Raw genomic sequence first — 57671 nt, 5'->3', positions numbered from 1 at the left:
TTGCGCCTCATAATCAGCGCGGTATTTTATAATGCCATCAACCAGTACTAACGAAACTGCGGCCAAGGCATTTTTACTATCAAACACCACCAGGTCGGCTTTTTTGCCAATCTCAATGCTGCCTATTTCTTTATCAAATTTTAATAAACGTGCCGGGTTTAGCGTCATCATGTTTACAGCCTTGCTCGGCTCCATGCCGCTCTCAATCATTTTAACCAAGCTGCCCAGCATAGTTGGGAAATGGTAATCGCTGCAAAAAATATCAACCAGATCTTCGTTCAAAGCATCCAGACTTGATAAATTTCCGCAATGCGAACCTCCCCTGTAATAATTTGGCGCACCAAGGCAAACCCATAGACCCAGTTCTTTGGCTTTACGGGCTGCTTCCATCGTGGTTGGCATTTCAGACAGTGTTGCGCCGAATGCCTTGCCCTCTATCACATGTTCAACCGTGGTATCATCATGGCTACCCAAAATGCATTTGTTTTTGAACGCTTCCTCAATAGCACCGCGGTTGTTAACAGCGCTCAACTTTTCTGCCTGTTCAGCCAGCATTTTCGCTGCTTCTTCGGCAGTAATTTTAAGGCCTTTCGACCACGTTTCTATATGCTGCTCAATCGTAAATTGGCGCTGACCGGGGATTTGATCATTATAGATCACCATGTAAAGGCTTTCCAGCTTAGTCATGGCATCCAGGTATTTGAATATCGTATCGGTATTTGGGTCGATGCGTGCATGCAGGTAATGCCTTACCAGCATCGAGTTACGGGCTGCATCTATCTGTTGCGCCAGCTCCATCGCTTCGTCGAAACTGCGGTTCTTGGCTTGGTTATCTGAGAAACTAATGGCGCTAAACACCGTTGTTATACCGCAACTTGCCGCGCGTGCATCTAAATAATGCATAGCAAAAGGCAACGGAAATGCCGCACTTGGGCGTGGGTAAAGTTCGCGTTCCAGGTAATCGGTATGAATGTCGATACAACCGGGAATCAACCATTTGCCTTTAACATCTATTCCTGAAACATAAGTTTTTCCCTTCTCAATCGCAGTAATAATTCCGTCCTGAATTTCTACCGAACCCATGAAATTATCAGTTGCGGTAACAATATGGGCATTGGTTAGCAGGTGCGTAGTCATTGGGGTATAGGCATTATTTGATTCAGTAAAACTATCCTTCAATTGTTAGCCATGCATTAGGGCTTAATAAGAATAGCTTTAGTATTTGGTTGCTTATCGTAACTTTTCTTTACCCAAAATCATTGTGCGGAAATAGTCCGAAGCCTTTTCTATCAACACTATCATAATGATAATGAGGCATATTAAAGCAAAGGCATCCTGGTAATGCAATACCTGCATAGCCATATACAATTCATACCCTATCCCACCTCCGCCAAAAATGCCCAGGCTTATCGCTACGCGGATGTTAACATCAAAAGCATACAAACAATTGGCAATAAACGAAGGGATAATTTGCGGCAGTATGGCGTAACGTATCACCTGCAAACGCGATGCACCTACCGAGTAAATGGCATCGGCTGCGCTATGGTCGGTGTTCTCAATAATATCGGTAAACAGCCTGCCGAACATACCAACGGTAATCACAATCAGCGCCAGCATCCCGCTAAAGGCACCGAGGCCAACAGCGATGATAAAAATTAAGATACACACCAATGGGGGCACAATACGCAGCAACGATAAAAACCCGCCAACAATTAACCTGATGAATTTCAAAGGCATGGTATTGGCCGCCGTTAAAAAAGCCAGTATAAAGGCTATTAAGCACCCATAAAAAGTAGCCAGGAAAGCCATTGATGCGGTTTGTGCAATAGCCTTGCCGATAGTAGGCTGCCAAAGCAGGCTAAAATTTGGCGGCAGCATTTCGCCCAATAACCTTTGTATGGGCGTAAAATCGGCAAATATTAAAAACGGGTTATATTTGAGGTAGATACAAACAGCAACGGTAACAAACAGGCTCGCTGTAAAATAACCAACCTTTTGCTTGTACTTTGCCGATGGTAAAGTTAATTGCGCGTTCATTTTAAGGCTCCTTTCAGCTTAATTTTATTTCTGATGAATTGAGATAATTGCTCGGCTCCAACCACCATCACAAGGATTATCAGCACCGCCGTTAGTCCACGATGAAATTGGAGCAGCCCGAATGAGGTATCCAGTTCATAGCCAATCCCCCCTGCCCCTACGGCTCCAAGAATTATGGATAACCTGATGTTTATTTCGAACCGAAACAGCACCAGGGAAACCAAATTGGGTACAATTTGCGGGATTACGCCAAACCAGATCACCTGCAATTTATTGGCACCTACGGCTTCTAAAGATTCTATCATGGTATGGTCAATCTCTTCAATCACATCACCAAGCAGTTTCCCCAGCATACCGATACAACCTAACGACAAGGCTACTATCCCCGAGAATACGCCCAGACCATAACCGGCAATGAGTATCAGCAGGATAATGATCTCTGGTAATGAACGCTCTAACCCAATCAAAAACCGGGTTATGTTACGAACTATAGGATTTGTAAGATTAGATGCCGCGGCTATAGCAAAAACCACAGCCAGCAACGTACCCAAAACAGTAGCAATAAAAGCAATGGCGATTGATTGCAAGGCGGGTTCCAGCATTTCGGGAAACGCGCTCCAATCTGGCGGGAACATAATTTTAACAAAGGAGATGCCTTGCAGCAACCCTTTGCCCAGTTTATCGAACCCTGCACCACATACCCAGGCCGTTAATTTAATAAGCGCGAGCAAGCCAACCGTAGGTAATACTAACTTGTAATACCTTTTCGGACTAAAATCGTTAATAGTCATTGTAGGTTTAGTTGGTGGCTAATATAGGTTGCTCGTGCTGCTCCATCTGGTGCAGCTCTTCGCCGTAAATCTCAACCAGCTGGTCGTTGGTTAACTTGGGGTCGCCGTCGTAAATAATTTTACCGTCTTTAATGGCAATTACGCGGGTGCAATATTTGGCCGTCATTTCGGGTTGATGAAAAACGCCTACCACCGGGATATTTTCTGAAAGCGGGCGGATCAGCTTCATAATTACCTTGGCATTGCTTGGATCGAGGTTCGAGATCGGCTCATCGGCCAGCAATAAAGCCGGTGATTGAAATATAGCCCGTGCAATAGCCACACGCTGCATTTCGCCGCCGCTTAAACCCGAGGTTGTTGTGCCAGACAGGTGATCCATTTTTACCTGTTCCAAAGCTTTAACAGCTTCTTCGGCTTCCTTATCTGTAAAGCCATAAAACAGGCTGCGGAAGGTACTGATCTGCCCCAGTCGACCTATCATTACATTCTCCAGTACAGATGCGCGTTTTACCAGATGATAGCCCTGAAATATAACACCTATCTTTTGACGAACTTTTCGTAATTCACGTTTTTTGATCTGGCAGATATCCGAAGAAAATCCTTGATCATCCGTCAATACCACCGAACCCGAATCTGGCTTAAGCAGACCGTTTAAACAACGCATGGTGAGCGATTTACCCGCACCGCTTGGGCCCAGGATGCCTACAAATTCACCTTTTTTCACTTTAAAACTGATACCATCCAGCACTTTACGCCCGTTAGGTAGCACTTTGGTTAAATTACTTACCTCCAACATCTTGTTTTAAATTAAGGGTTTACTATTGTTTGATGAGCGCCAGGTTTTTAATACCCGCGGCTATTTTACGCAGACCGTTATATAAAGAATCGCTAACCGGCATGTAAGAATGCTTGCCCGGATCGGCAACAAATACTTTAATGAAAGACAGGAATGCCTTAGGATCTTTTTGAGCCATGTTTAAATAAGCATCCTGTATTTTTTTGGCAAATGCCGGGTTCAGGTCGTTACGCACCACAATTGGCGAGGCCACTATCGGGTCAGATTGCCACAGTACAACCAGATCGTCTTTTTTTACCATATTCATCCGCACCAATACATCAACACCGTATTCACTGGTGGTACAGCCCAGATCAACCTTGCCCGATTTTACAGTGAGTACTGTTGCCGGGTGGCTGCCTGCAAACATGGTTTCTTTAAACGAATTTTTCTCCGGATCGAGGCCAATAGTAGTCAGGTAAGCCGCTGGTATCAGGTGGCCAGATGTAGAAGCAGGATCAGCAAAACACAGACTAAGCGATTTTGCACGGCGCTTAACATCGTCCATATTTTTGAGACCGGTATTTTTATTGGTGATAATGATGCTGTGGTACATGGTAGGCTTGCCATCGGCACCTATAGCCACTATCGGGGTAATACTGTGTTTTTGTGAGGCTAAAATGTACGAGAAAGGACTCAGATAAGCCATGTGTACTTTTTTAGCATTGATGGCTTCGATAACTGCTGTATAGTCGTTAGTAAACTGAAACTCTACAGGTATGCCCAATTGTTTCTCAAGATACAATCTGGTAGGCTCGAGCTTGGTTTTAAACAGACCTGGGATACCGCCGTTATAACAGGCAATAACCAGGGTTTTCGGCACACCATTGCTATCTAAAGCAGTTTTATCTCCACAACCGGTTAATGCAAAGCCAAGGGCCAGGCATAAACATATTATCAAAAAGTTTTTCATATTGATTTTTCGCTGCTGAATTTGTTCAGGAAAGTCGGTACATCGAACAGGTCTTTGAAGTTGGCTTCGAGGGTTTCGCGGTCCCAATTCCACCATTCGCTATCGAGAAGTTTAGCGATCGTTTCATCGTCGAAACGTTTTTTAATTACTTTGGCAGGTACACCAACAGCAATTTCGTAAGGGCCAACATCTTTGGTAACTACGGCACCACTACCAATTATAGCGCCTGTGCCTATGTTTACGCCCGGCATAATGGTGGCAGCATGGCCAATCCAAACATCATGGCCGATGGTGCATTTATCTGCCCTGCGCCAGTCGAAAAATTCGGTATCATCAACGGTATCCAAACCATAATCAATACGGCGGTAGGTCATGTGGTGCTGGGTAACGCGCCATTGCGGGTGGTTACTTGGGTTAATGCGCACGTTAATGGCTATTGAGCAGTATTTGCCAATTTCGGCATACATAATATGTACGTTGCCTGCAGTGTAGCTATAATCGCCAAACGAGCTTTCAACCATTACGGTGCTTTCGGCAAGGGCAGCATAATCGCCAACCGTACTGTCTTTTATTTTACAGGTTGGGTGGATATTAGGCTCCTTAGTCAGCACGTGAGCAGGCTTTGGTTCTGCTACGGGCGGATAGTTATCAAAGTATTTCATAGGTAGGTGTTTATTAGATGGTAAATTGATATACCGGGTAGTTATCGGCATTACAAAACTCGGCCAGATGATCGTAACGGCGCAAACCTGTATTAGAGATCAGGAAGTAATTCTTTTTATTTTTAGACCGTACATCCTCATTAATCTCATTAATAATAGTGGCCAGGTATTCTTTCTGATTTTTATTGAGCTTTTGTTCGATGTAAGCCAGCGTAATATGCCCGATAATAGGACGGGTCATTTTTACATCAAGGCCCGCCAGTTTTGTATCATCATACAATCCTGCTCTAAAACGCAGGATGCGGTTATAATCGGCCTCGTTATCAAACGTAAAAAGCATGCCAATAGCAGTACCAAAAACGCTTAATCCGGCAGCACGCATTTTAATGGGGTTTTGCAAACGGCTCACAGCTATTTTATCGAAAGCACTTTTCACCATATCAGGATACTCAGGTTCGATACCGGCATTAAGGATATTTGCCTTAAACCGGCCATCAGATAAAGTATTAGCTACGGTTTGGTGGAAGCTCTCGGGCGGCAGCATATAGAAACCATTAACTGGCTGCAGGTTTTCATTTAATGAAGCCTGAATCTCTGTTAAATACTTCGATAGTTCTTCATTGCCTGGGTTGGCATTTAGCATGGAAACTACGGCGTAACCCATATACTCATTGGGTACCCAGTTACGTCCATCAAAACTAAAGTTACCCGCAGGTTTGGCTTTAGTGGCACTTTCCATAATCCTTTCGGCCGAAACTTCGAAGTTTTGCCTTTGGTTGTAAGCATGGAAGGCCAGTTCGCGTACCCTCACTTCATTGCTTACCATTTTAGCTTCGTTTGCGTACATCATATTAAAATGCAGTTTGAAACTTTTCTTCGGGTGCCTTAAGCGCAGCTTGCGATACCACATTACCCCGCACAATGGTATGCGTAACCATCGGGATATTATCAACCATTCGCACAATCAGCAAATCGGCATCTTTGCCTTCTTCAATGCTACCTGTTTGGTTGCCAATACCTGCGGCTTTGGCTGGGTGCAGCGATGCCAGTTTTACAGCATCAGGCAAGGTTAAACCTTCCTGCTGGTGCAATTTAAATATAGAGTGCAGGATAGCAGGTGGATAATAATCTGAACACAAAGTATCAACCACACCTTTGGTAACGGCTTCAGTCATGCTGGCATTGCCGGTTAGCGAGCCACCGCGTAATATGTTTGATGCGCCGCCAACTACGTGCATACCCAGATTAATAGCGTGTTCTGCAGTCTCTAAATTGATCGGGAACTCGCAGATGTTTACACCCATGCCATGCATCAGGTTTACTTTTTCAACCGTATCATCATCGTGCGAAGCCACAGCAATACCTTTTTTAACCGCATGTTGAATTAAGGCTTCCAGCTTTTCGCCGCTTATTTTTGGGCGTGATATGCGTTCTTCATATTCTTCTAAAGCCTGCTCTTCTGTTTTACCCTGTTTCAGCATTTGAGCCATAAATACAGGTTTAGGGTATTGGCCCTGGCCGGGAGTATGGTCCATTACAGAAAGCATGGATACGTAACCTTTATCAATCAGCTCAATAACGGCATCATAAGAATATACCCCTGATAACTCATAACGCAGGTGGATCTTATTATTCAACAATGTTTGGCCGATTGATGATCTGTGCACCGTATCAAAAACCTCGCTGCGGGTATATTTACTGCGAGAATGCAGTTCGGCAACCTCATAGCCCATGTGCAGGGAATGATAAACAGTAGTAAAACCACAGCCGCTCATTTTACGCTCCAACTCGCGAAAGGCAATAGCCACCGGGATATCGGCACCCGGGCGGGGAATGATCTCGGCATCAAGCGCATCGGTATGGATATCAATAATGCCGGGCATCAGCATAGCACCCTGGGCATCAATCAGATCGCAGTCGTTATCCGACAGGATATTTGCCCTGTCGATACTTGCAATTACGCCGTCTTCTACCAGTAAAGAGGCTTTCTCAATCACCTCATTGGGTGTTATTATCGTTGCGTTATAAATGATAAATGAGTTCATTTTTATTGGTTTGTAGCCAGTTCTTCAGATATTATTTCACCAAATTTTAAGTCGATGCGGCGGTCGCATAGGCGTTCAAGCGTGTACTCGTCATGCGAGATCACCAGTACAGATGTACCTTCGGCTTTCAGTTGCAGGATCATATCAACCACCACATCTTTGGTTTTAGCATCAAGCGATGCAGTAGGTTCGTCGATGAGTAAAAAACGCGGTTTAGCTATGATAGCGCGGGCCACGTTAATACGCTGCTGCTCGCCACCGCTAAATGTTACCGGGAAAGCATCCCATAACTCGTAAGGCAGGCCCAGTTGCTCCAGCATTATTTTTGCCTGACTGCGGGCATGGTCTTTATCTTTTTCTACCCGGAAAAGGTTTTCGCAAACCACATCAACAGCAGATACGCGCGGTATCACGCTTAGAAACTGAGAGCAGTATGTGATCTCGTTTTTACGCAGATCGATAATGCGGTGATCGTCGGCTTTTACCAGGTCAATCGCTCCTTCTCGCGATAGGTAAATGATCTCACCGCTCGAAGCCAGGTAGGTGCGATAGATGCATTTCATCAAACTCGATTTACCCGAACCCGATTTACCGGTTAACCCGATAATCTCACCTTCCTGCATGGTGAAATTGATATTTTTAAGGGCTTCGATCCGCTTATTGTTTAAAATATGCAGGTTAAAATCCTTACTTAAATTAGTAACTTCCAGTATGTTCATATACGTGGTAATTGTTAAGGTTTAAAGCAATGAGCTGACAAGCAGCTGTGAATATTCGTGCTGTGGATCTTGTAAAATCTGGTCGGTTAAACCACTTTCTACAATGCGTCCGTTCTTCATCACGATGGTACGATCAGTTAGCATACGGATCACCGACAGATCATGCGATACCACGATCATGGCGATACCCAGATCCTGCTGCAACTCGCGGATCAGATCCAGCACCTTAGCCTGTACCGATACATCCAGACCGGTAGTAACTTCATCCAAAAACAATAATGGCGGGTTATTGGCAATAGCCTTTGAAATCTGCACACGTTGTTGCATACCACCACTAAAATTAGCCGGGCGATCATCCATACGCAGTACCGGCACTTCGGTTTTAGTCAACAGATCAGATGCGCGTTCGCGGATTTCGCCAACGTGGTAATTGCCTGCCATAATCAGCTTTTCGGCAATATTACCGCCCGATGTAAAGTTGAAGTTCAGGCCATCACGTGGGTTCTGGTAAACCATACCCATCAGGTTATTGCGGATAAAGCGTTTCTTCTGGTTCGATTCGCTCAACATTTCTATATTGCCATCGGCATAAGGTTTTAACCAGGCAGCACCGCCGGTTTTCTCCATATCGAAGTAAAGCAGCTTAACCACCGTACTTTTGCCCGAGCCGCTCTCGCCTACTATACCCAGCACTTCACCGGGGTAAAGATCGAAGCTGATATCGGCACAAGCCACAATACTATCCGTTTCGGGGCAAATGTTAGAGTTAAATTCGGGGCCGGTTAGGGCTATGGTATTTTCATTGGGTTCACCGTAAATTTTGGTGAGGTTGGTTACGCGCAGCAACCAGTTATCGGCATTACGGCTCATGATTCCAGTTGGTTGATGTATTTGTTTTCGTGTTGTTTAGGCGACGCTTTGCCTTCGAGCTTATCGAGGAAGTTACTATCGTTGATGATGAAATGCTTCGACCCATCATCAAAATACAACTCATCTAAAAAGGCTTTTTTATAACCTGTTTTATAGCATTCAGTACCGGCAAAGTTTTCGGTATGGAATTTTATATCTTCAAATTCCAGCGGTTCAACAGTGGTGTACGGCGGCACAGCGTACAGCCTTTTCTCGCGGCCAGCGCCAAACAAGTGCAAGGCTTTAGATTGGTTCAGGTTCGGCACATCCCATTTAGGTATAGGCGATGGCGCCATAATGTAACGCTTGTTCACTTTTACCGGGTAGCCGGCACCCAGCATAATATCACCATCGCGCACAAATGATTCGTATAGTGATACCCACATTTTAGCGTAGTCTGCCTCGCCGTGCATTTGGCGGGTGCGGTTTTCGTAACGCTCTACACTACGCAAAGGTTCGGGTTGCGGTACCTGGTATACGAAGATCTGGTCTTCGGTCAGTTCCTCTTCGGTGATGCGGTGGCGGGTTTGTATCAGGGTGGCTTCTGCCGTATCGTAAGTGGTTTGTACGTTGGTCATCTGATGCACAAACTCGCGCAGGTTGCAGGCGTTAACGCTGGCATCGCTGCCCTGGTCGATAATTTTAAATATATCCTTACGACCAATAACAGCCAGGGTTACGTGTAAGCCCCCTGTACCCCATCCCCTTGCAATCGGCATCTCTGGCGATGAATACGGAACCTGGTAACCGGGGATAGCCACAGCCTTTAACAGCTTGCGCCTGATCTCTTTTTTAGTGGCCTCATCAATAAAGGCAAAGTTGTACTTGTTGGCGTACTTTATATTTTCAACCATTGTTATACGGTTTGTAATTGAGGTGATTGAACTTGTTCGGTAGGCTTCTCTGCACTGCGCTCAATAGCGGCACGGGTATTTTTTAAACCCGACTGGAACGTTACATAGTGCGGCAACTTGAGGTGGTTTACAAAACCCATTGATTCGATGCCTTCGGTATGGTACAGTACAAATTCCTGGTCGTTGGCCGGTGAGTTAACATCAGGCGTGCGCATAGCAGTGTCCAGTATGCCCATACAAATAACCTTGGTATCGTTTTGGCCGAAGCATAAACCGTAACCAATAGTATAGTATGGCGGCACTTTCTTTTTAACCCTTTTGCCTGTCGAAATGGTTTCAGCCTCGGTAACTTCAATTTTGCCGATATAGCGCGAACGGCCAGTGGCATCTTTTACTTTTACCTGCACGGTGCCATACCTCAGCTCACCCACGGTTGGGTGCACGCTGCCGAAGCCGCGCATGCTGGCATACCCCAGAGCCATTAGGCCTCCGGTTTCAGCACGAGCCAGCATTTGTAACCTTGCCGAACGTGGTGCAGGAAATTTGATCGCCTCGCGGGTAATATCTTTCAGGATACGGTCTTCTGATGGGTCGATAGGTTTTAACAACCCTTCGTTCTTCAACAGGTCGATCACTTTGGCGAAGGTGGTGATCTCGGCCAGGTTATCAGTTTTAATGCCTTTGGTAAATTCGGTGAGGAATTTCTGGATCGCTTCCTGATCTTCAAAAGCTTTTGTTGTATCCAAAATGCGTTGGGTGTAATCGCGGGTTGGGCCGAGAATTTGACCACCCGGAATTTCGCGGAACGATGCTGAGATTTTGCGTTTCACAAACATCTCGCGGGTATTTATCGTCTCCGAATAATATTTGCGCTGTAAGGTGGCGCGGAAAGCTCTTAGTATAAACGCGGCTTCAAAAACTTCGCCTTCGGCTTGTTTAAGGGCAATGGCAGCATACTCGGGAGCGTAAACCCCACCCTCGCCCATCACCTTATCAACCGCCATACGCATTTGCGATCTTATCTGTTTAATATCAAGCGGCGTGGTAGCATCCTTCAGCCTGTAAAACTCAACCAGTTGCTGTGAGTTGTGTATGGCATCGGTACCGCCTTTTACTGCAACGTATCCCATGGTATAATTTGGTTAATTGTAATTAGGTTGATTAATGTTCTCTGCCAGCTCATAAGTAAAATCATTACTTCGGGGGATGCAGATCATGTTGTTTTCCTTATCGGTCAGTATCAGATCGATACCTAATGGGAACTCGAAGTTTTGCTCTTTAACTGCATCCAGAATGGCGTGGTTTAAACCGGTAACGTATACCGTTTCCACCGTTTTAATGCCGGGACCTTTCAAGTTAAGCTGTAATGAATCGGCTGTTTCATCAGCACTGATATTCAATACATCCAGTACAATGGTTGCGCTATCTTCCGGGTAAGGCAGTGTTCCGGTTTTAAGGTCGGCTATAAAATCACTGCTTTGGCTGCCTTTTACAAAAACGAAATCTGCCTTTTGCAGCATCTCAATTTTGGCGGCTGTGTGCAGGGCAATAAATGCTTCGATAGTGTAACTCAACTCGCCAATAGCACAAAAACTGGCATCGGTATTTAATAAAGAGAAGCCTATCAATGCACTTGCCTTATTGATACCCTCAGCTGGCTGAATATTCAGGTTAGGGATCACATTGATCTTACCCGGCCTTGCCATGCTGTCCAGTATCAAACGGAAATGCTCCTGGGCATCAAATATTTCGTCGTAAAGTATTTCGCTTTGCATATTAGTCTTGTTCCATTAGTTTAAAGTCAACCTTGGTACGTTGGATCAGGTCGTTCTCTACCTTCGCATTATGTTCGATAATGTCAGATTGCTTAGACAGGAAATCTATAACAGGCTGCATATCCACATCCTTTAATTGTGTATAAGCATCCATAAAAGCAATACAATAAGCACGTACCGGCTCATCGCCCAGGCAAATGCCAATGCCGCGGGTACCGTTAACCAAAAGCTCACATTCGGTGGTTAGGGCTTCGCCGAGGTAAAAAGGTTGAAATTCTACAGAGTCTTCTGCCTGTACCATGGTCATGCAGATGGCCGGCTCTTTTACCAGCTTCACTTCCACGGTTTCCTCGAGGGATACTACAAAGTCTTCGAGTGGCTGTAACTCGCACTCACACAGTATATAATCCTGATCTTGCATAGGGTTCGATTATTTATTTCAAAAGTACCCGGCAATTATTTGCACTTAATTAGTGCAGAAATATTGTTTTGTTAGCAGACGATTAGCGTGGCTTTGTTAGCGAATGATGAGGAGGATAGAAAAAGGAAATTAAAAGCACATATCGAATTGTGATCGTCCTAAATTTCTACCCCTTATGAAAGTTTTTGCAAGTTTCACAGACAGTAGTGTTCCCCTAATTTAGGGGAATGCACGGACAGTGCTACCACTTCTAACCTTAACAAAGGGTAGAAAGAAGACATTCTCTGAGACATGTATCTATATTAAGGAGAAGTTCTACGCCATCAAAAACTTATTACTATTAAAGCGATACCCTATTGAGCGTACCGTTTCTATCGCATCCTTATAAACGCCTAACTTTTTACGCAAACCCACGATTTGTACATCCGTTGAGCGCTCTGTAGCAAAATATTGCGGACCGTTTATCTTCTCAATGATCTGATTGCGGGAAAAAACCTTGCCCGGGTATTTGGCAATCAATTCCAACAGTTTAAACTCGCCCATCGTCAGGTCGAGCACTTCACCGTTCAAAAACACCTTATAACTAATAAGATCTATTTTAAGGGAACCGAACTCGAGAAATTCCCTGCCATCATTTTTAGCTGGGATCAATTGTTCGGCAGCTTTACGGCGAAGGATCTTTTTAACCCTCGTGAGCATTTCCTTTATGCGCAGAGGCTTAATAAGGTAATCATCGGCACCAACTTCGAGGGCTGTTACGGCATCAATCTCGTCGTTTTTGCCGGTAAGCATCACTAAAGGGATGTCCTGCGTAGCAGCACTTAATTTGAGGTTTTTGCAGAGTTCGAGGCCATCCATTTCGGGCAGCATCCAATCGGTAACCACCAGGTCGGTGTTTTCATTGGTGATGTATTTGAGTGCATCCACTGCTGTGAAGAAGAACTTTACCTCATAACCCTCTTTAATAAAGTTGTATTTAAGCAGTTCGAGCACATCGTAATGATCATCGATAATAACGAGTCTATTTTTTTTCATAGCAAATTGGCACCAGCCGTAGGGCCTGGTAATTAGCATATACTTTTTTTATAATATTACTGCTCTAAATTGAAGCGAAGTTTAGCCAAATATTAAATTCTAATAATATATATGGCATTTGTTGTTAAATAATAGTACCAATAATGCTTTAATAACCACATGCTAACAATGCACTAACATTACAGAGCTTTGTTAAGCTATCGCTTACTCTTTTTGACATATCACCACATATTTAACAAACAAATAACCGATGCCTAATTAATATTGAATGCTGGATTTCCACTTTTACTGCAAATAAGAACCACAGCATTACATGCAAATACAAATTGTTACCATAAATACCTGGAAGTGCGATGGCGACTATTACCAACGCCGGCAGGTGCTTGCCAACCAGCTTAAAACACTTACACCGCATATTATAGCCTGCCAGGAGTGCTTTTTGAGCGAAGACGAAAAAATTGATACACTCCGTTTTTTGGCCGAAGAACTAGACATGTATTACCACTTTACCCCTGCCCGCTTTAAAAACCGATTGTTAGGGAATGATGAGGTAAGCAGCCACTCTGGGTTGGGCGTGCTCTCTGCCTTCCCTATTAAAGTATTTGCTGAGTTTGATTTACCTATTAGCGATGCCGATGGCGAGCGTAAGGTACAGCAGATATTGATAGAAATAACAGAGCAAAAGAGACTGTTACTAACTAACGTACACCTCACCCATTTGCAAAACGCGGTTGAATTACGCAAAAACCAATTGACGCTGATAGCTCAAAAGACCGTAGATAAAAACGTGGAGTACAACATCATTTGCGGCGATTTTAATACCACGCCTGATTCTGAAGAAATAGCACAATTTAAGAATCAAACCAAAGCGATTGATTGTTATGAAACAGGTGATGGCAAAGCCCCGAGAATAAGCCTGATAGAAAATAACACCGAACGGAACGTGGATTATATTTTTGCCTTACCTGCTGGCAGGTTGAGAGAATATCCAACGGTTACCAAATCTGCCATTGTATTAAATACGGCTGATGAGTCGGGAGTTTACCCGAGCGATCATTTCGGTATCAGTACAACTTTAATTACTGCTTAAACAATTTTAACACAATCATATCACCAAAAATGGGCACGCTATTTTATATTGCCGGGGCTTCCGGAGCTGGTAAGGATACCCTGATTAACTACTGCCGCAACCAAATTAACGGAACCTTGCCGGTTATTTTTGCGCACCGTTATATTACGCGGCCGGCCAATGCAGGAGGCGAAAACCATATACATTTAAGCGAAGAAGAGTTTAAGCTGAGGTTAAGAAACAACCTGTTCGCCATGCATTGGGTGAGCCACGGTTTATATTATGGTGTAGGGATCGAGATAAATCAATGGCTTAGCCAGGGCCTTAATGTGGTTATTAATGGTTCGCGCGAGTATTTGCCTACGGCATTAGAGAAATACCCTTCGTTACGCCCAATCTTAATTGAAGCTACTGCCGAAACCATTAAAGAGCGCCTTTTAAAACGCGGCCGCGAAAACAGCGAAAGCATTGCCGAACGTATTAGCCGAAGCGCACAAATTAATACCAACAGCGCACTGTTTACCAGCATCCACAACGATGGTTTACTGGAAGATGCAGGCAATGAACTGCTGACCACCCTGCTGCAAACCGAAAGTATTTTATAACAAGAAAAAAAGCATAGTATTTTAAAAATACTATGCTCTCTCAACTCTAATAAAGTTTAGGTTTAAAATCATTCTTTACCGGCAGGGCTGCCCATATAGCCATCAATAACAGCAATTTACGATTTTTATTCCTGTCTTATTTTATAGAATATAGCCCAATAAATGTGCTATGTTAACCAATTGCTTATCTCTTCCATTAAATCTTCCGGCTAAATAAAATGTATTATACAAACAGTATTTACAACTAATATGTATATATTGGTTAATATAATACATTGTATATAAATGTTTCTTTTGCTTACATTTATTGTTACCAATATAAGCACCTTGTGCTATTAACCCTTGTTGCCCAATGAAGAAATCTTTGCATTTATTAGTGTTAAGTGTGTCTGTTATTTTGTTTAGTTATTTAAACGTAAACGCCCAGACAAAAACTGTAACTGTTAACCAGGTTTTTAAAAACAAGCGACTGGCTAACGGCAAACCACTTATCCCCGATGCATCTATCGATAAAGCAGCTTTTAGCAAACAATACACAACCAACAAAGCACTCTGGGATAAAGCATTTGATTACCTGAGCAAAACCAAACTGGACACGATGGCGCCGGGCAAATACCCCATTGCGGGCGACAGCGTTTACGCCGTTGTAATTGCAGGCCCAACTAAAACACCAGAACAGGCCAAATGGGAATCGCACCTAAAGTATATCGATTTTCAATGCGTGCTTCAAAATGCTGAAATTATGCAAACTGCCCCGATGAGCACAGCGACCATCACCAACCCGTATGATGCCAAAACAGATAATATAAATTATAACGCAACCGAAGAAGCATCGCACCTGGTTACGCCTGGCAATATCCTGCTCTTTTTCCCCGGTAGTGTACACCGTGCCGGGTTAAAAGCAACCGGCTATGATACCGACAGGCGGGTTGTAATTAAAATAATGGTTTCGCAATAAAAAAATTTAAATCCCCTAAATACCTAACCTTAATGAAAGCTATTTTAAAAAAAGCGACAATCACACCCAATCATTCCTTCAATATCCACAAAGATGTTGGGGCCGAAATGCTCAGCTCCTGGCATTATCACCCCGAAGTTGAATTATTGCTCATTAAACGCAGCTCTGGTACCTGCCTTATAGGCGATTATGTTGGTCCGTTTAAAAACAATGATGTTTATTTATTGGGATCCAACCTGCCGCATACCTTCAGGCACGAGCACAAATATTTACACCGCACCGATGAAAAAATAGGCGAATCGGTAGTGATCCTCTTCCAACAGGAACTATGGGGGAGCTACTTTTTAAACCTGCCCGAAACCCAATGTATTGGCCGCTTAATTGAAGCATCAAAATTAGGTTTACGAATCACAGGTGAAGCCCGCAAAAAGGTTGCCCGCATAGCCGAAGAAATGATGAATGAATCGCCCACCAAACGGATGATCCATCTGCTTTCAGCTTTGGAAATTATTGCATCCGGGCAAGAATATGAAACCATCTCGAGCAATGGATTTTTTCATGAGGTTAACAGCCTCGATCAATCGCGCATCAATAAAATCTTCGAATACACCTTTAATAATTTTCAACGTAAAATATTAGTGGAAGATGTGGCCGCATTGATAGCAATGGGCAAGCATTCCTTCTGCCGTTACTTCAAAGCCAAAACACGCAAAACTTACCTCGATTTCTTAATAGAAGTACGCATCGGCCACGCCTGCCGCCTGCTGGTTGAACAAGACATGAACGTTGCTGAAATTGGCTATGCCTGCGGTTACAACAACATCTCGCACTTCTATCATCAATTTAAAACCATCACTAATAAGCACCCGCTCGAGTATCGTTCGAGCTACTTGAATAAGGAACAAACATTAATTGCAGTGTGAGAATAATGATAGAATGAGTGAATGATAGAATGAGTGAGTATGGAAGCGCTAAGAACTATTCTATCACTCTATCATTGCATCAATTCTATCATTCACTCGTTCTCTCCTTCTATCATTCAAAACTTCTTCATCCCCGGTAGCGGCGTTTTAAAATAATCGTTATCGGTAAACCAATCTACCAAACGGCCGGGCCAGTTTTTGAATGATTGCAGTTTAGAGCGGTACCCCATATTAAACGCATGATTGCCTTTAGAGAAGATATGCGCTTCTACCGGCACACCTGCTTCGCGATATTTTTGGAGCAGTTTAATTACTGGTGGCGAGCAGCACTCATCATCATCAGCCACCACCAAAAACGCAGGCGGTGAATCTGGCGGGATCACATCTGGTACACCGAGCGGACCGGGGTAAACCAATATGGCGAAGTTTACTTTGGCACTTGCTTTGTCGATTGGGTCGGCAGCTTTGGGGTCACCGGTACCTTTTTCAAAGGCAACCCAGTCAACCACCTCTCCTCCTGCCGAAAAGCCCATAATACCTAAGCGGTTCGGGTCGAAGTTCCAGTTAGCGGCATTGCTGCGGACTATACGTAAGGCGCGCTCTGCATCCTGCTTGGCATGCACCTGCAGTTTATAGGGCGAATTGGTATCACGCGCCAGGCGGTATTTTAATACTACAGCCACAAAACCCAGATTGGTTAAAAACTTTGCAGGCTCGGTACCTTCGGCATTAAATACCAACATCCGGTGGCCGCCGCCGGGGCAAATGAGTACAGCAGCACCGTTGGCTTTATCCTTGGCCGGCATGTAAACGGTAATGGTGGGGTTGTTTACATTGCTGATGTATTTGTCGCCCTTCTCAGGCTCGTTACGGCGGTTCTCGAAACCGGGAGCACCGTTTTTCCAGAGGGGAATAATGGTTGAATCCGTTTGCGCAAAAACAACACAGGGGATAAATAACAGCAGGTACAATGCAATTTTAAGGGGTTTCATAGGCAAGCTTATAATTGGTTTATGGAGCAAAAGCAACTGTATAAATATATACATTATGCATGCAATAGCTATAGGGTAAGCTTTTACTATTCAAGCAATTGCTTGTAGGATATTAACTTAATGATAAGCCTTCAATTCAATCATAAAAATTACATCCGGCATCAATAATACCTCGTACATTTAGCTGGAGATTGATATCGACAATTCGTTTCAAAAAAAATTATATATCAAGGCAACCTTTTGATGATGCTTTACGTGATAAGGGTGGATGAATGTTAAAAACATAAAGTAGAACTATGCCCTGTGTATGGGAGAAGCAGACGTACATCAACTAATTAGCGCTTGCATTCAGCAGGATAGAAAGAGTCAAAAAATGTTATACAATGCATTTTATGGCTTTGCTATGGGTATATGTTTGCGCTATGCGAATAACCGTTATGAGGCTTCTGAAATTATGAACCAGGGCTTTATGAAGGTATTTACCAGCCTGCATAAATATGATAGCTCGAGGCCGTTTAAAGCCTGGATGGGCCGTATTATGATGAACATGTCGATAGATTATTATCGAAGCAACCTCAAAATGGCCTATACTGACGACTTGGAGAAGGCCGAACATATTGCAGACAACGACCTGCCTGATAAAAAACTGAATTACAATGAATTACTGGCCATGATACAACAGCTTCCGCAAGCTGCCCGAACGGTTTTTAACCTTTTTGCGATAGAAGGTTATTCGCACGAGGAGATTGGGGAAATGTTGGGTATATCGGCAGGTACATCAAAATCAAACCTGTTTAAAGCAAGGGAGAAACTGAAGAAAATGATATTAAAAGCCGCAGAAATTCCGAAGAATTTTAATGGCACTAATGAGACACAGATTGTTGCCATTAGCAACGGCAACCTGTATCTGGGCTTTTTGAATAATGGGATAAGGTTATGAAAAAGGAAGAAGAAGATAACATAGACCATAAATTCAGGGAAGGCCTCTCAAAAGCCGAGGACAACATTGCCTTTCGCAATGATGACTGGGATGCTATGGAAAAATTATTGGACGAGGAGAAACGCCGTAAAGGCATCGTTTTCTACCTGCCAAGAATTATCAGCGGCATTGCGGCCCTGCTATTGCTTACTCTGGGCTTTTTCTTTTTACGCCCTGCAACTAAAACGGGAGTGGATAAGAATGATATAGCTAAAATTAAACCATCGGGCGTAAACAATAATTCATTAAACAATACTAAAGTAAAACCTGCAAATAGCACAGGGCACGATTCTGCTTTAAATAATAGCAATCAGAATTCTGCGAACAACAATACATCTAACCTGGCTAACAACAACACAAAACCTATTGATAAAACATCTACTTATACTAATCCAAATAACGGAAGCAAAAACGGTTTGAAAGATCAGCAATTACCGGCTACAAGTTCAAATCAGCTGGCTGCTGTTTCAGGTAATAGATCTGGTAAAAAGGCGACTAATAAACAAGGCGGCTCTACTGATAAAGGGCTTTCCAATAATAACACACCGATCAGCGGCGATTATGCTGCTGTTTCAACCGGTTCAGAAAACGCACCTAAGCAAATTGGCCTGGGCAACAACAATACTGAAGTTTTAGCTGCTTCGGGTACTAACGCTTTGAACGATGATACCGGCTTAACAGCTGCAGAAATCAACGCAACAGATAAACAACTGGATAAAAACAGCCGGACTTACGCCGCCGCAGTTATAGCTAAGCAGAAAAAGAAAAATTCGTTCAGCTCTTACGGTCCAACGCATGCTGTTATACTAAGCGTGCTAACCGCTCCAGATTTAAATGGCGTGGGCAGTTCTTTCAGCAATGCGCAGTTGGGTAGTACCAGCGGGTTGATGCTTTCGGTGGGTTTAACGCACAGGTTAACGGTAAGTACCGGTGCGCTTTATGCTAAAAAGCCTTATGCGGCCAATTTTAGCCAATACACTACCCCCTATCAATTTAAAATAGACCCAACTAATGTATATGCCGATTGCCGCGTATTGGACATCCCTATCAATCTCGATTACCGGTTATACAGTAAAGGCCGCAATATGATTGCTGTAGGTACAGGTATATCATCATACTTTATGCTGCGCGAAAATTACCGTTTTGATTATGATAATACCCCAGGCAAGGCATCAACCAACTTCGATATTAAAAATCAGAACCAGCATTTGTTAGGTGTGCTAAACCTTAATGCCACTTACCAGCGCCGTATTAATGCAAATTTTGGATTGAATGTACAACCCTACATGAAGTTGCCACTTACCAGCATTGGCTACGGCAAGGTTGATCTGCAATCAACCGGTGTAGCAGTTGGCTTTAGCTGGTATTTAACATCTAACAGGCCAAAATAACAACATAAAATATTGCTTTTTTTTATTTCCCCTCTTGAGAGGGAGCGCGAACGACTGTGCAATGGAAGGGGTGTGTTATTACGCGTACAGACACACCCCGAACCCCTCTCAAGAGGGGAATAGAATTAATACTAGATTGGGCAACCGGGAGCACTTTGTATAAATTATTTGAGTAAGCTTTGTATACGATAATCAAAAAGATCCGTGCCGTATTAGTCCCTGCCGAAAGGCGGGCCTTAAACAGACATGTATTGCTTGGGGTATTGATTAGTGTGCTGGATATTTTGTTTCTGGCAATGATAGTTTGGCTCATCAACATTACGGCAAGCCATCAACAGGTAGTTGTAGCTGGTTACCCTGTTTCGGATTTTGTATGGGATAATCTGATCGCGGTTGCTATCGGCACTGTGCTACTTTTCGGCATTAAAAACAGCCTTGGTTATTTGATTACACAATCGCAATACAGGTATAGTTATCGTGTGGCGGCTCGCTTATCAAATACCAAGCTAATGCAATACCTGCATAACGATTACTTCAATTATGTAAATACCGATTCATCGGTTTACATGTACCAGATAGGCCAGCAGCCTATCGAGTTTTCGCAGTATATCCTTTCAGGATTACAGCAAATTATTGTACAGGCAGCGCTGATTGCATTATCGGTTATTGCTATTGCTGTTTATAATTTCCAGTTGTTTTTGATGGTTACGGTTTTTATCCTTCCACCGGTATTAATTGTGGCCTGGCTCATCCGCAAAAGGATCAAAACCGTCCGCAGCACCACACGCATCAACAGCGAAAAAAGCCTGCAACATTTAAAGGAATCGCTCTCTGCTTATATCGAAAGCCATATTTATAACAAACACAGCTTTTTCTCAGACAGGTATACCCGTTACCAGCAACAGCTTAACACCAACCTGGCCAACCTGCAAAGCATTCAATTGTTGCCATCACGTTTGTTCGAGGTTTTCGCTATAGCGGGGATCTTTATCATTACCATCATTAACTCACACTATCACAATAGCACCAATTTAATTGCAGTAGGTGTTTTTATGGCTGCGGCTTATAAAATCATTCCCGGACTGGTTAACATTATCAATTATAATGGCCAGATCAAAGCCTTTGAGCATGCGTTAAATAATATGCTGCCCGATGATGAAATTTCTGTTTCAGAAAACGTTCTTCTTCCCGCAGAATCTATTCAAAACATCAAATTTCACCAGGTTAAATTCAGTTATAAAGACCGAACCATATTTAATAACCTGAATTTTGAATTATCATCAGAAGATTTTGCAGGTATCAGCGGGGTTTCAGGTCGGGGGAAAACTACGCTGATAAATATGCTGCTGGGTTTTATCGAGCCCGAAAGCGGACAGATCAGTATCAATGGTTCTTCAGCCGACAAACATTTACGTGCTGCCCATCGCGAGCGCATTAGTTACGTAAAGCAATCTGTTTTGCTATTGCACGATACCATTTTAAAAAATATCATTTTAAGCGATGGCGAATATGATGATGCTCGCTTAAATAAAGCCTTGCAAATAACAGGGCTCGATGCATTGATTGCCCAATACCCCGAAGGTATTCACCAACTGATTACCGAAAATGGCAATAACCTGAGCGGCGGACAACGACAGCGCATTATGATGGCCCGGGCACTATACAAAGATTTTGATCTGCTGATACTCGATGAGCCTTTTAATGAACTGGATGACGCTTCAGAACAAAAGATCCTACACTATTTAAAAGCGATGACCGACGCCGGTAAAATCATCCTTTTTATCACCCATAATCAGCAAAGCCTCAACTTTTGCAATAAAACCATCAACCTCCATGAAGCCTGAAGCATTGGTGATATTAACGCCCGGTTTCCCGTCCAGCGAGGCTGATACCACCTGCCTGCCGCCACAGCAAATATTTGTGAGAGCATTAAAACAGGCCTATCCCGATACGCATTTAATTATCCTAACCTTCCACTACCCTTTTCGGGCCGATAATTACAACTGGTTTGGTTGCGAGGTAATCAGCTTTAACGGTAAAGACTGGGGCAAGGGCTTTCGCCTCAATACCTGGGTAAAGGTTTGGAAGAAAATGGGCGAGCTGAATAAACAATATCAGCTTTTAGGCATCCTCAGCTTTTGGTTGGGTGAATGTGCATTGGTTGGGCAGCGATTTGCCAAACGGCATCAGCTTAAACACCACATCTGGTTATTGGGCCAGGATGCTAAAGCGGGAAACCGTTTTTTTAAACGCAGCAAACCCGATGGTAGCAACCTTATTGCTCTTTCCGATTTTGTGGCTAATAACTTTGCAAACAGCTATGGTATCCGTCCGCAGCACACCATCCCGGTAGGTATCGATGTGAGTTTGTTTGATAACACATCAACAGAAAGGGATATTGATATACTTGGCGCTGGCTCGCTTATTCCGCTTAAACAATATCATTTACTGATAGAAACCGTGCGTTTAGCCAGACTCTACTTCCCCAAACTGCGAGTGGCTATTTGCGGCAAAGGTCCTGAGGAAGAAAAGCTGAAACAGCTCATCTGGCAATACAAGCTCGAAAACAATATCAGTCTGCTTGGGGAGATCCCGCATAACGAAGTAATTAAACTAATGCAGCGTTCCCGTATATTTCTCCATCCATCAGAATACGAAGGTTTCGGCGCGGTAATAGCTGAGGCTTTGTATGCAGGCACCCACGTTGTATCATTTTGCAGGCCCATGAATGGTGAGATTAAACACCACCATGTGGTTAATGATATGAACGAACTGCAAAAACGGGTTATTGAATTATTGAAACGTAAAAATATAGAGCATCACCCGGTACTGTTATACAGTTCGGCGCAGATAGCGGCGCAAATGATGGGACTATATCGGTAGTTCATTGGTTCACTTGCTCATTAGTTCATTAGTAATTGCATCCAGCCCAATGATATACACCCTGACCAATGAATAATTGAACCAATGAACCAGTGAACAACTCAATGAACCAATAACTTACAAGCCCTATAAACATCCTCAGCAATCCGATTAAAAGATAAATTCTGGTTAAAATGCCCAATCACATCATCCGGACTAATGGGTGAAGTTTCCAAACCGCATAGCGTTTTGGAAAGCGCCCGTTCATCACCTGCTTTGTACAAGTAACCATATTTGCCATTTTCGATAATCTTTCTAAAAGGAGGAATATCGCTTATTACCGGAACACACCCACAGGCCATGGCTTCGAGCAGCGCATAGCCGCTACCCTCTTTAAAACTTCCCGACAGGTAATAATCTGCCGCGCTGAACCAAAGCGGGAGCTTATCATGCGGTATACGGCCAAGCAGATAAACGGCAGATTCGAGCTTTTCATCAGCATATATTAGTGCTTTGATCTTGTCCAGTTGCTCGGTAGTATGGTAGATCATGTAGAGGCGCGATGATGGTTTGAAATTTAAATACTGCGCAAAGGCCTTTATAATAGTAAGCGGACTTTTATTTTCATTCAATCGTCCCACCCACAAAAACACGTTGCCTTCAGTATGGAATTTGAGCTTTTTACGGCTCTCTGTTTTATCTAGCGCGAAAAAGTTGGTAGAGGCTTCCAGTACTTCAAATATGGGTTGTTTGTTGGCGATCACGCCTTTTTGTTTCCACTCATCCGCATTACCTGCCGAGGTAAACAGGTAAGCATCAACGCATTTCGAAGCCAGTTTTTGAAATACTAATTTCATTCCCTTAAACGGCAGTTCGCCATGGTGCTGTACTATAATTTTGCAGTTGCGCTTACATTGCATCCGCAGTAAAATAACCTGTAAGGGAAATACCAAGCCTTGCACCAGCACTACATCGGGCTGTTGTTTACTGATGAAACGATTGGCCTTAAAAGGTAAATACCTAAACTTATTAATGCCCTTAAAGAAATTATAAAGCAAACCATTATGCAGGCTAAAACCCTCGAAACCGGCGTGCTTAACAAACTGAACCTGCATTTTATCACGCAGAAACTCTGCATACCTTGTAACCAGGTGGTGCTTTTCTAATACCTGCTCGGGCTTATGATATTCGAGGTGAGTATAATAAGTAACATCTACCAGTTTAATCATCACAGTAAAAACTAAGCGGGTAAAATGGGAAATGTAACCTTGGGATAATAAGTTTTGATGTGCTCCATTAAGCGGGTAACACCTCCGGCAATATACTTATAGGCATTGCCAATTTTCACCCGGTCAAATTGCTGTAAGGGAAAATCCAGATCTTCCAATTGTTGATAGATCTCCTCATCAAACAAATTGATCCTGCCGCGATACATTACCAGTAACAAATCTTCTGGGTTTAAACTATAAAGATTACGATAACCCTGATCCGGGTCCTTAGCAATCACAATATCTGCATCCTTACCGGGGGCCAGTTCGCCGGTATTCAGCCTCCAGGTTTTGGCTGGTGATGTGGTAACACTCATCCACAATTCTGCTGCCGAAAGATGTTTGGTTTGAGCCGCCAGGCGCAAATGTCCCCAGATATTCCACTCGCTGGTAAGGGTCGAATCTGTGCCGAATAAGATGGGCGTATGTTGTTTCAGGTTTTTAATATCAGCTGTTTGATTCAACAAAAAGTAATTGGATTGCGGGCACCACACCAGTGCTTCGAACCTTTCGGCTTGTTCTGCTTTCATGGCTACTCCATGTATCCCTATGAGCTTTTTCTTAAAATAATTGCCTTTTAATAGTTCATCTATTTCCTGGTGGGCTAATTCATCTACACCTTCGCCCGTATGGATCACGTAAGGATGTTTAAGCTTTAATGGATTATTGAGTTTCCGCCTCCAATGCTTCTCAAACTGTACCGAATGCAGGCAATGGTAAGCCTGTACAACGTTAATCAGTTCATCCTTATATTTCGGGCCATCGCTATGATCTACAACGGTGGTTACGCCGCCTAGTAAATTCTTATACACACCCCATGCCGCACGCAGTTCAACCGGCACTTTTAACACCTGCTGAATTTGTTGTTTGTAATGTTGATGGATATGCTTTCCCCACTCGGTATAGTTCCGGTAAAAAAGATCACCCAATTGCGGGAATAAGTTGAAATCAAGGTGATCATGCGAGTTGATGAGTCCGGGCAAAGCCATGGCATCGCTAAAATTTAGCGTCAATTCATCTGCTTCAACTCCATCAAAATTTACAGAGGTAATCAGCTTGCCCTCTACCCCTATATTAACCGGGTCGTGCCCGTTAATTAAGTGTAAATTGTTGAGTGCTATCATCGGTGCGGGTTAAACACATGCCGTAAATTATGGGGCGGCCTTTAAACTTTTCGTAAACGCTCAGGGCGTTTTTCTTTTCGTAATAATGCTTTACTGTTTCGTCAACCAGGCGCTCTTCCAAAGCAGTAACTTCAAAACCATAGGTCGCCAGTTTCATAATCAACATATTAACCGGGTGCACGTTATTACGGATAGATACCTTTTTGTTTTGCACGCTGAAGGTCCGTTTACCGCCCATCGCCAAAGCTTCGGGATGGAAATCAGTTATAATAACAGAGGCATTAGGTTTCAAGGCTTTCACCCAGGCCTCAACCACATCATCAATATTATCAATATGCGCCACGGTTAAGGTAGATACAATTACATCGATCTCATTTGCTTCAAGCTGAGGCACCAGATCACCTTCCAGCTTCACGGTATGGGCTTGCGGATACTTCCGTTTCAAAGCATCCAGCATCCCACCCGATACATCGTATCCTGTTAGCGATGCGGGCTGCTTCGATAATATTTTAGGCCATTGCCGGCCGGTACCGCAGCCCATATCGGCCACCGTTTTATTTTTAATATCGATCGTATCCAGTAATATGGCGAAGATCTGCTCGTCCAATGCCAGCATCAGGTTATCGGGCTGGTTATCGTACTCGGCAGCCCAAAGATCATAAGCGGCTTCCGATGGCGTGTCGGGGATTCTTTTCGAAAATAAAAAGTGGTTGATATAACCTTTTAATTGAGCAATCATGAGTGTAAAATTGTTGAATATGAAAAGTCGGTAATGCATATTCCTTTTACCCCTTTTGAACGCAGCTACAAATCGCACCGACAGTAGTGTTCCCCTAAATTAGGGGAAAGCAACGCAACTGCTACAGCAATGGCTTTCATAAGGGGTAAAAACGTAATGCATAGCCTACGTCCGCTTACTTCCATTAACATTACGCTCCCAAACTTGCAATGGTTGCCATCATAATTTAATATACCCTTAAGGCAACCTATACCAAACAGGCCGCGTAACCTTTATATCAGAAGCACGAGAAACATGAATAAAATACTGCTTTTTAACCCCCGGAGCGCTAATAACAAATACCGCATACCCAACTCTATCCTCAATATTGCCGCATCTGTAGAGGGCAAATACGATTGGGTAATTGTTGATGGTAACTGCGAACATGATGCCCTGAAAAAAATTACCGACTACCTCGATACCGGCGAGTTCCGCTACCTTGGTTTTACCGTAATGCCTGGCCCGCAGTTAAGGCAGGCTATCCCCATTTCGAAACACATTAAAGAGCATTACCCTAATACCACCATGGTTTGGGGCGGATATTTCCCTTCGATATATGATCAGGTCTCATTGAACTCCGGCTATGTTGATTTCATCATCAACGGCCCCGGCGATCACGCCTTTCTTCAACTGGTTGATGCTTTGGAAAACTTCCGTCCGTATGAACTGATTAAAAACCTGATCTATAAAATCGATGGCAAGATTTACAAAACAGCCAAAGCCGATCTGTTAGATCAGGACACATTGCCCCCATTGCCTTACGATAAACTGGATAAATTTTACCCGCTTACTAAATTTCTCGGTAAAACATATCTGGGTAACCATACAATGGCTTACCACTCGAGCATAGGTTGCCCATTCACCTGCTCGTTTTGCTCGGTAGTGCCTATTTATGAGGCCCGCTGGAAAGGAAAATCAGCCGCCAATATTTATAAAGATGTAAAGTACATCAAAGATAAATGGGGAGCCGATGCTATCGAGTTTCATGATAATAATTTCTTCGTTTCCGAAAAACGTGCCGTTGATTTTGCCAAACTGGTAATGAACGATAACATGACCTGGTGGGGAATGGCGCGTATTGATACGATGGATAAGTTTAAGGACGAATCATTGGCGCTGATCCGTAAATCGGGCTGTAAGATCATCTTCTTCGGTGCCGAAAGTGGTAACGATGCCATCCTGGAGCAAATGGATAAAGGCGGCACACAAAGCGGTGCGCAGATATTGCGCTTTGCTGAACGGTTGAAGAAATTCGACATCATCCCCGAATATTCTTTCGTACTGGGAACCCCTGCTCCTACTCCTGAAGAAGTAATGAAGCAGATTGATTTTGATATCGACTTTATTAAAAAGGTAAAAGCCATCAATCCTAAAACCGAGATTGTAATTTATACCTACAGCCCGGTAGCCACCGAAGGCTCTGAATTATACAAACAGGTGGTTGAAGCCGGCTTTAAATTTCCCCAGGTATTGGAAGACTGGATCAGCCCGGCCTGGGAAAACTTCGACCTGCGTAAGAACCCTTTAACGCCCTGGCTGAAACCAGAAATGGTGGACAAGATCCGCAACTTCGAAACCGTGCTAAACGGCTGCTACCCCACCGTAACCGATATAAAACTGAATGTGGTTAAACGCAAAGCTATCAAAGTGCTGGCCAACCTGCGCTACCATACCAGTTTGTACAAATACCCCTACGAGATTAAATTACTACAGAAAGTTTGGCGCTATCGCCAGCCCGAAATTCAGGGATTTTAAAAAAGACCCATCATGCAAATCAGAGATCTCTATCATACCCTGCAACGTACCCGGACGCTCGAAACCGACCGGATCCATGCCCTGCCTATTGCCATACTAATGCCGCACAGCGCCTGCAACTGCCGCTGTGTAATGTGCGACATCTGGAAAGATAACAAGAACCTGAAGCAGCTGACTGAGGCTGATATCAAAGACCTGTTAATCACCTTCAAAAAACTGGGCACACAGCAGGTATTAATGTCGGGTGGCGAGGCTTTGCTTAACCCTAATTTCTTTAAGCTTTGCGAACTGCTGAAACCACATAAAATAAGCGTGGTGTTGCTGACTACCGGTTTATCTGTACGCAAACATGCTTATGATATTATTAAGTATGTAGATGAGCTGATCGTATCCCTCGATGGCGACGAGCAACTGCATGATCAGATCCGTAACATCCCGCATGCTTTCCGCAAGATGAAAGAAGGATTGGATTTTATACGGTTCCTTAAACCTGATTTTAAGATTACAGCACGCACGGTAATTCATCGCATGAACTACCAGAAATGGCCAGACATTATTCAGACCGCCCGCAGCATGGGGATCCAGCAGATCAGCTTTTTACCTGCCGATGTAAGCAGCCATGCCTTCAACCGCCAAATGGCCTGGGAAACACCACGCCAAAATGAGGTTTTGATACAGGAAAACGAACTGCAGGAGCTCATTAAAATGGTAAACAAAGTAGTGATCATCAGCCGCCGCCATCCGGGACTGGTTGCCGAATCTGATGAGAAGCTTTATAATATTTATCGCTATTACGCTGCCTTCTACGGCCTCAACCCTTTCCCCTTTAAAAAGTGTAATGCCCCCTGGGTATCCACTGTTATTGAGGCCGATGGCAGCGTAAAACCTTGTTTTTTCCACGAATCAATGGGCAATATCAGGGATAAAAGCCTGAATGAGATCCTGAATACACCGGAGGCTATCGCTTTCCGTAAAATGTTAAAAACCGGTCAAAACGATACCTGCGCACGTTGCGTGTGCTCGCTGAATTTGCCGCCAACCACCCGTTTAAATTAAGTTATGCCAGTCAGTGTATTATTAACCCACTCCTATTTTCTGCGGTTTGATAAAAAACAATGGCAGATCAGCCAGCCCTACGCGCCCCTGGCAACATTGTATGCAGCCTCCATCTTGCGCAATCAGGATTACGAGGTAGCATTTTTCGACACCATGTTTGCACATGGTCCAGATGATATTACAGCGCAGTTGGCCGCTAAGCCAAACTTCTTTGTGATTTATGATGATGGCTTTAACTACCTCACCAAAATGTGCCTCACCAATATGCGCGAGGCCGCTTTCGAGATGTGTAAAATGGCCAAAGCGCAGGGTTGCACGGTAATTGTTTCAAGTTCTGACTCAACAGACCGTTATAAAGAATATCTGAGTGAGGGTGCTGATTACGTACTCATCGGCGAGGCTGATGATACCCTACCTGAATTGATCGGTACATTGACATCGGGCGATACCTTCGAAATTGGTGAAATATCTGGCATCAGTTACCTGCAAAATGGCGTAGCTGTTAAGTCGGCACCGCGTAAGGTAATTAAGGATTTAGACCGACTTCCATTTGCCGCCTGGGATTTGATAGACATGGCTCCTTACCGAAGTGCCTGGTTGAAAAGCAAAGGTTATTTCTCGATGAATATGAGCACCACGCGTGGCTGCCCTTTTAAATGCAACTGGTGCGCCAAGCCTATTTATGGCAATCGTTATAACTCCCGTTCGCCTAAGCATGTGGTGGAGGAATTGACCATGATGCATAAGCTTTTCCAATTTGATCATATCTGGTTTTGTGATGATATTTTTGGGTTGAAACCGGGATGGGTACAGGAATTTGCAGAACTGGTGCAACATAGCGGACTCAATTTCAAATTCAAGATCCAATCACGTGCTGATTTATTACTCGATGATGCAGAAGTAGCTTCTCTCGCCCTTGCCGGTTGCGAAAATGCATGGATAGGTGCCGAAAGTGGTTCGCAACGCATACTGGATGCGATGGATAAAGGCACAACCATTGAGCAGATCCATGTTGCTACCAAACTTCTGAAGAAACATAATATCCACCCTTCCTTCTTCATCCAATTCGGTTATCCAACAGAAACCAAGGAAGAGATCAGTGAAACGGTACAGATGATAAATACTTTATTGCCTTATGAAATTGGCATTTCGGTATCTTATCCGCTACCCGGCACAGTTTTTTTCAACCGCGTTAAGGAAGAATTGAAAGAGAAAACCAATTGGACAGACTCTAACGAGATGGCGCTGATGTTCCAGAATACCTACCCGCCAGCGTTTTATAAGCAATTGCATAAATACGTTCACCGCAACTATCACCGCCATTTAGCGCGTGCAGGTATGCTGGAACTGATTAGAGCACCTTTGCAGGCAAATTTAAATACGCTGAAGAAAGCGCTTTCTATCATCTACTATACACCGGCCACCTGGATAGAGCAAGCCAAACTTAACCGTGCAGAAACAGCATGAGCAATACCATACCACATGAGCTACAGGCCGGTGCTGCTTTTTCTAAACAGTCGGCCATATTTGATGAAATTTATGCTGATAATACCATTGTGCATTATAAGCGCAAACGGGTACGCGGGCATTTCTTAAATCAGCTTAAACCCAATAGCAATATCCTGGAATTAAACAGTGGAACCGGTGAAGATGCCATTTACTTTGCGCAGCAAGGCCACCCGGTACATGCCACAGACATTGCTGAGGGTATGCAGCAAAAGCTGATTGAGAAAGCCAGCCCGTTTATTAATAAGTTACAGATCAGCACCGAGCTTTGTTCTTTTACCCAACTCGATGAGTTAAAACGTCGCGGACCTTATGATGCTATCTTCTCCAATTTTGGGGGATTAAACTGTACTGATGAACTGGATAAAGTAATCGCCTCATTTGATAGCTTACTAAAAGCTGGTGGTGTGGCCACGATGGTTATCATTCCTAAATTCTGCCTTTGGGAATCACTATTGATCTTTAAAGGCAAATTTAAAACAGCAACCCGCCGGTGGTTTGCCGGTAAAGGCCGCACAGCGCACATAGAAGGTCAGTATTTTACCTGCTGGTATTATAACCCATCGTACCTAACTAAACGCTTGAAAAAAGATTATGACCTGGTTGGGTTAGAAGGGCTTTGCACTTTTGTACCGCCATCATATATCGAGGGTTTTGCGGAGAAGCATCCGGGTAGTTTCCGCGTGCTTGCTTCATTAGAGCAGCGCTTTAAGAGTAGTTTCCCGTTTAAATATTGGGGGGATTATTTTATTATTTCTTTTAGGAAAAAGTAGCGGAGGCCTTGTCATCCTGAGCCCCGTCGAAGGGTCGCGCGCAGAAGGCCCACCCACAATACTTCGACGGGGCTCAGTATGACACCTTATGCACTTTCTCAAACTTGTCATTTCGACGATAGGAGAAATCTTCTGCATCAAGACTTCACGCTGTATAAGATCTCTCCTATCGTCGAGATGACAAAGTAGTATAACTTTCCAACTATGCTACCGCAGGTTTCTAACCTGTGGTTAAACTGATGTAAGGTTTCACCTTACGTAAGCTGGAAGCTTACAATAGTACGAGTCACAAGTTACGCTACGCTAAACTTGCGACAGCGAATTGTCATTGCGAGTCCCAACAGCCGTCGGGATGGCAATCTCGTAGCCATACAGATCGAATATGCATTGGCTACGAGATTGCCATCCCGATTATCATCGGGACAGGCTGTCGTTCCTCCTCGCAATGACAAATTGGTCTAACATAGCGAAGAAGATATTTCACTGCGTTCAATATGACAAAATGGGAAACGAAATATTAAAACTCCCTCTAAAATATATCCTGCTCCAGGTTCTTAGTCAACCGCTCCACCTTTTCATTATAAAACGTCATGATCCGGTTCTGAAAGTTTACCGGGTTTGGTTTGGCGTAGCCTTTGGTGGCCATCATGCTCATGAGTACGCCGCGTTGGTTTACGCGGCCGGCCTGAGTTTTCTTGTTCCAGCTGCGGGCGGTTATACGCATTAACCAGTTATCCAGCATATCACCAATGGGGTTGTTGAATAAACCTTCAGTGATTGATTTAATCCATCCTTTATGTGCAGGTTCTGCACATGATACCCGCATCAAATGATTAGGCAGGTATTGGCGCGTCCAGGTGTTGGCGCTGTAAAACTTCTCGAAGGTGAGGTCGCCTTGCAATGGGATCAGGGTTACAGTTTCGGTAGCGGTAAACAGGTTTTGCTCTACAATTTCGGCACGTGCTTCGTCCACAAAATAATTCATGCAGAAATAGTCTTGCTTCTTAAAAATAAAACTCAGCTTTTTAAGTACATGCAATAAACTGCGCGCTATCCAAAGGCGGTTTGTGGCCGTAACGATGAAGAAATCAATATCCGATTTATCATCCGCATATTTCTTAGATAAAGAGCCCGATACGGCAATGCCACGCACATAAGGAAATTTAATCAAGTAGCTACTCACCTTTTCGGCAATGGCCAACAACTCCTGTGCCTTTTTACCGCCATTGTTTCGGCGGGTAACCATGTAGTCGTCATTCTTCAGGGCGTAGTAATTTCCGAGGCGATAGATGAGGCCATGATCGGCCAGGTCGTCCAGGCAGTATTGCACCTGCTCCAGTTCGCAACGCACGGTTGTGAACAGAAAAACTTCTTCTTTGGTAAGCGGAAAATTAAACAGATCGTAATAAGCCAGGGCCGATAAAACCTGGGTTTTGATACCCGAATAATCTGCGATGTAACGACTTGGCTTATACATAATTGTGCTGTTTAAATGTGTAACTGTTATCTATAATTAACACGTTGAAACAGGCGCTAAGGTTGCCTTTACCGCAATCTTTTCTGCATTATTTATACTTTTTGAAACACTGTTTGCGCTTAATAACAATAACGAAAAAAATGCGCTGTAAAAGAAAATTCCCTTGTTGGCGTCAAGCGCGTTTTCGGCAATGGATGTGCTGATCATCAGGGCCACACAGGTGGTTAAAAGCAGGTCTTTATTTCTGATAGAAAGCGCTAAGCTATAGCCTAAAGTAAAAAGGTATACAGCCAGGCCAATGCATCCGCTTTTGATTAATAAGCTTAAAAATTCGTTATGCGCATTAAGCTGATGGATGAATGAGTGGTACAATTTATTGTAAAAATAGGTCTGTTCCATTTCCTCTTTTTCCATCCCGGTACCAAAGCCAAATATCGGTTTGGCTTTCACGGTGTGCATGGTAGCCTTCCAGCGGTCGAGCCGCGAATCGGTTACCACGGTAATATGGCTCATGTCTACATCTGATTCCAGGTCTGAGAACAGCCTTGTTTTCAAACTATCATACCTTAACACCACAATGGTTGCTAAAAGCGTTACGGCGAGCGATGCCCCTAATAAAATAAAGCGTTTTCTGCCCTCAAATAAATACAACGGCACAAAAATATAGGCCACAATAACCAAAGAAATAATAGCTGATTTGGAGGATAACTGGATTAATCCGGCAAATAAAACACCCATCCCCACGATGGAAACCAGTTTAAATAACTTCTTTTTCTCTGCTAATATGTCCTGAAATAAAATAACTGTCGCTGCTACAACCAGGATAGAGAAAAACGTAGCATGTATACCTACCGGTTTAGAGAAATTATGGTTGATGAAACTGGTGGTATAAACAAAAGATAGCGGCAAATGAAAATGCCTGATGGTAGTTAACACAACAGCAAACAAACCCATAACCACTAATACACAGCTCCATGCAAAACAACTTAATAATTGCTTTTTATATTTAGTAATTAAGGGCTGATGGATGGCAAACACCATGGGTATAAACAGGATATGTGCCTGCATAGCCCAATCGTCAACCGCCCGTTTAAAGTTGGTGGTGTATGTGGTGCTGAAAAGGGTTACGAAAAATACAGCCTGTACAATTAGTACCCGTGGTTCATACACCCGTTTCAGATCAGCTTTTTTAAGGTTGATGAGTGTATGGATCACCAGGCTCACAAAAATCAGCTCGCTAAAAAAACGGTCTAATGGCAGGCAGGCAAAAAACAGCAGGATGTGGAAATAAGTGACCTGGTTGGTTACCGTATCCTTAATAAGCCATAGCTTTTTCATAGTTCATGCTGCAATAACATTCATAAATATAGGCTTCGTACTCACTGATGATCTTGTCCCAGTTATAGTGTTGCTGGATGCGTTTAATGTTGTTACCGATCATCGTATCCTCGGCCGAATTACGTGCCACCACTTCGGTAAGCCACTGCACATCGGCCGACGAGCTGAAGTAAAAAGCATTGTGGTTTAATACCGAACGGTTAAAAGGATTATCGTGCGCAGCAATTAATGCCCCACCAGCCATAGCTTCTAACAGTGACGGATTAGTGCCGCCCACACTATGCCCGTGAAAATACAGGTAGGCATTATGCTGTAATTGTTGGATGGTTTTAATGTTGAAGATGGCATCGTGAAAACAAACGCGCTCATCGTGCCCGAATTTGGCTTTAAGATATTGCCCGAACTTATTACTGGTATTGCCCACCACCAGGAACTTTTTGGTTGATACACTTTTGGTAAAGCCTTCCAGAATAGTTTCGATATTATTCTCGGGCTCCATGCGGGCCACCAGCAGAAAGTAGTCTTTAGGTTTGAGGTTAAATTTATTCATCAGCGGGCAATCATCGTCCACAAAACGTTCGGCACCGTAAGCGATGAAGGCACTGTTAATACCATATTTTTTTTGCAGATATGAACGGATCACCGTCGAATCTGCAATGTAATAATCGCTGTATTTTACGGCCAGTTTCTCGGCATACTTCAAAAAGGCTTGTACCGGTTTCGAGTATTTAGAGCGCTTCCATTCCAACCCATCCATGTTTGATATAATGGTAGCCCTGCGCGGAAACAGGCTACCCCAAACCGAGCTGCTGGTATAACCCATAAAAAGGATCACATCAAAATCGCGCTGGCGCATATCCTGGATACAGTTAAAATCATAAATAAACTGACCGGCGGTACCCAGCATATTCTCGGGATCGTAGCAGTGTACAATCTCCACGCCATTCCAGGTACTGCCTTGGTAAGGGTGGTTATGCGAATTATATACGGTAACCAAGTGGCCTTTTTCAACCAGCCCCGGTGCAACATAGGCCGTTATTTGTTCGAAGCCACCATAATGGTTTGGGATGCCGCGCGTACCGGCAATGGCAATTTTTAACTTCATGATGTTAAAAGATTATAGAATGTACCGGCGGTTTGCTGCCAGTTATATTGTTGTTGTATTTGATGTGCCACATCTGCCAAAAAAGCAGCATCGGGCGGGTTATTGAGCATGTATTGAAGCTTAACAGAAAACTCGACCTCATTAGCCGGGTTAAAACAATACGGCTCGAAAAAATCAAAACTCTGCATAGCAGTAGCAGATGAGCAAAGCACCGGCACATGATGCATCGCGGCTTCCAATGGCGGGATACCAAAACCTTCGACAATGGATGGATAAACGAACAGGCGGCAAGCCTTATAAAATGCATCCAGATCGCTTTGATCAACCTGCTCAATAAAATGGAAGTATTGCTTTTGCTCTGCTGTTAAATTGTCAATGAGGCTTTGCAGAGCGGGTACCTGTGCCGATTTTTTACCGATAAATACCAGCGGGATCTGCCGTTTGTAAAGTTCCAGTTGCAGGTAAGTTTTCAGCAACAACTCGTGGTTTTTACGGGCCTCTACCCTGCTTACATACAGGATATAATTTTCGATACCATACCGGACTTTGATTCGTCGCCGGGCAATTTCCCGGCTCTGTCTTGTCGTCTCCGTAGTTGGTTTCACCCCATTGGGTAACACATGGATGTCCCGGTATTTTAAGCCATAATATTCGGCAATACGCTCCTGCGAGTAGGCTGATACCGTGGTTTTAATCCCTGCATTCCTGATACTGCGGCCAAAAAGGTATTGCCTGCTTGTACGGTAGCCGAATGAGAAATAGTGCTTGTAATCGTTAAAAATAATATCGTGCAGGGTTACAATGTATCTGCATCCAGGTTTGCGTTGTGGGGCGATGTATTGGAAATGCGCAAAATCAAACCCGTACTGTTTAATATACCGGGGGATGTCGGTTACATAGCGCAGCAAACCGGGTTTGGCATTTTTATAGGCCAATACATTTTGAGGCTGAAGTTGCGGGAATGCGCGTTGCAACCGTCCCGGATCAGACGTACCGAAGTATACATCAACATCAGGATGATTCTCTAATAATGCGCTGTACAACCCCTGTAGAAAGGTATAAGTACCCTGATATTCCTTATCCATGCTGTGTGCATCCACAAAAAGTTTAATGGGTTTAGCGTTCATGGGGTACGCCTCCTTCCTCGCGGTATAATTCTGTTGCTTTGGCAGTATGATAAATGCGGTTGATGAACCGGCCAGGCAGCAAAGTCATCAGCAACAGCACATAACTTTTAAAATGCAGCCTGTTTATGGCCAGCAGTTTGTAAATATTGTAGCGGGCCTTTTTCGGGTTATGGTTATTCCACAAAAACTTTTTAGCCAAAAGGCCATAATAGGCCTCATGGTTAATGTTGTTATCGAGCTGTTGTCCGCGGATGGCTATCAGCTCGCTATAATCATCGGCATCAATGGTACCCCTTGTGAGCGCATTAAACTTTATTTCGAGAAAGCGTGGGTGGCACCATCTTTCATCAATGGTGACAGATTCAGGATTCAGGCGAACTTTAATCAGGCTTTCGGGCATGTTATAGCCCTTATAATGTTTCAGTACCTTAAGCCAAAGCAAATGGTCTTCAAAGGTATGGGCGTAGATATTGTAGCCGCCCTGTTCCATAATACTGGCCTTGCGGTAAAATACGCTGGAATGGATAAATGGGCATACTTTGTAACTGATCTTATCTATGCCCTCCTGCGATAACAGTGGTGCTTTGAAGTTGAAAATATGGTGCCCTTCCTTATCCACATAATCAGTTGCCGAACCGATGATATGGTATTCGGGATGATCGAGCATGAATTGATACTGCAGCGCCAGGCGATTAGGGTAGCATATATCATCAGCATCAAAACGAGCTATATATGGTGCTTTCGATAACTTCAATCCTGTATTTAAAGCTCCGGCCACGCCCTGGTTTTTCTGATTTACAAGCACAATGCGTTTGTCGCCAAACGATGCTACTATCGCCTCGGTATCATCTGTAGAGCCATCGTTAATAATCAGCAGTTCGAAATCGGTAAAGGTTTGCTTTAGTACAGATGCTATCGCCTCGGCAATGTATAACCCTGCATTGTATGCGGGCATCAGTACGGTTATTTGCGGGTTATTGCTCATGCTGTGTTCAGTTTAAGCAATTGATTTTCCCGGATGTCGGCCAGTAAAAGCAGTTCCAATAATACCACGATTGATAATTGTTCGAACCAGTAATCGGTGAAAAACACGCAGCCTACAAAAAGCAATAGCGGCAAACCATAGCTAAGGTAGCGGCGCTGTTTTAAGAAATAACCGATGTAAAACAGCAGGAAGATAACCAGTCCGGCCAGGCCATATTCGCTCAGGAGCTGGTCATAGACCGAATCGGGACTATTGGTTACCGAGTGCATCCCTGTACGCCTGCTGAAAAAGTTAAGGTACACATCAAGGTGGTTCGTCAGAAAATCGGGACTGATAAATGCATACTTTACCGGGTAACCACCAGCCATTCCCAAACTTGTTGACCGGAATGCCAGCTTGGATGAAAAGTTGCCCATACCATCGCCAGTTAGAACTTTTGCAGGATGTTTTTTCAGAAACAAAGCCGTTTGCCTGAATGTAATTACCTTGCCCGGGATAATCCGTTTGGTGGTTTCCGACTGTGTGGCCAAATGCAGGCTATTCTGATGCTGGGCAATAAAAGCAATCAGCTTTTGCTGCATCCTGTCGGTATCCGACCTTGGTTGAAACATGGCCGTATGGATACTGTCTTTAGGTAGCTCATATTTAACCAAACCTAAAGGCTCGGGTGCTTTAATATGTTTAGCCTGGTATTCTTTTTCCAGTTTAAGGCTCAGGGTATCGAGGTAAAGCTGGGCTATTTTTTGCTGCTTTTGCAGCGGGTTAAGCAAACTATCCGGGATGGTGGTAATGCGCACTTCTTTAACCGGAACAGGATCAAACGACACATTTTTGTTGAACACCATTTTGTTATACATCTTATCGATGTAGTACATATTCTGCGGCGATACCTTTACCATAAACGTTACCAGCATCATGAGGCAAACCACAATCATGCTTTTTTGTACACGGGTGCTCCTGAATATAAAAGCGAGTATCAGCACCGTAAACAACATAATGTTGATAGTATTGCTGGCTGCGAGCAATAGCACCAGTACACATAGCAGCAGCATTTTAATATTTTGCCTAAACAGGTAATAAATAACCCCAAAGGCAGCAATGGATGCATTGGTGATGGATACATCGAAGGTGATACCCTTAATATAATCGCCGGTATTTAAAAAATATTCCTGGTAATTGCCCTGAAAGGTGTAGGGGTTTATTTCTTTAATTTTCAGGATGATGAGCAGGATATTGGCGAATGATACCAGGGCATTCAACACAAAAAACACCGTGATAGTACGATGCAAAACCGCGGGCTCGGTGGTGTCAACAGCCAGTTTTATTTGATGGATAGCCAGTATGCACAACAACCAGAATGCAATGCCCGAAACAAAAGCTACGTTGTAATGGATAGAAAGAAAGTACTTAAAGGCAACCCAGTTAATAACTGCAATAGCAATCACCCCTAAATAAAACAGCGGTAACCGCGATTGCTTCGCCTTAAAACCAAATTTAAAATTAGGCCGAAGGAAATAGATCAATACCAATGCAAAAAGCTTGATAAACAGCTTTACATTTAAAAAAAGTAAAAGGAATACCAGCAAAGGCCAGTTAATCCCTTTTACCCACTCTTTCAATCTAACTAAAACTGTGTTATCCATGCATTATAGCGCATACGGCTTGCTTCGAGACCCTCCGTATTGTTGCTAATAGAATTACGCCGACGGACTGTAATAGGTTGCCTGCCATTAGGCCAGTATGTAAATTTTTATTGGCCGATGGCAGGCTTTAAGAAGTTTAATTTTTTGAGATTAATTTGCCTGAAGAGTATTGTGAACACCAAATACAAAACGGCGGCAAATAAAATAACGGTAATATCCCCGCTAAGAAAATGGATAGCTATAAAGCCACTTATTATAGCACAAATGCTACATATTACGAGGTTAACCCCCACTTGCAAGGCGGCCTGCTTTTCAATAGTCAACATATATAATATAGCTTGCACCAACATAGCTGCCAGGTAAGCAATTGCAGCACCTGCATTTCCCAGTAAAGGTATCAGCACCACGTCGCCAATTACGTTTACCAGAAATGTTACCGCAAATACTTTAAATATCAGCCTCAGTTTGCCTTGTGCAAAACCAATGCTCCACAAAAAGTTATTGAAATACATCAAGGGCATACAGACTGCCAATACCAGTATTACGGATGAATTTACCGCCCCATACTTACCATGCGTAAACCAATCAACCAATGGCGACCAGCTGAGATAAAATACCAAACCTATCAACACAGAAAACACAAGTTCCAGTTTTAAAATGCTGAAAAGGTGTGTTGGGAATATGCCCCGCTCCTTAATTACGCTTACAAAGCGCGGCAAAAGCAGCGGGGCTACTGCTAATAAAGGCAGGGTAGAAATTTCGAAGGCTTTGTAGGCAAAGCTGTATTCGGCCAGTTTAACGGCTGATAAAAAGAGGCCGATAAAGATCCAGTCGAAACGCGCCAGTGCTGATGTAAACAATACTACACCAATTTGCGGCAATGCCTCCTTCAATAAAGCGAAGTATGGTTTGGGCTGAAATGAGAAAGAAAGCGGTACCCGCAAATACTTGTAAAATAAGTAAACGGTTACTGCAAACTCCAACCCATCCCCTGCTAAAAAAACGAATACAGCAGTGATTAGTGTTACCTGTTGAAAAAAGGCAAGCACAATTAACGCCACTCCCCTCACCACATTTGATACAGCCGACATTTTAGCCAGCACACCAAACCGCTCCTGCCCAGATGCCAGTTGCTTAAAGGGAGTTGCAAAGTAGATCATTAGCTTGCCCGCGCCTACCAGCATCAAGACTTGAAAAATGATAGGCGAATGGGGCATAACCCACCAAACTACCCCGATCGCAATGTAAAATATAAAGCCCGAAAACAGCACGTGGTTAACAAAAAGGCCGGTTACTATCGCCACATCATCGCCCTGGGCTATTTTTTTAATCACCAGCTGATCTATCCCACAAGCCAAAATATTGAATGCTGTAAACAGGATAGCCAATACCCAGTTTAGCTGGCCGAAACTCTGCTTGTCTAACCAGGAAGATAAAATGTAGAATATAGCCAGCCCAAACACCTGGTTAATAACCAACTGTATAGTATTGGCAGAAAGATTTTTTAAATGACTGGGCTTCACTCCTGATGTTAAATACCGGCTTTATAAATAGTTACGCGATTTATGGGCAAAGCGTTGCTACTACTAATAATTAAAGTATTATTTAACTGAGATAATCATTGCTGTTTTTCGCCATAAAATAGTAACAATCAATCTATAAAACCCACTGCATTTGCATTGTTACAATGTTTGTTTTAACTTGACTGCCGTTATGCAGCCCCTAACTGATTTAGCTAATAAAGTGTTTACCGCTTATTACCTCAGCGAACACGCCCTCACTCTCGAGTTTGGGCACGAGATCAGCGAATCCTTGCTGCAAAAAATTACAAGTTTTAATTTTTTAATTAATCAGAAGCCGTTTACCGGGTTTCGCACATCTGTACCTGCTTATGGTACTATCAGTGTGTTTTATGACCCAATAAAGGTGATACAGGCAGATGATTTACAAGGGATTGATTGTTACGAAAAAGTATTCAACTACCTGTATCAGCTTACCCCTGATTCAGATACCCAACCCAACACACCCAATAACTTAATCACCATCCCCACTTGTTACGGTGGTGTATATGGCGAAGATCTGGATGAAGTTGCCGATTTGAATAACCTATCAACCGATGAGGTCATAAATTTACATAGCGCTGCTATTTATAAAGTGTATATGATAGGATTTGTGCCGGGGTTCGCTTACCTTGGCGGCATGTCTGCACAACTGGCTACGCCCCGCAAGCCAACACCCCGTAAAATTATACCCGCAGGTTCTGTGGGCATTGCCGGGATGCAAACGGGCATATACCCATTAGCCACACCCGGGGGCTGGCAATTAATAGGCCGCACCCCACTCACTTTGTTTGATGCAACCAGAGAGCGACCCGCTTTATTAAAGGCAGGCGACCAGGTAGTATTTAAACCCATAGACCATCACCAGTTTGAAAACTATCGTCATTAAATGATGCGTATCCGCATAATTAAACCGGGCATCCTCAGCACTATTCAGGATCTGGGCCGAAACAATTATCTCTCGCAGGCCGTACCTGTTTCCGGCGCAATGGATACATTATCGGCACGTATAGCCAATATGGCGATAGGTAATAATGACAATGCAGCTGTTATCGAATTTACTTATGCCGATGCAGAGTTTATGACCGAGACGGACACTCTCATCGCTTATGCAGGCGATGGTGCTATCCTGCAAGTCGGCGATTTGGTAATCCCTGCCGAAAAACCTGTTTTCATACCTGCTTATACTTCTGTTCAACTGGTTAATAATCCGGCTGGAAGCCGCACTTACATGGCTATTGGAGGTGGTTTTGATGTGCCTGAAGTTTTAGGCAGCCGCAGTACTTTTATTACAGCTAAGCTTGGTGGTTTTGAAGGAAGAAATTTGCAAGCCGGAGACACCTTAAGCAGTGCAGAAACCCTTACAAGCACTACGGCCAACATATTTTATCGCCTCAAGGGCGAAACCATCACCTACCCCGCCTGGAGCATTGCCCACCGTATGTTTATGCCTGCGGATACTAAACGCATCAGGGTGGTACCGGCTCACGAGTTTAGCTGGTTTCATGGGTTGGCTATCGTCAACTTTTTGTCGGAGCCCTATACTTTGAGCATGAACAGCAACCGCATGGGTTACCATTTGGATGGCGAACCCATTACGCGCATTATCAAAAACGAGTTGCTCTCTACCGCGGTTACACCGGGCACTATACAGGTTACCGGCAATGGCAGTATGGTTTTATTAATGGCCGATTGCCAGACCACCGGCGGTTACCCGCGTATTGCCCAGGTGGCAGCGGTTGATTTGCCTTTATGCGGACAATTAAAACCCGGCGACACCATTTATTTTGAAGACATCAGTCATCAAAATGCCGAAATGCTGTATATTGAACGTGAACACGAATTGCAGCAGCTCCGCGAGGCAATTCAGCAGAAATATTTGTAATTATTGAATTTGTATTACCATGCAAAGTATTGATTTAAACTGCGATATGGGCGAAGCCTTTGGCAATTACCCCATGCCCAATGATGATATTTTACTTGATCATATTACCTCGGCCAACATTGCCTGCGGTTTTCACGCCGGTGACCCCGAAGTGATGCAGCATACCGTAGCTATGGCTATTAAGAAAGGTGTAGCCATCGGTGCCCATCCCGGCCTGCCCGATTTGCAGGGCTTCGGTCGTCGCGAGATGAAGATCACGGCTAATGAGGCTTACCAGATGACCATTTACCAGATTGGCGCGCTCTATGGTTTTGTAAAAGCAGCCGGGAGCAAATTACGCCATGTAAAACCACACGGCGCACTATACAATATGGCCGCTAAAGATGCAGCATTAGCCAAAGCCATTGTACAAGCCGTACACGATTTTGATTCGACCCTGATACTCTACGGCCTTGCCGGAAGCGAAATGATTGAAGCCGCCAAGAAGATCGGCATCATCACCGCATCAGAAGTTTTTGCCGACCGTACTTACCAGGATGACGGCTCGCTTACCCCCCGTTCACAAAGCAACGCATTGATTACCGACGAAGCGCAGTCCATAGCCCAGGTATTGCAAATGGTAAAGCATCAGCAGGTACAATCTGTCAGCAATAAAAACATTCCGCTTAAAGCCGAAACGCTTTGTCTGCACGGCGATGGCAGCCACGCGGTGGAGTTTGCCAAACTGATTAATGAGAAATTAAAGGCTGAGGGTATTACGATTAAAGCGCCGGGTGTATAAGCATGACTGAGAAAAAGTTTAACTGGAGCGTACTCATAGGCGCAGCGTTTCTGATGGCAAGTTCGGCCATCGGTCCGGGCTTTTTAACACAGACGGCCTTGTTTACGGCGCAGTTGGGTGCCAGTTTTGGTTTTGTAATTTTGCTTTCTATTATACTGGATGCTATTGCCCAGCTCAACATCTGGCGCATTATTGCCGTGGCCGATAAACCGGCTCAGGATATTGCCAATGAGGTTTTGCCCGGCTTGGGTTATATTATCTCATTCCTTGTATTTTTGGGTGGCATGGCCTTTAACATTGGTAATATTGCCGGTGCTGGTTTAGGCCTAAATGTATTGTTTGGTGTAAGCGTTGGCCAGGGTGCAATCATGAGCGCTGTTATTGCTATCGGCATCTTCATCTACAAAGAATCGGGCAAGGCGATGGATGCTTTTGCCAAAACCATGGGCTGCCTTAAAATTTTACTGGCCTTTTTTGTAGCCTATATCAGTAAACCGCCTTTGATGGAAGCTGCCATTCGCTCGGTTAACCCAACACATTTTAGCTTTACTGCCGTGCTTACTATTGTTGGTGGCACGGTTGGCGGTTATATCACTTTTGCGGGCGCACATCGCTTATTGGATGCCCGGCAAACCGGTGTGCAAAATTTGCCTGCTATTAGCAAAGGTGCCGTGAGCGCCGTAGGACTGGCTTCTGTAATGCGCTTGTTGTTGTTTATTGCAGCACTGGGTGTGGTAAGCGCAGGCAATAAACTCAATCCTGATAATCCGGCTGCCTCGGTATTTCAACTGGCTGCGGGGCAAATTGGATATAAACTATTCGGACTCATTATGTGGTCGGCAGGGATCTCATCGGTAGTAGGGTCGGCCTTTACATCGGTATCTTTTATCAAGAGTTTTCACCCGGTTATCATGAAGCTTAACAGGCAGATCATTATCGCTTTTATCATTATTTCCTGCTTCATTTTTCTGCTGATTGGTAAACCGGTTAAGATCTTAATTGCCGTTGGTGCTATTAACGGGGTGATCTTACCGCTCGCTCTCGGCATTATGCTGATAGCCGCTTATCGTAACAAAATTATATCCAATTATAAACAACCGCTGCTGCTTACTATACTTGGTGTACTGGTAGTTGTGGTGATGACCTGGATGAGTTATGGTGCCATTGTACAACTGCTCAAACAGTAAATATTTCGTTTCATGATCTCTAAACTAAAAACATATTCGGCAGCTGCGTTATTGCTGGCTTCTGCCACTGCTGGCTTTGCACAAGGCGCCCGTCCGCTGGTTGAACCTGGTGTTTCTTTAAAGTTGGCTACTTACAGGCATACGGCTTTAAGCGATCTGCAATACACATTGAATTTTGATATTCCGGCCGAGAGAAGTCAGGCCATCAATGCTACCGAAAATATCAGCTTTACTTTAAAATCATTGGTTCAGCCCTTACAGCTGGATTTTAAACAACCTGCCGAAAAGGTAAAATCAATTGCAGTAAATGGACAGGACATTCCGGTTGACTGGGCTAATGAGCACATCATTATCGATACCAAATACCTGAATACAGGTATCAATAAAATAGATCTAAAATTTATTGCCGGTAACGAATCATTGAACCGAAATGATGATTACCTGTACGCTTTATTTGTGCCTGATCGTGCCCGAACCGTGTTTCCATGCTTTGATCAGCCCGATTTAAAATCTCACTTTTTGCTGACGTTACAAGTTCCGTCTGACTGGAAAGTACTGGCCAATGGTATCAAAAAAGACTCGGTAGTTAATAGTAACCGTACTACTTTCCATTTCGCTAATTCTGATAAACTGCCTACTTACCTGTTCTCATTCACCGCAGGTAAATATCAATATGCGCAGCAATCAGTAGGCAAGCATACAGCAGAGTTTCTATACCGCGAAACAGACCCAACCAAGATTAAACTCAGTGTCGATTCTGTATTTATCGACCATAAAAACGCCATCAGCTTTCTGGAAGGCTGGACAGGCATTGCCTTCCCTTTCCAAAAAGTGGGTTTTGTGGGCATCCCCGATTTTCAGTTCGGCGGAATGGAGCACCCGGGCGAGGTACAGTATAAAGCATCGAGCTTGTTTTTAGATGATGGTGCTACGAAAGACCAATTCATTAGTCGATCAAACCTTATTTCGCACGAAACAGCGCACATGTGGTTTGGCGATATGGTTACGATGGAGTGGTTTAATGATGTGTGGATGAAGGAAGTCTTCGCCAATTTTATGGCCGACAAGGTGACCGAGAAAATGATGGGCAGCGAAACTTTTAACCTTAAGTTTCTGCAAGACCATTACCCTGCTGCTTATGGTATTGACCGAACACAGGGTGCAAACCCGATCCGCCAGCAGCTGGATAATTTGCAGGATGCGGGCTCGCTTTACGGCAATATCATCTACCACAAAGCCCCCATTATGATGCGCCAGTTGGAACTGTTGATGGGTGCTGATAATTTCAGGCTCGGTATACAGGAATATTTGAAAAAATATGCCTACACCAACGCCACCTGGAATGATCTGATTGCCATACTAAGCAAACACAGCAAAACCGACCTGTATGCCTGGAACAAAGTCTGGGTTAACCAACCCGGCCGACCGGTATTTGATTGCGAATACCTTGGTGCGAACCTTGGTACGGAAAATAAGATCGTTCGCTTTAATATCACGCAGAAGGCCGAATTTGGCGAAGCACGCACCTGGCCCCAGATATTTGACATTACCCTGGTTTACCCGGATCACAGCCAAAACCTGACAGTAAATATGGTTGGTGCTCAAATGGAGCTCAAAGCTGCTGAAGGGCTTGCCTGGCCAAGTTATGTACTGTTTAACAGCAACGGCATGGGTTATGGCTTGTTCCCTACAGATAAAAATATTACGGGGTCGTTGTTTGAAATTGCCAGTCCGCTGCAACGTGCCTCGGCTTATATTACTGCTTATGAGAATATGCTGGCAGGCCGTTACTTTAAGCCCAATGAGCTGCTGCAACTATTTACCAAAGGCCTAACCGTTGAAAAGAACGAAATGAACCTGCGCATGCTTACCGGCTATATCGGCAGCATTTACTGGGAATTTATATTGCCCGCAGATCGCCAGAAAATGGCAACAACGGTAGAGCAATCTTTCTGGACGGCCATGCAGCAGCAGGAAGCGCCAAACAATAAAAAGATTTTATTCCGCGCCTACCAGGATGTTTATTTTAGCCACGAGGCGCAAAGTAATATCTACAACATCTGGCAGCAAAAGCAGCCGCCTGTTGGTGTTAAACTATCGGAAGATGATTACACCTCACTCGCCTTTTCATTTGCCCTGCGAAGCGATACCGTTACCCACATCCTAAAACAACAGGAAGACCGCATCCCTAACGCAGATCGTAAAAAACGAATTGAGTTCTTAATGCCTGCGCTATCACTGGATGTACAGGAACGCGACGCTTTCTTCAACAGTTTGGGCGACCGTAAAAATCGCGCGAAAGAAGCATGGGTAACCGCAGCGTTATCATACTTAAACCATCCCCTACGTCAAAGCACCTCCATCAAATACCTCCCCAAAAGCCTCGACCTGGTTGAGGAAATCCAACGCACAGGTGATGTATTTTTCCCGCAATCGTGGTTAGGATCGATACTGAGTAGTTACCAAAGTAAAGAGGCAGCACAGATTGTAAATGATTTTCTGAAAGCTCATACTGATTATAATCCGAAACTGAAGGATAAAATTTTGCAATCGAGCGATAATTTGTTTAGGGCAGAGAAGTTGCTGGGAGCTGCGAAGTAGCAGTTGTTAGTAGCAGCAGTGGCGGTTCCCTACCCCCGTCATGCCGAACTTGTTTCACTGTTGTCCGGTAAACGATTTTTTTGAAAAAGATAAGGGGTAGCTTTTCGGCTACCCCTTTTTTGTGTTGATATTAGAGTTACCACACTTCAATATTCAACATGGGCAAAAGTACTTTTTTTACCGGACAGCCGGTATTGAATCAGCTGCTGAATTTGATTGACCGCAATTCAGTAAAGGCATTGGCAAGAGCGGGACAATATGACCGTTATTATCGTTATTTTGATACGCATACACATTTAGTCACCATGCTTTATTGTGTGTTAAACAAGTGTACAAGCAGCCGGGAAGTGGTTAGCGGGATGAAAGCCTGTAGTAATAAACTCGAACATGCAGGTATACAAAAGGCGCCGGGAAGGAGCACACTATGCGATGCCAATATGAAACGTTCCTATAAGGTTTTCGAGTTATTATATGAGCAGATTTATCGCAGGCATAAGCAACTTTTACCGGACAGCCGGTCGGTAAATAACCTCAAACTTTTTATAGCGGATGCCTCTACCATCACTTTGTTTCAACAAATACTCAAAGCCCCCAGTCCGGGTAAGCTCAACGGTAAAAGGAAAGGCGGTATTAAAGTACATACGCTGATCGATGCAACCGATGACGTTGCCATTCAGGTTAGTTTCACGGCAGCGAGTGCAAATGATATGACCTTTCTAAAGGAGATCAACCTGGAAGCCGGTTCATTTATCGTTTTTGATAAAGGCTATGTAGATTACAGTCAATATGAACGTTTAACTAATGAAGGGGTATTTTTTGTCACCCGCCAGAAAAAAGATGCCCGGTATGTGGTTACTGGTTCAAATGAAGTTAGCCCTGAAGACAAGGCATCTGGTATAATTGCTGACCGTTTGATCACCCTCGGCACACGCACCCATCGTAAAAAAATCAAGCTTAAAAGCCGTCAAATTACCTTTTTCGATAAGCAAAAAGCCAGAAAATTTGAATTCCTCACTAATAACTTTTCATTATCACCACTACAGATAGCTGATCTTTATAGAAAACGCTGGCAAATCGAGATCCTGTTTAAAAGGATCAAACAAAACTTCCCCCTCAAATACTTCCTGGGAGACAATGAAAATGCGATCAAGATCCAAATATGGGGTGCTTTTATTGCCGACCTGCTCATTAAACTTGTACAGGTTCAACTTAAAAGGAAATGGGCTTTCTCCAATTTGAGTGCTATTATCAGGTTACATCTGATGAGTTATATACATCTATTCAATTTTCTGAACGATCCTGAAAGGCTGTCCACTACAATCACCGGGGAAAAGCAATTAAAATTAGGGGGCTCACAATTTGGTTTTAAAACTTAATCCCTCTAAAACCCACTCAATGCCTCTTTTACTATCTCCTTCATTTTTTACCGGACAACAGTGAACTTGTTTCGGCATCCCACAGGACAGTTAGACGAATTGCTTAGCTTGTTGTATACTTAGCATGTGGGATGCCGAAACAAGTTCGGCATGACGGGTGGTGAGAAAGGCGGAGATTTTTCATTGACAAATTACCGAATCAACAAATTGCCTAATTATCTTCATCGCTATACCTTACCCTTACCTTCTCCTCCTCCAAATCCAGCAAACCGTGATACCGGCGGACGAGTTCGCTGTCGATCCGTGGCATGTTATTGATCTGGTCCAGGCACTCGCGTTGCTTTTCGATGAGCAGTCCGTAGATTCTTTGGAAGTCTTTCGACCGGCCGTCATCATCCATGCTGAAATACTGCTCGTTCTCGTACATAAACCTCAGTTGTTGCAAGGGTTTGTTACTTTTTAGCTGTTCGGCGTATTCCTCATTTAAGTAAGCTAAACTTGTTTTGGCGAGTGTTTTTCTGATGAGAATATTGAGTTCGTGAGGTGGTAGCAAATCGTCGGGATCTTCCATATTTACCCAATTGATTAGCAGCGGCAGGGTTAATCCTTGCACCACCAATGTGATGAGGATTACTGTAAAAGTGATAAATAAAATAAGATTCCGTTGAGGAAAAGCGGTGCCATTGCTCAGGTAAAACGGAACCGATAATGCCGAAGCAAGCGACACCACGCCGCGCATGCCAGCCCATCCTAAAATAATTGGTCCCTTCCACCCAGGTCGATTATCCGCAGTGGTAATAAACCGGCTAATAAATACCGTAAATACCGAAGCCCCCAAAGTACACAGAATGCGCAGTACAATAAGCACAGCCGAGATCAATACCCCATAACCAATAGCACCAATCAGGCTCACATCGCCCAATTGCCTGATAATTTCTGGCAGCTCGAGGCCAATGAGCATAAACACCACCCCGTTAAATATAAACCCCAACGCCGACCATACATTACTGATAGCCAACCGGCTGGTTGTACTCAAAAACTGGTGGCTTTTGGATGAGAGCAATAAACCACCGCTCACCACAGCTAATACACCCGAAAAATGCAGGCGCTCGGCCACAATGTACATCACATAGGGTGCAGTAAGAGTTAAGATAATATCGATATTGGCATCAGTAGGCAGCCACTTATGTATGGCATAGTAAATAAAGGCAATGGCTACGCCTACTACAATACCCATCGCTATTACAAGCACAAAGCTGAGCGCCGCCTGATGAAACACAAATTGCCCCGAAGCCACAGCCACCAACGCAAACCGGAATACAATTAAGCTCGATGCATCATTCAGTAAACTTTCGCCCTCTACAATACATTTAACGCGCTTGGGCACTTTTACATATTTGAGGATAGCCGTTGCCGAAACAGCATCGGGCGGGGATACTATACCGCCCAATAAAAAGCCCAGCGCCAGCGTAAAACCGGGTATTACACTGCTGGATACGATAGCAATTACAAACGAAGTAAGCAGTACTATCAAAAATGCAAAGCTGCTGATAACGCGCCGCCATTTCCATAAATCTTTCCAGGAGGTTTGCCAGGCAGCTTCGAACAATAAGGGTGGTAAAAAGATGATAAATATAAGCTCGGGGTTAACCCTCACTTTAGGCAAACCAGGAATGAGGCTCAAAATTAAACCGCCGACAACCAACACCATTGGATAGGCTACCTTTAATTTTTGCGACACCATTACCAAGGCTAAAATTGCCAGTACCAGTGCAATGCATATAATAGAAGTTTCTAATACCATACCGGGCGATAAGTTTTTACAGGTATGGTAAGATACAGTTTTACAACATGATTGCCAATAACCTGTTATGCTTCACTGCCTACTTTCAACAGTTCTTCAGCAAAAATAACTGCTGCCTTTTTGCGGTAAGCGCCTTTGTTCCAGATCACATACGATTGTCGCGACAGCTTGTTACCGGTAATGGGTATAGCTACCAGTTTATCCCAGCCAATCAGCGCTTTCTCATTAATAATACTCACCTGGTCGCTGTTTTGGATGAGAGAGAGCAGCGAATGCATATCATTCAGTTCTACCCGGATGGAAGGTTTCATTTTCTTTTTCTCAAACAATTCATCCACAAAATTGCGGGAGCTGAAACCTTTGGCCGGCAAAACGAGATTAAACTGCATCAGGTCTTTCAGGCTGATACTTTTCAATTTTGCCAGTTTGTTATCCTTCGATACGGCCATTACGATGTTCGATTTAGAGAGCGGCTGCAGGTCGAAATCAGGATCGTTACTTTGATTGTGAAAAGCCAGGATCAGGTCCAGTTCAGATTGTTTGAGCTTGAACTCGAGGTCTTCTGGTGCACCATATTCGAGATAAATTTTCAATGCGGGAAATTCTTTGGAGAAAATGGGCAACACGGGCAATATCATCGAGGTAAAAGCATAAGTAACCCCTACCCGCAGCTCGCCGGTTAACATATTGTTTAAATCGGCGATGGCTTGTTTGCCTTTTTCTATATCGAGCAAAATACGGCGAGCATGGGTTAAGAACACCTTGCCGGCTTCGGTAAGGCTAACGTGTTTGCCTAACCTGTCGAACAGCGGCATACCCAGTTCCTGCTCCAGCAGTTTGATCTGTTGCGAGAGGGTTGATTGTGTAATATATACCGCCTCAGCCGCATTGGTAAAGTGCAGCAACTCTGCCGCCTTTACAAAATATCCTAACTGACGTACTTCCATAATTAATCGTTTTTAACTATCAATATCATTAAAACAATCTATTTTACAAATGTAATCATTATACTGATTTTTGTACCAACGAAAAGATAACAGTACACAGGGCAGCCGCAGAGGCTTAAATGCTCAAAAATCACATCTAAAATGAATATACTTCGCTCATTAAAATACAGAAACTTCAAACTCTTTTTCTACGGGCAATCTGTATCACTAATTGGTACATGGATGCAAAAAACAGCCGTAAGCTGGTTGGTTTACCGCTTAACCGGTTCGGCAGTACTGCTGGGTATCGTTGGTTTTGTAAGCCTGATCCCTTCACTTGTTTTATCACCTTATGCAGGCAGTTATATTGAACGCCACAACCGTTTTAAGGTACTGGTTTATACACAAGTGATCTCCATGTTACAGGCAGGTGCACTGGCCGCCATGATCTACTTTAAATATTACAGCATCCCTGGCATTATTGCTTTGAGCCTTTTGCAGGGCATCATCAACGCTTTTGATATTACCTGCCGTCAGTCATTGATGGTTGAAATGGTAGATAATAAAGAAGACTTACCTAACGCCATCGCCCTTAACTCAACCATGACTAATATTGCCCGTATTGCCGGCCCTGCCGTGGCGGGTATTATACTAAGTACTTTGGGTGAGGATTTCTGTTTCATCAGTAACTTCCTGAGCTATATAGCAGTATTAAGCTGTTTATTTATGATGAAGCTAAACCTGGCTGCTGTTGTTAAGCCACAAACCGACATCTGGACCGAGTTGAAAGAAGGTTTCAAATATGTATCTGGCAACAAAGACATTAGCAGCATGGTAATTATGCTGGGGGTGAGTAGTCTGTTCGTGATCCCATTCAACACACTGATGCCGCTTTTCGCTAAAGATCTGTTTAATGGTGATGCCAAAACCTTCAGCTGGTTCGAGAGTACTGCCGGATTGGGTTCTGTTATCAGCGCGGTTTACCTGGCTAATTTGAAGAACAGTAAAGGATTGATTAAGATCATTACTATTGCCAGTATGCTTTTCGGCATTAGCGTATTGTTATTAGCTCACGCTAAATTATTACCTATTGCCCTGATATTTATGACCTTTACCGGTATTGGAATGATGGCTCAAACATCAGCCATTAATACTTTTATACAAACACATGCCGCGCCAAATATGCGATCAAGGGCAATCAGTTATTATGTGATGGCTTACCAGGGCATGATCCCGATTGGTAGTTTACTGATTGGTTTAATGGCCAATGCAATGGGTCCGCGGGTTGCTATGGGGATTGAAGGTATTGTGGGCATTGTATCTGCCCTGCTATTTATTATGTACCGCAACAAGGCAACAGAAGGCCGTTTGTTTAACAAAGCCAAGCACCTGTTTGCAGGTAATAATTAATTGGCGCTGTTTGAATTGGTGTGGATAACCGAGGTTATAATAAACGCAATCACTGCCACAATAAGCCCGAACATAAATACATTATAAGCCCAGCGTAACAGGAAATATTTACGGCCAAGCACAGCGCCCTGTGAGTAAACGTCTTTAATTAAAGAGCCATATAAAAACTCTTTATCATCCATAACCAGCTGCATGCCGTGTTTGTATTGGTCCATCGGCATACGATAAAAGTTACCGAAGAATAAGAGGTTTACTGTTTTATCATCCAAATCTTTTTGTTCAAAGGTGCCGTGTGGGATGGTTGGACGGGTAGCCAGAATTGAAAAAGTCATGGAGGTTAAGCTCACAGCGAGCAGGATAAAAGTGGGCATTATCAGGTAACCATTTTCATCCAGCCTGCGCAACACCAGACTGATGATAGCCGAAAGAATGATAGAGTTAACTGTAATCAGAATATGTGCCTTTTTATCGGCCATATCACTCAAACGCTGGTTATTGCTCGATGTGATCCTGAACATAGTTTCAATACCTTTTTCAGGTCTGTCTTTCTTGTCCTTCTTCTTCTCTTTTTTCGGTTCGTCTTCTGCAACGTCTTTTTCCAATTGTTCGTAATCTGTATGGTGATGATTGGTTTCTATTTCTGCTTTTAGCAAAGCCAGGTTCTCCTCCTTTTTAGGTTCCAGAACACGTTTACCATAATCAGAAGTGTATTGGTGCCGTTCCATAAAGGCAACGGTTCCGGGCCACCACAGCTCTTTGGTAATTTCTTTATGGTTCAGAGCCTCCATCTCTTTACGGAGCTCTTCACTTTTCTCCATAAATGATTTCTTGCTCAAATGGTAAAGGTCGGCGTCGCACATAATCTGCTCCAGAAGCGTTACCGGGTTTTGCGGCATTGCTGTGGCCATAATAGTGGCTACAACCTTGTCAATTACACCGGCTTCAACATCATGCTTCTCAAGGTATTCTTCGGCCAGTTTCGCGCCGCTTGCTTCATGGTCCAGTTGATTCACCATATAGCCGGTATCGTGAAACCATGCAGCAGCAGTCAATACAAATAAATCTTCATTATTTAACTGATAGTATTCTGCAATTTTCAACGCAGCCTTCACCACATATTTGGTATGGTCGAAGTTATGATACAGCAATTCCGGATGAGGATGCTCTTCATAATAATCGGCCACGTGTTTGGCAATCTTATCTGTCAGTTTTTGATAATTCATTCGGTATGCACTATGTACATCTGATACAACGAAAATGTTTGTAAAGATAATTAGGTTTTGAAGTTAAGCAGTTTCCTGCTGGCTCTTTTTACCGAAACTATATACCAGATAAAACAGTGCAGGTAAAATAAACAAACTCCCTGTTAATAATGCAATCCCAAGCGAATCAATTGTTTTTTCGGGAGCTTTATGATGCAAGAGCGACAGTTCTGTACCATTTTTTAGCAATATAATGTTAGGGTAGTGCGCATAAGTTACGGCGATGAGCAGCATGGTTACCATAAAGCCCGCCAAAAAACGCATAGCAACTACCCTATCCTTCAAAATAGCGAACCATAAAAAAACCAACGCAATTACCGCACTGATGATGGTTAGCAATGAAATAATATTACCGAACAACCACGTCAGCAACGGTATGCCATCTACCAATGATGCAGCAAAGATCATCCCCGCCCAAAATAAAACAGCGATGTTCATCTGCACAGCCTTACGCCGGTAACGGCGTTTGGAGTGATCATCCTTCACCTCTCCTACTAAAAATATAGCGGCTAAAAAACCGCAAAGGCTTACTGTGAAAAAACCTACCGAAAAGCAGAACCAATTTAACCAATCAAACACATAAGCCGAAAGAAAGGTATTAGCATCCGTATCAATTTTGCGTGATACGGCGCTACCGGCAATTACACCCAGAAACAACGGTGTAATAAAACTCGAGTACACATAAATTTTATTGTAAACACGCTGCATGCTATCCTTAATGGCATCGTAATTACGAAATGAGAAGGCGGTACCACGTGCAATAATACCCATCAGCATAATAACCAGTGGGATGTGCAGGTAAACCGAAACCGTGGTATATACCTGCGGGAAGCCCACAAAAAGAATTACCACTGCAATGATGAGCCACATGTGGTTAGCCTCCCATATTGGCCCGATGGCCTGGTATGATGTTTTGCGGATGTGTGATTTATTGGTTTCTGTAGTGAGCAACTCCAGGATACCTGCACCGAAATCGGCACCGCCCATTAATACATAAATTAACAGCGAAACCCATAAAAAACCGATAACTACGTATATCATGATGCTTGCGGGGTTAAGTTAGTGTGATCGTAAATTACGGGAACCATCCTGATCTGGCGGCCAAGTAAAAATGTTACCGCTATAGCCAGCGAAAAATAAACGGCTGTAAATAGATAGAAAGAATAAATAACACCCGGCATTGGCGTAACAGCATCAGCAGTGCGCATTACCCCCTGGATAATCCAGGGCTGTCGGCCAACTTCGGTAACCGTCCACCCGGCCTCAACAGCTATAAAACCAAGCGGTGTTGCTGCCACAAATATTTTAAGGAACCAGGCTTGTGTTAGCCATTTCTTCACCTTCCATATAGCAAGCAGGTAAAGCAAACTGATGCCGAGCATTGCCATACCTAAAGCCACCATAATCTGAAAAGCATAGTGCGTAACAGCAACAGGTGGCTGGTATTTAACCGGAATTTTATCCAGGCCCGTCACTTCCGAATTAAATTTATCGTTCACCATTAAACTCAACATGCCGGGTAGTTTAATAGCATAGTCAACTTTATGACTTGCTGTATCAGGGATACCGCCTATAATTAATGGCGAATACGTTTCTGTTTTAAAATGAGCTTCCATAGCAGCCAGTTTAGCCGGTTGATTTTTAGCCACAAACTTAGCCGATATATCTCCGCTAAGCGGTTGTAAAATAGCAGCTACTACAGCAAATACTGCGGTGATGCGAAATGCTACGGTATGGAAGCCGATGTTCCGTTTGCGTACAATCATCAAAGCATGAATACCCGCAACGGCGAAACCTGTAGCGGCAAAGGCAGCAATAGTCATGTGCAGCGATTGTGAGAACCAACCCGTGTTAAACATGGCTTTAATTGGGTCGATATTGGTATACTTACCATCTATGTAATCGAACCCTGCCGGACTATTCATCCAACTATTGGCAGCCACTACCAATATGCCCGATACAATACCACTTACCCCTACCAGCACGCCAGTACCCCAGTGAAACCAGCGGTTAAAACGCTCCCAACCGTAAAGGTAAAACCCCAGGGCTATGGCTTCGATAAAAAAAGCTGTTCCTTCGAGCGAGAATGGCATGCCAAAAATCGGACCGGCGTGTTTCATAAACTCGGGCCATAATAAACCTAATTCGAAAGATAATACGGTACCCGATACTGCGCCTGTGGCAAAGAAAATGGCTACACCCTTACTCCACGCCTTGGTAACGTTTTTATAAGTTTCGTTACCTGTACGCAGCCACATAAAATGGGCAACCGCCATAAAAAATGGCATTACCATACCTATACACGAAAAAACAATGTGAAACCCTAACGAAAGCGCCATTTGAGAGCGGGCGGCTATAAAATTGTCCATAGTTTATGCATTAATTTAATGATGCTTAGCAGCTAATCATCAACCCCTACCCAACCAATTGCTACCGCGATAAATATAGTGGCTTATGTAACATAAATGCGACTGTAGTATAATTTGTAACGTATATAAATTATTAACAAGTGCCGCTACTATTTGCATTTATGAAGCAATATGATTACAAATAGCTGTGCTATAGACCTAATCAGGCTTCTATCTCAATACCAATTCGTTTAAGTAACATCGAAGCATTAAAGGTTTTGCACTCGCCGTTCTTGATCTTGTAATCAAACAACATTTCGCCATCTGATACCTGGATATCGAAGTAAAAATTGCGGATATAATCGGGATATTTTTGTTCGAGGTGTGCGATTTGCAGATCGTGTGTGGCAACCAGCCCTACCCCTTTTTTATTAATCAATTGTTCGATCACTGCTTTGGAACCGAGATACTTATCAACCGAGTTAGTACCGCGCAGCATTTCATCAATCAGGAAGAAGATCTTTTCGTCACTTTCCACAGCCGCAAGCAGCATTTGCAAACGGTCAAGCTCGGCTTTAAAAGTTGAGGTGCTTTCATTGAGCGAATCTTTGATCCGCATATAACTCACCATCGTAATTACCGAAACCTCCATGCTTTCTGCACAAACCGGCGCACCGCATAAAGCAAGCACAGTATTAATACCGATAGTACGCAAAAAAGTACTTTTACCGGCCATGTTAGAGCCGGTTATAATGTCGATCTTAAAAGTATCATGCAGCGCATAATCGTTCTTTACAGCTTGCTCAGGGTTAATTAATGGATGTGCAATTTGCTGGGCTACCAAAGTATAACCTTCGCCATCAGCAATCTGAGGGAAAGCCCATTCAGGGTTATTGATATACAGGCTCGATAAACTCATTAGCGCCTCAAACTCGGTAATCACATTAAATGCTTTTTCCAAATTCTGGCGGTTATTACGCTTCCAGTTTTCTATGGCGATGATCTGGCGGATATCCCAAAGCAAAAACAGGTTCAGAAAAAATCCTACGTAAATATTAAGGTGATAGTTAAGCTTATTGATAAGGGTAGAAAGCTCTTTGATACGTGCCGAAGTGCCATCATTTTTAATGGTATCGGCAAGCTTATTATTATAGTCAGCATGCCAGTTTTCCTGTTCTATCTTCTCAAAAACACCGGCATAGTTGCCTAGGGTTTGTCCTATTTTTCCGGCAATCAGATCCGTTTTTTGGATATACATTGCCTTCGAAAAAACGATGCTCATATTAGCAAATCCAATCAGCACGGCCAGTATTTTAGCCGGATAATAGTACCCTGACAATATAATAGCAGTCAGCAGTAACCAGGGCGCAATTTTAGCATATTTGCTTAACCATGCCTCGCCTTTTAAATTAAGCGGATAATGCAGATAGGTGATTAATTGCTCGAGATGATTTACCGGTTCTTTTATCGCAAATAATAGCCGGGCTTGGTTATCCAGTTTCCATGTATTTTTAGTGCCGATTTCCTGAACTGCTTCCTGTCGTTCTAAAATCACATATTTAACAGATGGCTTGCTTAACCATGCAGCCAGCCGGCTACGCCCTGCAAAAGTTGCTGCCCGGTTAAGCATTTGAAACAGGGAAAGATTGCCGAAGATATCCAGATCGGCGGTATAGAAATGTTTATCGTCACTAAAAGCACTGCCGTTATCATAAAGATTTGCCCGCGTAGTGATAACAGAGATTTCGTTTTCAGTAACCCGGTTCAGGTCCTTATAATATTGCTTCAACTTTTCGAAACCACTTTGTTTGGATACTAACCA

51 protein-coding genes (2 of these 51 only partly in view) are annotated in these 57671 nt (G+C 43.6%); 19 read left to right on the top strand and 32 right to left on the bottom strand.

Annotated features, from left to right (window positions below):
• The 15 genes from PQO05_RS11805 to PQO05_RS11735 all read right to left on the bottom strand — a co-directional run.
• Positions 1 to 1137: the 5' portion of an alpha-D-ribose 1-methylphosphonate 5-triphosphate diphosphatase gene (locus PQO05_RS11805; RefSeq protein ID WP_273633116.1), read on the bottom strand. The gene continues 60 nt to the left of window position 1, outside the view; the window shows 1137 of its 1197 coding nt (coding positions 1-1137); it begins with the start codon at positions 1135 to 1137; its stop codon lies off the left edge, out of view.
• 93 nt (positions 1138 to 1230) lie between these two features.
• On the bottom strand, positions 1231 to 2037 hold the full coding sequence (gene phnE / locus PQO05_RS11800) for a phosphonate ABC transporter, permease protein PhnE (protein WP_273633115.1): 807 nt from the start codon (positions 2035 to 2037) through the stop codon (positions 1231 to 1233).
• Entirely contained in the window at positions 2034 to 2828 is a 795-nt protein-coding gene (phnE, locus tag PQO05_RS11795) for a phosphonate ABC transporter, permease protein PhnE (RefSeq protein WP_273633114.1), read from the bottom strand. Before phnE (PQO05_RS11795) ends, phnE (PQO05_RS11800) begins: the two co-directional genes overlap by 4 nt.
• A 7-nt stretch (positions 2829 to 2835) precedes the next feature.
• Complete coding sequence (locus PQO05_RS11790) at positions 2836 to 3624, bottom strand: phosphonate ABC transporter ATP-binding protein (protein WP_273633113.1); 789 nt, start codon at positions 3622 to 3624, stop codon at positions 2836 to 2838.
• A 22-nt stretch (positions 3625 to 3646) separates the two neighbouring features.
• On the bottom strand, positions 3647 to 4576 hold the full coding sequence (locus tag PQO05_RS11785; protein ID WP_273633112.1) for a phosphate/phosphite/phosphonate ABC transporter substrate-binding protein: 930 nt from the start codon (positions 4574 to 4576) through the stop codon (positions 3647 to 3649).
• Positions 4573 to 5238 (bottom strand): LbetaH domain-containing protein, encoded by a 666-nt coding sequence (locus PQO05_RS11780; RefSeq protein WP_273633111.1) that lies wholly within the window; start codon positions 5236 to 5238, stop codon positions 4573 to 4575. The genes PQO05_RS11785 and PQO05_RS11780 overlap by 4 nt, the downstream gene beginning before the upstream one ends.
• Positions 5239 to 5251: 13 nt before the next feature.
• Positions 5252 to 6088 (bottom strand): DUF1868 domain-containing protein, encoded by an 837-nt coding sequence (locus PQO05_RS11775; protein ID WP_273633110.1) that lies wholly within the window; start codon positions 6086 to 6088, stop codon positions 5252 to 5254.
• Position 6089: 1 nt separating this feature from the next.
• Entirely contained in the window at positions 6090 to 7283 is a 1194-nt protein-coding gene (locus PQO05_RS11770) for an alpha-D-ribose 1-methylphosphonate 5-triphosphate diphosphatase (protein ID WP_273633109.1), read from the bottom strand.
• A gap of 2 nt (positions 7284 to 7285) precedes the next feature.
• Positions 7286 to 8002 (bottom strand): phosphonate C-P lyase system protein PhnL, encoded by a 717-nt coding sequence (locus PQO05_RS11765; RefSeq protein ID WP_273633108.1) that lies wholly within the window; start codon positions 8000 to 8002, stop codon positions 7286 to 7288.
• A gap of 21 nt (positions 8003 to 8023) precedes the next feature.
• The gene (locus PQO05_RS11760; RefSeq protein WP_273633107.1) at positions 8024 to 8872 is read right to left on the bottom strand and encodes an ATP-binding cassette domain-containing protein; all 849 of its coding nucleotides are present in this window, start codon (positions 8870 to 8872) and stop codon (positions 8024 to 8026) included.
• Complete coding sequence (locus PQO05_RS11755; protein ID WP_273633106.1) at positions 8869 to 9765, bottom strand: alpha-D-ribose 1-methylphosphonate 5-phosphate C-P-lyase PhnJ; 897 nt, start codon at positions 9763 to 9765, stop codon at positions 8869 to 8871. The genes PQO05_RS11760 and PQO05_RS11755 overlap by 4 nt, the downstream gene beginning before the upstream one ends.
• 2 nt (positions 9766 to 9767) lie before the next feature.
• Positions 9768 to 10895: a carbon-phosphorus lyase complex subunit PhnI gene (locus PQO05_RS11750; RefSeq protein WP_273633105.1), complete on the bottom strand. Its 1128-nt coding sequence runs from the start codon at positions 10893 to 10895 to the stop codon at positions 9768 to 9770.
• Positions 10896 to 10907: 12 nt separating this feature from the next.
• Complete coding sequence (gene phnH, locus PQO05_RS11745; RefSeq protein ID WP_273633104.1) at positions 10908 to 11540, bottom strand: phosphonate C-P lyase system protein PhnH; 633 nt, start codon at positions 11538 to 11540, stop codon at positions 10908 to 10910.
• A gap of 1 nt (position 11541) precedes the next feature.
• A complete protein-coding gene (locus tag PQO05_RS11740) occupies positions 11542 to 11961 on the bottom strand; it encodes a phosphonate C-P lyase system protein PhnG (RefSeq protein ID WP_273633103.1) in 420 nt (139 codons plus the stop codon).
• 315 nt (positions 11962 to 12276) lie between these two features.
• Positions 12277 to 12996 carry a response regulator transcription factor gene (locus tag PQO05_RS11735; protein ID WP_273633102.1) on the bottom strand — a complete coding sequence of 240 codons (720 nt, stop codon included), beginning with the start codon at positions 12994 to 12996 and terminating at the stop codon, positions 12277 to 12279.
• A gap of 313 nt (positions 12997 to 13309) precedes the next feature.
• On the opposite strand from PQO05_RS11735, the gene PQO05_RS11730 reads away from it, so the two are divergent.
• The 4 genes from PQO05_RS11730 (at position 13310) to PQO05_RS11715 (ending at position 16551) form a co-directional block, all read left to right on the top strand.
• Positions 13310 to 14086, top strand: a complete 777-nt coding sequence (locus PQO05_RS11730) for an endonuclease/exonuclease/phosphatase family protein (protein ID WP_273633101.1) — start codon at positions 13310 to 13312, stop codon at positions 14084 to 14086.
• 29 nt (positions 14087 to 14115) lie between these two features.
• On the top strand, positions 14116 to 14670 hold the full coding sequence (gene phnN, locus PQO05_RS11725) for a phosphonate metabolism protein/1,5-bisphosphokinase (PRPP-forming) PhnN (protein ID WP_273633100.1): 555 nt from the start codon (positions 14116 to 14118) through the stop codon (positions 14668 to 14670).
• 352 nt (positions 14671 to 15022) lie between these two features.
• Positions 15023 to 15628 carry a NanQ anomerase/TabA/YiaL family protein gene (locus PQO05_RS11720; RefSeq protein WP_273633099.1) on the top strand — a complete coding sequence of 202 codons (606 nt, stop codon included), beginning with the start codon at positions 15023 to 15025 and terminating at the stop codon, positions 15626 to 15628.
• A 32-nt stretch (positions 15629 to 15660) separates the two neighbouring features.
• Complete coding sequence (locus tag PQO05_RS11715; RefSeq protein WP_273633098.1) at positions 15661 to 16551, top strand: AraC family transcriptional regulator; 891 nt, start codon at positions 15661 to 15663, stop codon at positions 16549 to 16551.
• Between the two features lie 116 nt (positions 16552 to 16667).
• Here PQO05_RS11715 and PQO05_RS11710 read toward each other — a convergent pair whose 3' ends face one another.
• Entirely contained in the window at positions 16668 to 17543 is an 876-nt protein-coding gene (locus PQO05_RS11710; RefSeq protein WP_273633097.1) for an alpha/beta hydrolase, read from the bottom strand.
• Between the two features lie 373 nt (positions 17544 to 17916).
• Here PQO05_RS11710 and PQO05_RS11705 point away from each other — a divergent pair, with 373 nt between their 5' ends.
• The 4 genes from PQO05_RS11705 to PQO05_RS11690 all read left to right on the top strand — a co-directional run bounded on the left by PQO05_RS11705 (position 17917) and on the right by PQO05_RS11690 (position 22796).
• Complete coding sequence (locus tag PQO05_RS11705; protein ID WP_273633096.1) at positions 17917 to 18483, top strand: RNA polymerase sigma factor; 567 nt, start codon at positions 17917 to 17919, stop codon at positions 18481 to 18483.
• Positions 18480 to 19913, top strand: coding sequence for a hypothetical protein (locus PQO05_RS11700; RefSeq protein ID WP_273633095.1), 1434 nt, complete (start codon positions 18480 to 18482; stop codon positions 19911 to 19913). The genes PQO05_RS11705 and PQO05_RS11700 overlap by 4 nt, the downstream gene beginning before the upstream one ends.
• 179 nt (positions 19914 to 20092) lie before the next feature.
• Positions 20093 to 21757 carry an ATP-binding cassette domain-containing protein gene (locus PQO05_RS11695; RefSeq protein ID WP_273633094.1) on the top strand — a complete coding sequence of 555 codons (1665 nt, stop codon included), beginning with the start codon at positions 20093 to 20095 and terminating at the stop codon, positions 21755 to 21757.
• Positions 21747 to 22796 carry a glycosyltransferase gene (locus PQO05_RS11690; RefSeq protein WP_273633093.1) on the top strand — a complete coding sequence of 350 codons (1050 nt, stop codon included), beginning with the start codon at positions 21747 to 21749 and terminating at the stop codon, positions 22794 to 22796. Before PQO05_RS11695 ends, PQO05_RS11690 begins: the two co-directional genes overlap by 11 nt.
• A 101-nt stretch (positions 22797 to 22897) precedes the next feature.
• On the opposite strand, the gene PQO05_RS11685 is transcribed toward PQO05_RS11690, so the two are convergent.
• From PQO05_RS11685 to PQO05_RS11675, 3 genes are read right to left on the bottom strand one after another with little or no spacing between them, the layout of a single operon-like run.
• On the bottom strand, positions 22898 to 24004 hold the full coding sequence (locus tag PQO05_RS11685) for a glycosyltransferase family 4 protein (RefSeq protein ID WP_273633092.1): 1107 nt from the start codon (positions 24002 to 24004) through the stop codon (positions 22898 to 22900).
• Positions 24005 to 24015: 11 nt separating this feature from the next.
• On the bottom strand, positions 24016 to 25167 hold the full coding sequence (locus tag PQO05_RS11680) for an amidohydrolase family protein (protein ID WP_273633091.1): 1152 nt from the start codon (positions 25165 to 25167) through the stop codon (positions 24016 to 24018).
• Entirely contained in the window at positions 25136 to 25906 is a 771-nt protein-coding gene (locus PQO05_RS11675; RefSeq protein ID WP_273633090.1) for a class I SAM-dependent methyltransferase, read from the bottom strand. The genes PQO05_RS11680 and PQO05_RS11675 overlap by 32 nt, the downstream gene beginning before the upstream one ends.
• Positions 25907 to 26200: 294 nt before the next feature.
• On the opposite strand from PQO05_RS11675, the gene PQO05_RS11670 reads away from it, so the two are divergent.
• The 4 genes from PQO05_RS11670 to PQO05_RS11655 are packed head-to-tail and all read left to right on the top strand — an operon-like array spanning position 26201 to position 31035.
• On the top strand, positions 26201 to 27700 hold the full coding sequence (locus tag PQO05_RS11670; protein WP_273633089.1) for a B12-binding domain-containing radical SAM protein: 1500 nt from the start codon (positions 26201 to 26203) through the stop codon (positions 27698 to 27700).
• A gap of 12 nt (positions 27701 to 27712) precedes the next feature.
• A complete protein-coding gene (locus PQO05_RS11665; RefSeq protein WP_273633088.1) occupies positions 27713 to 28756 on the top strand; it encodes a radical SAM/SPASM domain-containing protein in 1044 nt (347 codons plus the stop codon).
• 3 nt (positions 28757 to 28759) lie between these two features.
• Positions 28760 to 30223, top strand: a complete 1464-nt coding sequence (locus PQO05_RS11660) for a B12-binding domain-containing radical SAM protein (RefSeq protein WP_273633087.1) — start codon at positions 28760 to 28762, stop codon at positions 30221 to 30223.
• The gene (locus PQO05_RS11655; RefSeq protein WP_273633086.1) at positions 30220 to 31035 is read left to right on the top strand and encodes a class I SAM-dependent methyltransferase; all 816 of its coding nucleotides are present in this window, start codon (positions 30220 to 30222) and stop codon (positions 31033 to 31035) included. The genes PQO05_RS11660 and PQO05_RS11655 overlap by 4 nt, the downstream gene beginning before the upstream one ends.
• Before the next feature lie 529 nt (positions 31036 to 31564).
• Here the strand turns inward: PQO05_RS11655 and PQO05_RS11650 are convergent.
• The 7 genes from PQO05_RS11650 to PQO05_RS11620 form a co-directional block, all read right to left on the bottom strand.
• Entirely contained in the window at positions 31565 to 32512 is a 948-nt protein-coding gene (locus PQO05_RS11650) for a nucleotidyltransferase domain-containing protein (RefSeq protein WP_273633085.1), read from the bottom strand.
• A 36-nt stretch (positions 32513 to 32548) separates the two neighbouring features.
• The gene (locus tag PQO05_RS11645) at positions 32549 to 33850 is read right to left on the bottom strand and encodes an O-antigen ligase family protein (protein ID WP_273633084.1); all 1302 of its coding nucleotides are present in this window, start codon (positions 33848 to 33850) and stop codon (positions 32549 to 32551) included.
• Complete coding sequence (locus PQO05_RS11640; RefSeq protein ID WP_273633083.1) at positions 33828 to 34955, bottom strand: DUF1972 domain-containing protein; 1128 nt, start codon at positions 34953 to 34955, stop codon at positions 33828 to 33830. Before PQO05_RS11640 ends, PQO05_RS11645 begins: the two co-directional genes overlap by 23 nt.
• Positions 34952 to 36082 carry a glycosyltransferase family 4 protein gene (locus PQO05_RS11635; RefSeq protein WP_273633082.1) on the bottom strand — a complete coding sequence of 377 codons (1131 nt, stop codon included), beginning with the start codon at positions 36080 to 36082 and terminating at the stop codon, positions 34952 to 34954. Before PQO05_RS11635 ends, PQO05_RS11640 begins: the two co-directional genes overlap by 4 nt.
• Positions 36072 to 37067 carry a glycosyltransferase gene (locus tag PQO05_RS11630; RefSeq protein WP_273633081.1) on the bottom strand — a complete coding sequence of 332 codons (996 nt, stop codon included), beginning with the start codon at positions 37065 to 37067 and terminating at the stop codon, positions 36072 to 36074. The genes PQO05_RS11635 and PQO05_RS11630 overlap by 11 nt, the downstream gene beginning before the upstream one ends.
• Complete coding sequence (locus tag PQO05_RS11625; protein ID WP_273633080.1) at positions 37064 to 38710, bottom strand: hypothetical protein; 1647 nt, start codon at positions 38708 to 38710, stop codon at positions 37064 to 37066. Before PQO05_RS11625 ends, PQO05_RS11630 begins: the two co-directional genes overlap by 4 nt.
• Positions 38711 to 38817: 107 nt before the next feature.
• Entirely contained in the window at positions 38818 to 40233 is a 1416-nt protein-coding gene (locus tag PQO05_RS11620) for an oligosaccharide flippase family protein (RefSeq protein WP_273633079.1), read from the bottom strand.
• Between the two features lie 190 nt (positions 40234 to 40423).
• On the opposite strand from PQO05_RS11620, the gene pxpB reads away from it, so the two are divergent.
• From pxpB to PQO05_RS11590, 6 genes are all read left to right on the top strand, one after another.
• Positions 40424 to 41158 carry a 5-oxoprolinase subunit PxpB gene (gene pxpB, locus PQO05_RS11615; RefSeq protein WP_273633078.1) on the top strand — a complete coding sequence of 245 codons (735 nt, stop codon included), beginning with the start codon at positions 40424 to 40426 and terminating at the stop codon, positions 41156 to 41158.
• Positions 41159 to 42154, top strand: coding sequence for a 5-oxoprolinase subunit C family protein (locus PQO05_RS11610; protein WP_273633077.1), 996 nt, complete (start codon positions 41159 to 41161; stop codon positions 42152 to 42154). It begins immediately after the preceding gene.
• A 19-nt stretch (positions 42155 to 42173) separates the two neighbouring features.
• Positions 42174 to 42935 (top strand): LamB/YcsF family protein, encoded by a 762-nt coding sequence (locus PQO05_RS11605; protein WP_273633076.1) that lies wholly within the window; start codon positions 42174 to 42176, stop codon positions 42933 to 42935.
• Between the two features lie 2 nt (positions 42936 to 42937).
• The gene (locus PQO05_RS11600) at positions 42938 to 44122 is read left to right on the top strand and encodes an NRAMP family divalent metal transporter (RefSeq protein WP_273633075.1); all 1185 of its coding nucleotides are present in this window, start codon (positions 42938 to 42940) and stop codon (positions 44120 to 44122) included.
• Positions 44123 to 44134: 12 nt separating this feature from the next.
• A complete protein-coding gene (locus PQO05_RS11595; protein WP_273633074.1) occupies positions 44135 to 46723 on the top strand; it encodes a M1 family aminopeptidase in 2589 nt (862 codons plus the stop codon).
• Positions 46724 to 46881: 158 nt separating this feature from the next.
• Positions 46882 to 48099 (top strand): IS4 family transposase, encoded by a 1218-nt coding sequence (locus PQO05_RS11590; RefSeq protein ID WP_273629920.1) that lies wholly within the window; start codon positions 46882 to 46884, stop codon positions 48097 to 48099.
• 211 nt (positions 48100 to 48310) lie between these two features.
• On the opposite strand, the gene PQO05_RS11585 is transcribed toward PQO05_RS11590, so the two are convergent.
• Positions 48311 to 49903: a Na+/H+ antiporter gene (locus tag PQO05_RS11585; RefSeq protein WP_273633073.1), complete on the bottom strand. Its 1593-nt coding sequence runs from the start codon at positions 49901 to 49903 to the stop codon at positions 48311 to 48313.
• Between the two features lie 65 nt (positions 49904 to 49968).
• Positions 49969 to 50850: a LysR substrate-binding domain-containing protein gene (locus PQO05_RS11580; RefSeq protein WP_273633072.1), complete on the bottom strand. Its 882-nt coding sequence runs from the start codon at positions 50848 to 50850 to the stop codon at positions 49969 to 49971.
• Positions 50851 to 50991: 141 nt separating this feature from the next.
• On the opposite strand from PQO05_RS11580, the gene PQO05_RS11575 reads away from it, so the two are divergent.
• Positions 50992 to 52239, top strand: coding sequence for an MFS transporter (locus PQO05_RS11575; RefSeq protein WP_273633071.1), 1248 nt, complete (start codon positions 50992 to 50994; stop codon positions 52237 to 52239).
• Here the strand turns inward: PQO05_RS11575 and PQO05_RS11570 are convergent.
• From PQO05_RS11570 to PQO05_RS11555, 4 genes are all read right to left on the bottom strand, one after another.
• The gene (locus tag PQO05_RS11570; protein ID WP_273633070.1) at positions 52236 to 53462 is read right to left on the bottom strand and encodes a Pycsar system effector family protein; all 1227 of its coding nucleotides are present in this window, start codon (positions 53460 to 53462) and stop codon (positions 52236 to 52238) included. The two genes, PQO05_RS11575 and PQO05_RS11570, sit on opposite strands and share 4 nt — an antisense overlap.
• Before the next feature lie 63 nt (positions 53463 to 53525).
• Positions 53526 to 54542, bottom strand: a complete 1017-nt coding sequence (locus PQO05_RS11565) for a cytochrome d ubiquinol oxidase subunit II (RefSeq protein WP_273633069.1) — start codon at positions 54540 to 54542, stop codon at positions 53526 to 53528.
• Positions 54539 to 55870 carry a cytochrome ubiquinol oxidase subunit I gene (locus PQO05_RS11560; protein ID WP_273633068.1) on the bottom strand — a complete coding sequence of 444 codons (1332 nt, stop codon included), beginning with the start codon at positions 55868 to 55870 and terminating at the stop codon, positions 54539 to 54541. The genes PQO05_RS11565 and PQO05_RS11560 overlap by 4 nt, the downstream gene beginning before the upstream one ends.
• 202 nt (positions 55871 to 56072) lie before the next feature.
• Positions 56073 to 57671, bottom strand: partial view of a MutS-related protein gene (locus PQO05_RS11555; RefSeq protein ID WP_273633067.1) — the 3' portion only. 207 nt of this gene lie beyond the right edge of the window; only the last 1599 of its 1806 coding nucleotides appear in the window; its start codon lies off the right edge, out of view; its stop codon occupies positions 56073 to 56075.

Source organism: Mucilaginibacter jinjuensis, assembly GCF_028596025.1.
GTDB classification, from domain to species: Bacteria; Bacteroidota; Bacteroidia; order Sphingobacteriales; family Sphingobacteriaceae; genus Mucilaginibacter; species Mucilaginibacter jinjuensis.
This window is presented reverse-complemented; position numbering and strand designations above follow the sequence as displayed.

Bases quoted from the DNA above. Each gene is read 5' to 3' on its own strand.
- PQO05_RS11690 (WP_273633093.1), top strand. From the start codon at position 21,747: ATGAAGCCTGAAGCATTGGTGATATTAACGCCCGGTTTCCCGTCCAGC.
- PQO05_RS11625 (WP_273633080.1), bottom strand. From the start codon at position 38,710: ATGGATAACACAGTTTTAGTTAGATTGAAAGAGTGGGTAAAAGGGATT.
- PQO05_RS11755 (WP_273633106.1), bottom strand. From the start codon at position 9,765: ATGGTTGAAAATATAAAGTACGCCAACAAGTACAACTTTGCCTTTATT.
- PQO05_RS11750 (WP_273633105.1), bottom strand. From the start codon at position 10,895: ATGGGATACGTTGCAGTAAAAGGCGGTACCGATGCCATACACAACTCA.
- PQO05_RS11610 (WP_273633077.1), top strand. From the start codon at position 41,159: ATGATGCGTATCCGCATAATTAAACCGGGCATCCTCAGCACTATTCAG.
- PQO05_RS11570 (WP_273633070.1), bottom strand. From the start codon at position 53,462: ATGAATTATCAAAAACTGACAGATAAGATTGCCAAACACGTGGCCGAT.
- PQO05_RS11655 (WP_273633086.1), top strand. From the start codon at position 30,220: ATGAGCAATACCATACCACATGAGCTACAGGCCGGTGCTGCTTTTTCT.
- PQO05_RS11720 (WP_273633099.1), top strand. From the start codon at position 15,023: ATGAAGAAATCTTTGCATTTATTAGTGTTAAGTGTGTCTGTTATTTTG.
- PQO05_RS11575 (WP_273633071.1), top strand. From the start codon at position 50,992: ATGAATATACTTCGCTCATTAAAATACAGAAACTTCAAACTCTTTTTC.
- PQO05_RS11645 (WP_273633084.1), bottom strand. From the start codon at position 33,850: ATGAAAAAGCTATGGCTTATTAAGGATACGGTAACCAACCAGGTCACT.
- PQO05_RS11665 (WP_273633088.1), top strand. From the start codon at position 27,713: ATGCAAATCAGAGATCTCTATCATACCCTGCAACGTACCCGGACGCTC.
- PQO05_RS11700 (WP_273633095.1), top strand. From the start codon at position 18,480: ATGAAAAAGGAAGAAGAAGATAACATAGACCATAAATTCAGGGAAGGC.
- PQO05_RS11585 (WP_273633073.1), bottom strand. From the start codon at position 49,903: ATGGTATTAGAAACTTCTATTATATGCATTGCACTGGTACTGGCAATT.
- phnE (WP_273633114.1), bottom strand. From the start codon at position 2,828: ATGACTATTAACGATTTTAGTCCGAAAAGGTATTACAAGTTAGTATTA.
- pxpB (WP_273633078.1), top strand. From the start codon at position 40,424: ATGCAGCCCCTAACTGATTTAGCTAATAAAGTGTTTACCGCTTATTAC.
- PQO05_RS11770 (WP_273633109.1), bottom strand. From the start codon at position 7,283: ATGAACTCATTTATCATTTATAACGCAACGATAATAACACCCAATGAG.
- phnN (WP_273633100.1), top strand. From the start codon at position 14,116: ATGGGCACGCTATTTTATATTGCCGGGGCTTCCGGAGCTGGTAAGGAT.
- PQO05_RS11765 (WP_273633108.1), bottom strand. From the start codon at position 8,002: ATGAACATACTGGAAGTTACTAATTTAAGTAAGGATTTTAACCTGCAT.
- PQO05_RS11775 (WP_273633110.1), bottom strand. From the start codon at position 6,088: ATGATGTACGCAAACGAAGCTAAAATGGTAAGCAATGAAGTGAGGGTA.
- PQO05_RS11705 (WP_273633096.1), top strand. From the start codon at position 17,917: ATGTTATACAATGCATTTTATGGCTTTGCTATGGGTATATGTTTGCGC.
- PQO05_RS11660 (WP_273633087.1), top strand. From the start codon at position 28,760: ATGCCAGTCAGTGTATTATTAACCCACTCCTATTTTCTGCGGTTTGAT.
- PQO05_RS11650 (WP_273633085.1), bottom strand. From the start codon at position 32,512: ATGTATAAGCCAAGTCGTTACATCGCAGATTATTCGGGTATCAAAACC.
- PQO05_RS11760 (WP_273633107.1), bottom strand. From the start codon at position 8,872: ATGAGCCGTAATGCCGATAACTGGTTGCTGCGCGTAACCAACCTCACC.
- PQO05_RS11670 (WP_273633089.1), top strand. From the start codon at position 26,201: ATGAATAAAATACTGCTTTTTAACCCCCGGAGCGCTAATAACAAATAC.
- PQO05_RS11600 (WP_273633075.1), top strand. From the start codon at position 42,938: ATGACTGAGAAAAAGTTTAACTGGAGCGTACTCATAGGCGCAGCGTTT.
- PQO05_RS11560 (WP_273633068.1), bottom strand. From the start codon at position 55,870: ATGGACAATTTTATAGCCGCCCGCTCTCAAATGGCGCTTTCGTTAGGG.
- PQO05_RS11715 (WP_273633098.1), top strand. From the start codon at position 15,661: ATGAAAGCTATTTTAAAAAAAGCGACAATCACACCCAATCATTCCTTC.
- phnH (WP_273633104.1), bottom strand. From the start codon at position 11,540: ATGCAAAGCGAAATACTTTACGACGAAATATTTGATGCCCAGGAGCAT.
- PQO05_RS11590 (WP_273629920.1), top strand. From the start codon at position 46,882: ATGGGCAAAAGTACTTTTTTTACCGGACAGCCGGTATTGAATCAGCTG.
- PQO05_RS11605 (WP_273633076.1), top strand. From the start codon at position 42,174: ATGCAAAGTATTGATTTAAACTGCGATATGGGCGAAGCCTTTGGCAAT.
- PQO05_RS11785 (WP_273633112.1), bottom strand. From the start codon at position 4,576: ATGAAAAACTTTTTGATAATATGTTTATGCCTGGCCCTTGGCTTTGCA.
- PQO05_RS11780 (WP_273633111.1), bottom strand. From the start codon at position 5,238: ATGAAATACTTTGATAACTATCCGCCCGTAGCAGAACCAAAGCCTGCT.
- PQO05_RS11630 (WP_273633081.1), bottom strand. From the start codon at position 37,067: ATGAGCAATAACCCGCAAATAACCGTACTGATGCCCGCATACAATGCA.
- PQO05_RS11735 (WP_273633102.1), bottom strand. From the start codon at position 12,996: ATGAAAAAAAATAGACTCGTTATTATCGATGATCATTACGATGTGCTC.
- PQO05_RS11675 (WP_273633090.1), bottom strand. From the start codon at position 25,906: ATGATTGCTCAATTAAAAGGTTATATCAACCACTTTTTATTTTCGAAA.
- PQO05_RS11790 (WP_273633113.1), bottom strand. From the start codon at position 3,624: ATGTTGGAGGTAAGTAATTTAACCAAAGTGCTACCTAACGGGCGTAAA.
- PQO05_RS11740 (WP_273633103.1), bottom strand. From the start codon at position 11,961: ATGCAAGATCAGGATTATATACTGTGTGAGTGCGAGTTACAGCCACTC.
- phnE (WP_273633115.1), bottom strand. From the start codon at position 2,037: ATGAACGCGCAATTAACTTTACCATCGGCAAAGTACAAGCAAAAGGTT.
- PQO05_RS11635 (WP_273633082.1), bottom strand. From the start codon at position 36,082: ATGAACGCTAAACCCATTAAACTTTTTGTGGATGCACACAGCATGGAT.
- PQO05_RS11730 (WP_273633101.1), top strand. From the start codon at position 13,310: ATGCAAATACAAATTGTTACCATAAATACCTGGAAGTGCGATGGCGAC.
- PQO05_RS11640 (WP_273633083.1), bottom strand. From the start codon at position 34,955: ATGAAGTTAAAAATTGCCATTGCCGGTACGCGCGGCATCCCAAACCAT.
- PQO05_RS11580 (WP_273633072.1), bottom strand. From the start codon at position 50,850: ATGGAAGTACGTCAGTTAGGATATTTTGTAAAGGCGGCAGAGTTGCTG.
- PQO05_RS11595 (WP_273633074.1), top strand. From the start codon at position 44,135: ATGATCTCTAAACTAAAAACATATTCGGCAGCTGCGTTATTGCTGGCT.
- PQO05_RS11710 (WP_273633097.1), bottom strand. From the start codon at position 17,543: ATGAAACCCCTTAAAATTGCATTGTACCTGCTGTTATTTATCCCCTGT.
- PQO05_RS11685 (WP_273633092.1), bottom strand. From the start codon at position 24,004: ATGATTAAACTGGTAGATGTTACTTATTATACTCACCTCGAATATCAT.
- PQO05_RS11680 (WP_273633091.1), bottom strand. From the start codon at position 25,167: ATGATAGCACTCAACAATTTACACTTAATTAACGGGCACGACCCGGTT.
- PQO05_RS11565 (WP_273633069.1), bottom strand. From the start codon at position 54,542: ATGATATACGTAGTTATCGGTTTTTTATGGGTTTCGCTGTTAATTTAT.